The sequence below is a fragment of the Streptomyces sp. ICC4 genome (assembly GCF_003287915.1).
Taxonomy (GTDB): domain Bacteria; phylum Actinomycetota; class Actinomycetes; order Streptomycetales; family Streptomycetaceae; genus Streptomyces; species Streptomyces tritrimontium.
In genome coordinates this window covers 968,901-1,026,571 of record NZ_CP030286.1, presented here as the reverse complement: position 1 = coordinate 1,026,571, position 57,671 = coordinate 968,901, and the positions used below count along the sequence as shown (strand labels likewise).

45 protein-coding genes and 2 pseudogenes (2 of these 47 cut by a window edge) are annotated in these 57,671 nt (G+C 72.0%); 22 read left to right on the top strand and 25 right to left on the bottom strand.

Annotated features, from left to right (window positions below):
* Nucleotides 1–179, bottom strand: partial view of an alpha/beta hydrolase gene (locus tag DRB89_RS04725; protein ID WP_112447722.1) — the beginning only. The gene continues 652 nt to the left of window position 1, outside the view; the window shows 179 of its 831 coding nt (coding positions 1–179); it begins with the start codon at nucleotides 177–179; its stop codon lies beyond the left edge, outside the window.
* Nucleotides 180–268: 89 nt separating this feature from the next.
* Between DRB89_RS04725 and DRB89_RS04720 the strand changes: the two genes are divergently transcribed.
* Nucleotides 269–871: a sigma-70 family RNA polymerase sigma factor gene (locus DRB89_RS04720; protein WP_112447721.1), complete on the top strand. Its 603-nt coding sequence runs from the start codon at nucleotides 269–271 to the stop codon at nucleotides 869–871.
* A gap of 85 nt (nucleotides 872–956) precedes the next feature.
* Here DRB89_RS04720 and DRB89_RS04715 read toward each other — a convergent pair whose 3' ends face one another.
* Nucleotides 957–2,144: a helix-turn-helix domain-containing protein gene (locus DRB89_RS04715; RefSeq protein WP_112447720.1), complete on the bottom strand. Its 1,188-nt coding sequence runs from the start codon at nucleotides 2,142–2,144 to the stop codon at nucleotides 957–959.
* Nucleotides 2,145–2,345: 201 nt separating this feature from the next.
* On the opposite strand from DRB89_RS04715, the gene DRB89_RS04710 reads away from it, so the two are divergent.
* The 6 genes from DRB89_RS04710 to DRB89_RS04685 all read left to right on the top strand — a co-directional run bounded on the left by DRB89_RS04710 (nucleotide 2,346) and on the right by DRB89_RS04685 (nucleotide 7,917).
* Nucleotides 2,346–3,161: an ABC transporter ATP-binding protein gene (locus DRB89_RS04710; protein ID WP_112447719.1), complete on the top strand. Its 816-nt coding sequence runs from the start codon at nucleotides 2,346–2,348 to the stop codon at nucleotides 3,159–3,161.
* A complete protein-coding gene (locus tag DRB89_RS04705; protein ID WP_112447718.1) occupies nucleotides 3,149–3,952 on the top strand; it encodes an ABC transporter ATP-binding protein in 804 nt (267 codons plus the stop codon). Before DRB89_RS04710 ends, DRB89_RS04705 begins: the two co-directional genes overlap by 13 nt.
* A complete protein-coding gene (locus DRB89_RS04700; RefSeq protein WP_112447717.1) occupies nucleotides 3,949–4,839 on the top strand; it encodes a branched-chain amino acid ABC transporter permease in 891 nt (296 codons plus the stop codon). The genes DRB89_RS04705 and DRB89_RS04700 overlap by 4 nt, the downstream gene beginning before the upstream one ends.
* A gap of 40 nt (nucleotides 4,840–4,879) precedes the next feature.
* Nucleotides 4,880–5,938 carry a branched-chain amino acid ABC transporter permease gene (locus tag DRB89_RS04695; RefSeq protein ID WP_239516736.1) on the top strand — a complete coding sequence of 353 codons (1,059 nt, stop codon included), beginning with the start codon at nucleotides 4,880–4,882 and terminating at the stop codon, nucleotides 5,936–5,938.
* Nucleotides 5,935–7,197 carry an ABC transporter substrate-binding protein gene (locus tag DRB89_RS04690; protein WP_112447716.1) on the top strand — a complete coding sequence of 421 codons (1,263 nt, stop codon included), beginning with the start codon at nucleotides 5,935–5,937 and terminating at the stop codon, nucleotides 7,195–7,197. Before DRB89_RS04695 ends, DRB89_RS04690 begins: the two co-directional genes overlap by 4 nt.
* A gap of 237 nt (nucleotides 7,198–7,434) precedes the next feature.
* Complete coding sequence (locus tag DRB89_RS04685) at nucleotides 7,435–7,917, top strand: MepB family protein (RefSeq protein ID WP_239516735.1); 483 nt, start codon at nucleotides 7,435–7,437, stop codon at nucleotides 7,915–7,917.
* A 3-nt stretch (nucleotides 7,918–7,920) separates the two neighbouring features.
* On the opposite strand, the gene DRB89_RS04680 is transcribed toward DRB89_RS04685, so the two are convergent.
* The 8 genes from DRB89_RS04680 to katG all read right to left on the bottom strand — a co-directional run bounded on the left by DRB89_RS04680 (nucleotide 7,921) and on the right by katG (nucleotide 18,920).
* Nucleotides 7,921–8,787, bottom strand: a complete 867-nt coding sequence (locus tag DRB89_RS04680) for a DMT family transporter (protein WP_112447714.1) — start codon at nucleotides 8,785–8,787, stop codon at nucleotides 7,921–7,923.
* A 93-nt stretch (nucleotides 8,788–8,880) separates the two neighbouring features.
* On the bottom strand, nucleotides 8,881–11,550 hold the full coding sequence (locus DRB89_RS04675) for a caspase family protein (RefSeq protein WP_162688470.1): 2,670 nt from the start codon (nucleotides 11,548–11,550) through the stop codon (nucleotides 8,881–8,883).
* A gap of 2 nt (nucleotides 11,551–11,552) precedes the next feature.
* The gene (locus DRB89_RS42705) at nucleotides 11,553–11,969 is read right to left on the bottom strand and encodes a hypothetical protein (RefSeq protein WP_162688469.1); all 417 of its coding nucleotides are present in this window, start codon (nucleotides 11,967–11,969) and stop codon (nucleotides 11,553–11,555) included.
* A gap of 107 nt (nucleotides 11,970–12,076) precedes the next feature.
* Nucleotides 12,077–13,396: a sulfite oxidase gene (locus DRB89_RS04670; RefSeq protein ID WP_112447712.1), complete on the bottom strand. Its 1,320-nt coding sequence runs from the start codon at nucleotides 13,394–13,396 to the stop codon at nucleotides 12,077–12,079.
* Between the two features lie 186 nt (nucleotides 13,397–13,582).
* The gene (locus DRB89_RS04665) at nucleotides 13,583–14,296 is read right to left on the bottom strand and encodes a response regulator transcription factor (RefSeq protein WP_112463214.1); all 714 of its coding nucleotides are present in this window, start codon (nucleotides 14,294–14,296) and stop codon (nucleotides 13,583–13,585) included.
* Nucleotides 14,293–15,501, bottom strand: coding sequence for a histidine kinase (locus DRB89_RS04660; protein WP_112447710.1), 1,209 nt, complete (start codon nucleotides 15,499–15,501; stop codon nucleotides 14,293–14,295). Before DRB89_RS04660 ends, DRB89_RS04665 begins: the two co-directional genes overlap by 4 nt.
* 99 nt (nucleotides 15,502–15,600) lie before the next feature.
* Nucleotides 15,601–16,530, bottom strand: a complete 930-nt coding sequence (locus DRB89_RS04655) for an SMI1/KNR4 family protein (RefSeq protein ID WP_112447709.1) — start codon at nucleotides 16,528–16,530, stop codon at nucleotides 15,601–15,603.
* Between the two features lie 158 nt (nucleotides 16,531–16,688).
* Nucleotides 16,689–18,920 carry a catalase/peroxidase HPI gene (gene katG / locus DRB89_RS04645; RefSeq protein WP_112447708.1) on the bottom strand — a complete coding sequence of 744 codons (2,232 nt, stop codon included), beginning with the start codon at nucleotides 18,918–18,920 and terminating at the stop codon, nucleotides 16,689–16,691.
* A 301-nt stretch (nucleotides 18,921–19,221) separates the two neighbouring features.
* Between katG and DRB89_RS04640 the strand changes: the two genes are divergently transcribed.
* Nucleotides 19,222–19,632, top strand: a complete 411-nt coding sequence (locus DRB89_RS04640) for a Fur family transcriptional regulator (RefSeq protein ID WP_112447707.1) — start codon at nucleotides 19,222–19,224, stop codon at nucleotides 19,630–19,632.
* Nucleotides 19,633–19,849: 217 nt separating this feature from the next.
* On the top strand, nucleotides 19,850–22,018 hold the full coding sequence (gene helR, locus DRB89_RS04635; protein WP_112447706.1) for an RNA polymerase recycling motor ATPase HelR: 2,169 nt from the start codon (nucleotides 19,850–19,852) through the stop codon (nucleotides 22,016–22,018).
* A gap of 14 nt (nucleotides 22,019–22,032) precedes the next feature.
* Here the strand turns inward: helR and DRB89_RS04630 are convergent, their stop codons facing one another.
* From DRB89_RS04630 to DRB89_RS04620, 3 genes are all read right to left on the bottom strand, one after another.
* The gene (locus DRB89_RS04630; RefSeq protein ID WP_204357668.1) at nucleotides 22,033–23,238 is read right to left on the bottom strand and encodes a hypothetical protein; all 1,206 of its coding nucleotides are present in this window, start codon (nucleotides 23,236–23,238) and stop codon (nucleotides 22,033–22,035) included.
* Between the two features lie 393 nt (nucleotides 23,239–23,631).
* Nucleotides 23,632–24,861, bottom strand: a complete 1,230-nt coding sequence (locus DRB89_RS04625; RefSeq protein WP_112463213.1) for a serine hydrolase domain-containing protein — start codon at nucleotides 24,859–24,861, stop codon at nucleotides 23,632–23,634.
* A 100-nt stretch (nucleotides 24,862–24,961) separates the two neighbouring features.
* On the bottom strand, nucleotides 24,962–25,567 hold the full coding sequence (locus tag DRB89_RS04620) for an alpha/beta hydrolase (protein ID WP_112447704.1): 606 nt from the start codon (nucleotides 25,565–25,567) through the stop codon (nucleotides 24,962–24,964).
* Between the two features lie 105 nt (nucleotides 25,568–25,672).
* On the opposite strand from DRB89_RS04620, the gene DRB89_RS04615 reads away from it, so the two are divergent.
* Nucleotides 25,673–26,596 carry a LysR family transcriptional regulator gene (locus DRB89_RS04615; protein ID WP_112447703.1) on the top strand — a complete coding sequence of 308 codons (924 nt, stop codon included), beginning with the start codon at nucleotides 25,673–25,675 and terminating at the stop codon, nucleotides 26,594–26,596.
* A gap of 134 nt (nucleotides 26,597–26,730) precedes the next feature.
* Nucleotides 26,731–26,955 (top strand): hypothetical protein, encoded by a 225-nt coding sequence (locus tag DRB89_RS04610; RefSeq protein WP_112447702.1) that lies wholly within the window; start codon nucleotides 26,731–26,733, stop codon nucleotides 26,953–26,955.
* A gap of 69 nt (nucleotides 26,956–27,024) precedes the next feature.
* On the opposite strand, the gene DRB89_RS04605 is transcribed toward DRB89_RS04610, so the two are convergent.
* Nucleotides 27,025–27,687, bottom strand: coding sequence for a lysophospholipid acyltransferase family protein (locus DRB89_RS04605; protein ID WP_112463212.1), 663 nt, complete (start codon nucleotides 27,685–27,687; stop codon nucleotides 27,025–27,027).
* 121 nt (nucleotides 27,688–27,808) lie between these two features.
* On the bottom strand, nucleotides 27,809–28,585 hold the full coding sequence (locus tag DRB89_RS04600; RefSeq protein ID WP_112447700.1) for a MerR family transcriptional regulator: 777 nt from the start codon (nucleotides 28,583–28,585) through the stop codon (nucleotides 27,809–27,811).
* Nucleotides 28,586–28,732: 147 nt separating this feature from the next.
* On the opposite strand from DRB89_RS04600, the gene DRB89_RS04595 reads away from it, so the two are divergent.
* The gene (locus tag DRB89_RS04595) at nucleotides 28,733–29,962 is read left to right on the top strand and encodes a serine hydrolase domain-containing protein (RefSeq protein WP_112447699.1); all 1,230 of its coding nucleotides are present in this window, start codon (nucleotides 28,733–28,735) and stop codon (nucleotides 29,960–29,962) included.
* 92 nt (nucleotides 29,963–30,054) lie between these two features.
* Here the strand turns inward: DRB89_RS04595 and DRB89_RS04590 are convergent, their stop codons facing one another.
* The gene (locus DRB89_RS04590) at nucleotides 30,055–30,255 is read right to left on the bottom strand and encodes a hypothetical protein (RefSeq protein WP_112447698.1); all 201 of its coding nucleotides are present in this window, start codon (nucleotides 30,253–30,255) and stop codon (nucleotides 30,055–30,057) included.
* Nucleotides 30,256–30,538: 283 nt separating this feature from the next.
* Entirely contained in the window at nucleotides 30,539–31,351 is an 813-nt protein-coding gene (locus tag DRB89_RS04585; RefSeq protein ID WP_112447697.1) for an alpha/beta fold hydrolase, read from the bottom strand.
* Between the two features lie 19 nt (nucleotides 31,352–31,370).
* Here DRB89_RS04585 and DRB89_RS04580 point away from each other — a divergent pair.
* Nucleotides 31,371–32,099 (top strand): annotated as a pseudogene (locus DRB89_RS04580) (glycoside hydrolase family 6 protein); the annotation flags it as partial.
* Between the two features lie 123 nt (nucleotides 32,100–32,222).
* Here DRB89_RS04580 and DRB89_RS04575 read toward each other — a convergent pair.
* A complete protein-coding gene (locus DRB89_RS04575) occupies nucleotides 32,223–33,302 on the bottom strand; it encodes a LacI family DNA-binding transcriptional regulator (protein ID WP_112463211.1) in 1,080 nt (359 codons plus the stop codon).
* Between the two features lie 483 nt (nucleotides 33,303–33,785).
* Here DRB89_RS04575 and DRB89_RS04570 point away from each other — a divergent pair, with 483 nt between their 5' ends.
* Nucleotides 33,786–34,565 (top strand): extracellular solute-binding protein, encoded by a 780-nt coding sequence (locus DRB89_RS04570; RefSeq protein WP_239516016.1) that lies wholly within the window; start codon nucleotides 33,786–33,788, stop codon nucleotides 34,563–34,565.
* Between the two features lie 240 nt (nucleotides 34,566–34,805).
* On the opposite strand, the gene DRB89_RS04565 is transcribed toward DRB89_RS04570, so the two are convergent.
* The 3 genes from DRB89_RS04565 to DRB89_RS04555 all read right to left on the bottom strand — a co-directional run bounded on the left by DRB89_RS04565 (nucleotide 34,806) and on the right by DRB89_RS04555 (nucleotide 37,907).
* Nucleotides 34,806–35,636: a carbohydrate ABC transporter permease gene (locus DRB89_RS04565; protein ID WP_112447232.1), complete on the bottom strand. Its 831-nt coding sequence runs from the start codon at nucleotides 35,634–35,636 to the stop codon at nucleotides 34,806–34,808.
* Nucleotides 35,633–36,538, bottom strand: a complete 906-nt coding sequence (locus DRB89_RS04560) for a sugar ABC transporter permease (RefSeq protein WP_239516734.1) — start codon at nucleotides 36,536–36,538, stop codon at nucleotides 35,633–35,635. Before DRB89_RS04560 ends, DRB89_RS04565 begins: the two co-directional genes overlap by 4 nt.
* Before the next feature lie 76 nt (nucleotides 36,539–36,614).
* Complete coding sequence (locus DRB89_RS04555) at nucleotides 36,615–37,907, bottom strand: extracellular solute-binding protein (protein WP_112447235.1); 1,293 nt, start codon at nucleotides 37,905–37,907, stop codon at nucleotides 36,615–36,617.
* 230 nt (nucleotides 37,908–38,137) lie between these two features.
* On the opposite strand from DRB89_RS04555, the gene DRB89_RS04550 reads away from it, so the two are divergent.
* From DRB89_RS04550 to DRB89_RS04535, 4 genes are all read left to right on the top strand, one after another.
* Complete coding sequence (locus tag DRB89_RS04550; RefSeq protein WP_112447237.1) at nucleotides 38,138–39,151, top strand: LacI family DNA-binding transcriptional regulator; 1,014 nt, start codon at nucleotides 38,138–38,140, stop codon at nucleotides 39,149–39,151.
* Between the two features lie 192 nt (nucleotides 39,152–39,343).
* Nucleotides 39,344–41,563 (top strand): glycoside hydrolase family 3 N-terminal domain-containing protein, encoded by a 2,220-nt coding sequence (locus DRB89_RS04545; RefSeq protein WP_112447239.1) that lies wholly within the window; start codon nucleotides 39,344–39,346, stop codon nucleotides 41,561–41,563.
* The gene (locus tag DRB89_RS04540; protein ID WP_112447241.1) at nucleotides 41,560–43,086 is read left to right on the top strand and encodes a glycoside hydrolase family 43 protein; all 1,527 of its coding nucleotides are present in this window, start codon (nucleotides 41,560–41,562) and stop codon (nucleotides 43,084–43,086) included. Before DRB89_RS04545 ends, DRB89_RS04540 begins: the two co-directional genes overlap by 4 nt.
* 324 nt (nucleotides 43,087–43,410) lie before the next feature.
* Entirely contained in the window at nucleotides 43,411–46,137 is a 2,727-nt protein-coding gene (locus tag DRB89_RS04535; RefSeq protein WP_112447242.1) for a beta-L-arabinofuranosidase domain-containing protein, read from the top strand.
* A 106-nt stretch (nucleotides 46,138–46,243) separates the two neighbouring features.
* Here the strand turns inward: DRB89_RS04535 and DRB89_RS04530 are convergent, their stop codons facing one another.
* On the bottom strand, nucleotides 46,244–47,275 hold the full coding sequence (locus DRB89_RS04530; protein ID WP_112447244.1) for a LacI family DNA-binding transcriptional regulator: 1,032 nt from the start codon (nucleotides 47,273–47,275) through the stop codon (nucleotides 46,244–46,246).
* 270 nt (nucleotides 47,276–47,545) lie between these two features.
* Between DRB89_RS04530 and DRB89_RS04525 the strand changes: the two genes are divergently transcribed.
* The 3 genes from DRB89_RS04525 (at nucleotide 47,546) to DRB89_RS04515 (ending at nucleotide 51,667) form a co-directional block, all read left to right on the top strand.
* A complete protein-coding gene (locus tag DRB89_RS04525; protein ID WP_112447245.1) occupies nucleotides 47,546–48,517 on the top strand; it encodes a glycoside hydrolase family 6 protein in 972 nt (323 codons plus the stop codon).
* A gap of 45 nt (nucleotides 48,518–48,562) precedes the next feature.
* Nucleotides 48,563–49,852: a glycoside hydrolase family 6 protein gene (locus DRB89_RS04520; RefSeq protein WP_112447247.1), complete on the top strand. Its 1,290-nt coding sequence runs from the start codon at nucleotides 48,563–48,565 to the stop codon at nucleotides 49,850–49,852.
* A 375-nt stretch (nucleotides 49,853–50,227) separates the two neighbouring features.
* Nucleotides 50,228–51,667 (top strand): endo-1,4-beta-xylanase, encoded by a 1,440-nt coding sequence (locus DRB89_RS04515; RefSeq protein WP_112447249.1) that lies wholly within the window; start codon nucleotides 50,228–50,230, stop codon nucleotides 51,665–51,667.
* A 151-nt stretch (nucleotides 51,668–51,818) separates the two neighbouring features.
* Here DRB89_RS04515 and DRB89_RS04510 read toward each other — a convergent pair.
* Nucleotides 51,819–54,290, bottom strand: a pseudogene (locus DRB89_RS04510) (glycoside hydrolase family 9 protein).
* 144 nt (nucleotides 54,291–54,434) lie between these two features.
* A complete protein-coding gene (gene araD, locus DRB89_RS04505; protein WP_112447251.1) occupies nucleotides 54,435–55,172 on the bottom strand; it encodes an L-ribulose-5-phosphate 4-epimerase AraD in 738 nt (245 codons plus the stop codon).
* Nucleotides 55,173–55,509: 337 nt separating this feature from the next.
* On the opposite strand from araD, the gene DRB89_RS04500 reads away from it, so the two are divergent.
* The gene (locus DRB89_RS04500; RefSeq protein WP_112447253.1) at nucleotides 55,510–56,568 is read left to right on the top strand and encodes a LacI family DNA-binding transcriptional regulator; all 1,059 of its coding nucleotides are present in this window, start codon (nucleotides 55,510–55,512) and stop codon (nucleotides 56,566–56,568) included.
* Between the two features lie 145 nt (nucleotides 56,569–56,713).
* Here DRB89_RS04500 and DRB89_RS04495 read toward each other — a convergent pair whose 3' ends face one another.
* Nucleotides 56,714–57,671: the 3' portion of an aldose epimerase family protein gene (locus tag DRB89_RS04495; RefSeq protein ID WP_112447254.1), read on the bottom strand. The gene runs 167 nt beyond the window's last position; 958 of the gene's 1,125 nt are visible here — the last part of the coding sequence; the start codon falls outside the window, past its right edge; the stop codon is at nucleotides 56,714–56,716.

Here is a 57,671-nt window from a genome sequence, read left to right as displayed (position 1 = left end):
GCGGATCCGCCGGTGCCGCGAAGGTCCAGGACGATCAGGCGGCGGTGGGCGGACAGGCCGCCGAGATCCCCGAGGTAAGCGGAGTCCGCGGGACCTCCCGGGATGCAGACGAGCGGGTCGCCGTGGCCGGTCGCGCGGTAGGCGAGCCGGGTTCCGTCAGGGGCGGTGAAAGTGGGCATGACCGGGATCCTGCCATCCACAACCGGGTCGTACAACCCGGTTGTACAACCCGGTTATGCGGGCAGGGCGCCTGGTGTATAACTGGGTTGTGGCAGCCGACGAGAGCACGTACCGGACCCCCGAGACGCTGACCGAGGAACAGGCCGGGCGGATGCTCGCCGGCATGAACGAGGTCATCCGCGCCGGCGAGGAGATGCGCGCGCTGCGCGCCGAGATGATCAAGGTGTTCGCGAGCCTCGGCTGGACGCAGGAGCGCATCGCGCAGCTGACCGGCATGAGCCAGCCCGCCGTGTCCAAGCAGGTGGCGAAGCACCGGACCGAGGCCCCGGAGCCCCCGATGGGGCTGTCCCTCGACCAGGACGACGCGCCGTGGCTCGAGGGGCGGCTGTGGGGGCTCGCCGAGGTGCTCTCCGAAGCCTTCGGGGAGGCGGCGAGCTGCACCCCCTGCGTCGACGCCCTCGCCCGGGGGAGGAAGCGCCTCACGCCCCAGAACGTCGACGCGCTGCGCCGCCTCGTCGAAGCGGACCTGAGGGAACACCGGGCGGAGCTGCCCACCGGCTGCCGCGCCGCGTACGACGAGATCAGCCGCGGCCTCGACCTCCCCTCCGGAGCCGCCGCCACCGGGCCCGCGGCCGTGCGCCGCTCGCTCGCCCACCGGATCCAGCGCGACCGGATCGCTCAAGGCGCCTGAGCCGCTCCCGCGAAGCCCTCCGGGTTCTTCGGGTTCTTCGGGGTCCCTCCGGGTCCTCAGGGTCCGCCGGGGTGGTCCTCCGCTCTCACCCTCCCGACAACCGGTACGCGTCGAGCGCGAGGGTGAGCGCGATCAGGTCCCGGGGCCGCGACAGCGAGCGCGAGGTCACGTGCTCCAGCCTGCGCAGGCGGTTGAAGACCGTGTTGCGGTGGCAGTACAGGCGGCCGGCCGCCCGGCCGGCCGAACCCTCCGCGGCCAGCCAGGCGTCCAGGGTCTCGAGCAGCATCGCCCGGTCCGCCGGATCCAGCTCCAGCAGCGGTCCCAGTACCGACAGGACCAGTTCCGCCGAGAGCTCCGGCTGGCGGACCACCAGGGCCGTGGGCAGCCGGTCGGTCAGCTGCACCAGGGTCCGCTCGTCCTGCCCGCAGGTCCGCAGCGCCGTCTCCGCCAGCCGCCGTGCCCGGCCCAGTTCGGCCAGGCCCTCCACGGCCGGGCTGATCCCGCCCGGCCCCGGACAGCGGTCGGCCAGCTCCACCGCCAGATCGGCCGGCGAGCAGTCGCCCAAGGCAACGACCGCCAGCTCCCGTTCCGTGCGCATCCGCCAGAACAGGCGCATCCCGCGCGCCGCCGCCACCCGGTGCACGGCGTCGCCCCGGTCCGCGGGCAGCACCACCACCGCGTACCTCCCCTGCTCCGGCAGGTCCAGGGCCAGCGCCACCTGGGCGGCCAGCCCGGGCGACGCGTCCCCCTCCAGGAGCGCGTCCAGCAGGGCCTGCACCCTCTCGTCGCTGCGCCGGCGCATCTCCAGCTCCGCCGTCCGGTAGGCCTCGGCGGTCGCGGTCGCCTGCTGTTCGATCCCCGCCCACATGGCCCCGGCCGCACGCGCCAGTACGGGCAGCGCCTCCGGGTCCTTCTCGGTGACGATGTCCAGCAGGGCGTCCCAGGTGAGCCGCCCCGCCCTGCGGTACGCGTAGAGCAGCAGGTCCAGCGGAAGCCCCTGCTCGGCCCGCCTGCGGCCCAGCTCCTCGGCGTACGCGAGGTCCTTGCGCGGCGCGGACCTCCGCGCCGCGAACGCCTCGATCCCGTAGTGCATGGCCTCGCTGACCTGCTGCCAGTGCTCGTCCCGGGGCACGGCGAGGTCGAACAGCGGCGAGTGCTTCGCCAGGTCCTCGATGAGCTGGTCGGTGAGTCCGGGGATGCCGGCGATCAGTACGTCCGCTGCCGACAGCAGGACCGACCATTCCTGTTCCGTGCGCGTTCTGCGTCCGCCCATGGGCGCCGAGGATGTCATCCGCATCCGCCCCCGTCAGCGGCCCGCGCAACAGGTCTGTGCGTTTGCACAACGCGGTTCGGCCGCCGCTGGTCATCCGCAGCGATTCCGCTTCCGACCGTGGACGGCGGCCCTGCCCGGTGCTGGTCTGTGCGCCAGCACAAGGTCCCGCGGAGGAGAAGAACAGAGGAGAAGGGAGAGTACGTGGCTTCGCTACAGGTGCGTGCGCTGTCGGCCGGCTACGGGCCGGTCCGGGCGCTGCGCGCCGTATCGCTCGACGTGCCCGCCGGAGCGGTGGTCGTCGTCCTGGGCGGGAACGGGGCCGGAAAGTCGACGCTGCTGCGCGCCGTGTCCCGGACGCTCCCGTTCCACCGGGGCGCCGTGACGGAGGGGACCATCAGCTTCGACGGCAGGCCGCTCGACGGGCTCGGCCCGGACCGGGTGGTCGCCGCCGGTGTGGTGCAGGTTCCCGAGGGGCGGCAGGTGTTCACGCGGATGACCGTCGCGGACAATCTCCGCGCCGGGGCGCTGGGCGGCCGTTCGGGGTCCCGCGCGGACACCGCCCGGTCCCTCGCCCGGGTGCACGAGCTGTTCCCCGTACTGGCCGAGCGGGCGCGCCAGCGCGCCGGCCTGCTGTCCGGCGGCGAGCAGCAGATGCTCGCCCTGGGCCGGGCGCTGATGGCCCGCCCCCGCCTGCTGCTCCTCGACGAGCCCACCCTCGGGCTGGCCCCCAAGATGGCCTCCGCCATCGCGGAGACCGTCACCGAGATCAACGCCTCCGGCACTTCGGTGCTCCTCGTCGAACAGAACGCGGCCCTGGCCCTGCGCCTGTCCTCCCACGCCTACGTGCTGGAGGTCGGCGAGGTCACCCTGGACGGCCCGGCCGCGGAGCTGGCCGCCTCGGACGAGGTCCGCCGACGCTATCTCGGCATCACCGACGAGGCCGCGCCCTCGCGGGCACCGGCCGGGGCGCAGGCACCTGACGGGGCGCCCCGCACGCTGCGCAGGTGGTCCGCGTGACCGGGTCCTGGTCGCCTCCCCCGCCGCTCGAGGTCAGCGGGGTCACCGTCCGCTTCGCGGGCCTGACCGCCCTCGACTCCGTCTCCTTCACCGTGGACCCCGGCAGCGTCCACGCCGTCATCGGGCCCAACGGGGCGGGCAAGTCGACCTGCTTCAACGTGCTCTCCGGGGTGTACCGGGCCACCGCCGGCAGCGTCCGCTTCGGGACCGCCGAGCTCACCGGCCTCGCCCCGCACGACGTCGCGGCCCTGGGCGTCGCCCGGACCTTCCAGAACCTGGCGCTCCCCCCGCACACCACGGTCGCCGACAGCCTGCTCCTGGGCCGCCACCGGCTGATGCGGTCGGGGTTCCTGGCCGCCGGACTGCGGCTGCCGGCCGCCGCGCGCGAGGACCGCCTGCACCGTGAACGCGTACGGGAGATCGCCGCGTTCGTCGGCCTGGAGGGCGACCTCGGGGCGCCGGCGGGCTCGCTCCCGTACGGAAAGCAGAAGCTCGTCGAGCTCGCCCGGGCCCTGTGCATGGAGCCCCGGCTGCTGCTCCTGGACGAACCCGTCGCCGGCATGACCGCGGACGAGCGCCACCGCACGGCCGCCGTCATCGCCGGCGTCCGTGACGGCCTCGGAATCTCGATCGTGCTGGTCGAACACGACATGGGGGTGGTGATGCGGCTCGCGGACGCGGTGACCGTACTCGACTTCGGCAGGCGCATCGGCGGCGGGACCCCCGCGCAGGTGCAGAACGACCCCGCGGTGATCCGCGCGTACCTCGGAGAGGAGGACCCGGCCGCGTGAGCACCTTCCTCGAACTGCTCTTCGGCGGAATTTCGATGGGCAGCGTCTACGCGCTCATCGCCCTCGGCTTCGTGATCATCTTCAAGGCCACCGAGGTGGTCAACTTCGCCCACGCCTCGCTCCTGCTGGCCGGCGGGTACGTCACGGCGACCCTGCACGAGGAGATCGGTTTCTGGCCCGCCCTCGCTGCCGGCACCCTGGCGGCCGCCGCGGTCGGCGCGGCGATCGAGTTCCTGGTGATGCGGCGCTACCGGGGTCAGGACCAGAGCGTGCTGGCCATCGTCACCATCGGCGTCGACATCCTCCTCATCACCGACCTCACCCGGCGCATCGGCACCGACGTGCTCCCGCTCGGCGACCCGTGGGGCGACCGCGTCGTGCACCTGGGCCCCGTCACGCTGGCCGAGACCCGGATCGCCGCCATCCTGGCCGCCGGTCTGCTGATCACCGTCTTCCTGCTCGTGTTCCGCCACACCTCGTGGGGGGTGGCGATGCGGGCCGCCGCCGAGAAGCCCGAGACCGCCGCGCTGATGGGCGTGCGCCTGGGCCGGGTCTCGCTCGCGGCCTGGGCGGTGGCCGGGGCACTGGCCGCCGTCGCCGCGCTCTTCCTGACGGTCTTCCCGACGCCCGGCCTGGAGCGCGCCACCTCCCTGGCCGCGCTCAAGGCCTTCCCCGCGGCGATCCTGGGCGGCCTCGACTCCACGACCGGCGCACTGGCCGGCGGCCTGATCGTCGGGGTCACGGAGGCGCTGGCCACCGGGTACCAGGGCCAGCTGGCCTTCCTCGGCCGGGGCATCGGCGACCTCGCGCCGTACGTGGTGATGGTCGCCGTCCTCCTGGTCCGCCCGGCCGGTCTGTTCGGTACGAAGGAGCTCGCCCGTGTCTGAGACCACGACCGCCCGGCCCGGGCGGCTCCGGGCCCGGACGGTGTCGGCGGCCGTCCTCGGCGCGGTGCTGCTGGCGCTGCCCTTCTACCTCGACCGGTTCTGGCTGCAGGCAGGGCTCTTCGCCATGGCCGCGGCCATCGGCGCCATCGGGCTCAACCTGCTGACCGGAGCCACCGGACAGCTGTCCATGGGCCACGCCTTCTTCCTCGCCGTCGGCGCGTACGGCTACTGCGCGCTGGCCGGGGACGGCAGCACGGTCGGGGGCCACACCCTCGTCGGGCTCGGCCTGCCCAGCTGGCTCGCCGCCCTCCTCGCCGTGGCGGTGGCCGGGGCGGCGGGCGGTCTGTTCAGCCCGATCGCGGGCCGTCTGAGCGGCGCGTACCTCGGTATCGCCACCCTCGCGCTGATCTTCATCGGCCAGCACCTGCTCTTCAACGCGACCAGTCTGACCGGCGGCTTCAACGGCCGTGCCGTGGAGCCGCTGTCCCTCTTCGGCCTCACCTTCGACGACACCGAGACGGTCGTCGCCGCCGTCCCCCTGCAGTCGGCCGAGAAGCTCTGGTACGTGGCCCTGGCCGCCCTCGTCTGCGGCGCCCTGTTCGCGCGCGGGATCCTGCGGGGCCGGCCCGGCCGTGCCATGAACGCCCTGCGCGACCACCGCATCGCCGCCGGGGTGATGGGAGTGCCGGTGGCCCGGACCCGGGCGGCCGTGTTCGTCCTGTCGTCCATGTACGCCGGGCTGGCCGGCGTACTGCTCGCCCTGGTCTTCCAGCGCACCGTGCCCGACTACTTCGGCATGGTCCTGTCCCTGGAGTACCTGGCCATGATCGTCATCGGCGGCCTGGGCACGGTCGCGGGCGCCGTGGTCGGTGCGGCCTTCGTCTCCCTGCTCCCCGCGATCCTCACCCGCTACAGCGACGCCCTCCCCCTGGTGTCCGCCCCCGGAACCGGCGGGGTCTCCCCGGGCGAGGCCTCCCGCTACCTCTACGGCGCCGCCGTCGTCGCGGTCGTCCTCTTCCTGCCCGGCGGCCTCTCCCGCATCAGCGGCACCATCCGCATCTCCCGGACCCGGACCTCACTCCCCAAGGAGCCCACGTGAACAGAAGCAGGCTCGGCACCGCGGCCCTGGCGGCCGCCCTCGTCCTGACCGGCGCCGCCGGGTGCAGCAGCAAGGCCAAGAGCGGTTCCGAGGACAAGCCCGCGGCCGGCGGGGTCAAGGCCGGCGCCGGGGTGAGCGACACGGCCATCCGGCTCGGCGCGCTCACCGACATGACCGGCGTCTACGCCTCGCTCGGCAAGAGCGTCACCCAGGGCCAGCAGCTCTGGGCGAAGCAGACGAACGCGGCCGGCGGCATCTGCGGCCGCACGATCGAGCTGACGGTGCGCGACCACGGGTACGACCCACAGAAGGCCCTGGCCGCCTACACCGAGCTGGAGCCCACGGTGCTGGGCTTCACCCAGTTCATCGGCTCCCCGTTCGTCGCCGCCGTCAAGCAGCGGATCGACGGCCAGGACAAGGCCCTGGTGATCCCGCAGGCCTGGTCCGCCTCGCTGCTGGGCAGCCCGTACATCCGCACGGTGGGCGCGACGTACGACATCGAGACCATCAACGCCATCGGCTATCTGCTCGACCAGAAGCGGATCGCCTCGGGCGACAAGGTCGGGCACGTCTACTTCGAGGGCGATTACGGCGAGAACGCGCTCACCGGGGCCAAGCACGCGGCCAAGGAGGCCGGGCTGACCATCGTCGAACAGAAGATCAAGCCGACCGACAACGACATGACGGCCCAGGTCGCCGCCCTCAAGCAGGCCGGGGTCAAGGCCGTGGTCATCAGCGCCGGCCCCCGCCAGGCCGCCTCGCTCGTCGGGGTCGCGGCGGCAGGCGGGTGGAACGTGCCGTTCGTGGGCAACAACTCTGCCTTCTCCCCCCAGTTGCTGGCCACTCCCGCGGGCGCGGCCCTGCAGAAGGACTACTACGTCGCCTCCTCGGCCCTGCCGATCGGCTCGCCCGAGGCGGGTCCGGCCGCCCTCGCCGGCGCGTACAAGGCGGAGTACCCGGACGCCGGCCTCGACAACGGCGTGGTGGCCGGATTCACCGCCGGCTCGCTGTTCGGTGAGGTACTGAAGAAGGCCTGCGCCGACAAGGACCTGACCCGCGAGGGGATCCGCAAGGCGCTGCTGAGCCTGAACTCCCACGACAACGGCTTCGGCATCACCCACGACTTCTCGGACCCCAAGGCCCCTTCCACCCGGCAGAGCGTGATCCTGAAGCCGGACGCCACGGTTCCCGGCGGCATGAAGGTGGTGAAGGAGGCCGCGACGGCGCCGGCCGCCGCGAAGTTCGCGCCCACCCCCTGAGGGAGCGCCACCGGGGCCGTGCCAGGTCCCGCCCCGGCCGGGGCGGGACCTGGCACGGTCCGCGGACCGGCTCCGTGACAGGCTGAGGGCATGCCGACGAGCCGAGCGAACACGTCCGACCACCACACCACAGGCCTCAGTGCGGCCGGGCTCCCCGCCGCGGGCCTCGACACCACCGGCCTCCACACCGGCGGCCTCCGCCCCTGGTCGGACGGCGTCCCGGTGCACGGCGACCTCATGGCGGCGAAGGCGCTCGTCTACGACCCCTGCCGGTTCGCCTGCTCGCAGCCGGTGCCCGAAGCCGAGGGCGCCGCGTACGCTGCGCACGCCTTCACCCTCGACGGGCTCCGCGTCCGGTTCCGCGCCGCCAAGACCACCCCGACGAAGGCCGGGCAGTTCGTCACCGTGTGGCAGCGGTCCCCGGCCGGACCCATCCGGCCGTTCGACGCCGCCGACCCCGTCGACCTCTTCGTCATCGCCACCCGCGAGCCCGGCCGCTCCGGCCAGTTCGTCTTCCCCGTCGCCGCGCTCCTGCGGCACGGAGTCGTATCGGCGGACGGCGTCGGCGGCAAGCGCGCCTTCCGCGTCTACCCGCCCTGGGTGACCACGGCCAACCGGCAGGCGGGCCTGGCCCAGGCATGGCAGCTGGAGCACTTCCTGCACGTGCCCCAGGACGCGCCCGCCGACCGGGAGCGCGCCAGGACGCTCTACCGCCCGTAGGTCCTACGGAACACCCTCCTCGATCTCCCCGCCGTGCCTGGCCAGGGCGATCACTCCGGCGCCGATCAGGACAAGGCCGAGCAGCTGGGGGACCAACCACCAGTGGCCCCGCAGGTGTTCCTCGTACAGCAGCACGCCGAGCGCCACGCTCACGCCCGCGTCGCCGAGGGTCAGCGCCGGCTGTGAGGCCACCAGCGGGCCGCCCTGCATGGCGTGTTCGAGGAGCAGCAGGGCGCAGATGCCGGTCGCGCCGAAGGCGTACGTCTCCCAGGTCGTCAGGAAACCGCCGATGCCGTCCTCGTCGAGCACGTGCACGGCCGATTTCATCAGGGCCGCCGTGAGCGCGTAGCAGACGGCCGTGGCCGCCCCGAGGCAGCCGGCCCGCATCCGGCCGGGGGGCCGCCGCAGCCCGACCGCCGACAGCAGCGCCACCGCCACCGCGCACGCCGCCAGCGCCAGGACCCAGCGGTCGAAGGGGACGTGCGTGCGGTTCCCGGACGGCGAGGCGGCCCCCAGCGCGATCCCGAGCCCGGCCACCACCGCGGCGACGGCGAGCCACACCGCCCCGGGCAGCCGGCTGCGCGCCACCAGCGAGGCGATGAGCAGCGCGAACGGCAACTCCAGTACGAACAAGGGCTGTACGAGGGCCAGCGCACCGGTGGCGAGCGCCGCGGCCTGGCCGGCGCCGGCCGCGATCACCGCCAGGATCCCGCCGATCCACACGGGACGGCGCAGCAGGTCGAGGACGAGACCGAACCGGAAGCCGTCGCTCTGAGGCACGGTGAGCGCCGCCCGCCGCTGGAGCACGGTCCCGAGCGCGTTGCTGAGCGCCGCGAACAGCGCGAAGAGGACCGGCAGTACGAAGCCCATGCCCCGATCCTCACCGCATCCGCCGCGGCGCCCCCGCCCCGACACCGCCGCGCGCCCACCGGGTGCCGCTCATTCCCCCGACCGGTCCCACGGTCAGCCGCGGCCGAAGCGGTGCCAGGGGCGGGAGCGTACCGTTTCGGGCGCCGAGGTCGGTGGTGCCGAAGTCGGGGAGCCCGCTGCCGCGGGGACCGGGACGTGGAGGATTCCGGCCAGTTCCTCGCAGAGCGATCGGCCCAGCCGGGCAGCGTTCGCCTCGAGGGCGTACACCGCGTACTCCGACAGACCCGCTTTCCACAACGCGACGGCGAAATCCCGGTAGAGCTCGGGAAACATCCACCCGGCACCCCGGACGACGGTATGGGCCTCCCCGGTCAGCGAGTCGTCGCGCAGGCGTCTGAGCAGCTGGATCACCTCCGCGACCGGAGCGGCCCGGGTGAACTTCCCCAGCGCTTCCTCGACCTGACGGCCGAGCCCCGCGGCGGTCATGGCACTGACGGCCGCTTCGGGCAGGGCATGGCCCCGCACGATGCCCAGGACGGCATCCGACGACAACTCCCCGACCGCGTTCCGCACCGGGCTGTCGGCCGACCGCAGTAGCCCCGACAGCACGGCGGTATCGAGCCTGGAGCTCGCCTGGAGGTAGCTCAGGCGTCGTACCGCCGCCAACGGATCGGCGGCCGCCAGCTGGCCCAGGACGACGTGGGCCACGTCATGGGCACCGGCAGCCCTCAGCTGCCTGAGCACCTCGGCGAGCGGACCGTTGGGGAGAGCGGCCAGCCGCCCGCTCACCTCCCGGTGGTCCCTGCCCGCCGCGTGCAGTGCCCGGATGAGCTCGACGCGCCGCGCGTCGTAGTCCCAGGACGCCGTGTGGCCGTGCTGGGAGACGGGGCTCTCGGGCAGGGCTTCCAGTACCCGGGACCGGTCCCTCGGGCTGCCCAGCTCCTCCAGCAGGATCAGCAGTTCCGCGATCTGCGCTCCGGGGCGGCGCGCGGCATCGCTCAGGAGCCGGATGGCGTCGAGCGGACGGCCCATCGCCCGGAGCGCCTCGACCAGGGCGACGGTCTGTGCCACGGGGTGCGCCTCGGCCGCCTCCTGCAGCAGGTACAGCATCGCCTCCTCGTGGCCGTCGCCCCGCAGCACGTCGGCCAGCACGACGACGGCCTCCACCGACAGCCAGGTGGCCGCCTGCCCCAGCACCTCCAGGGCCCGCTCCCTCATCCCGGCCGCCCACAACCCGTCGCACAGCCGCGCGATCCCCTCGGCCGTCGCGGACTCCCCGACGGCCAGGCGCAGCAGTCGCCGCGCGTCCTCCGGTCGGATCCTCTCGCCCAACAGCTTGAGCACGCGCACCAGTTCCGCGGGGCGCCAGACGACCACGGACGGCGTCCGGAGGTAGAGCTCAAGGGCCTCGGCCTGGCGCCCGATCGTCAGCAGTGCTCCGGCCAGCCGCGTGGCCTCCTCCTCCGAGGACGTGGCCGCCGCGTGCAGGACGCGTTCGGCTTCGGCATCCAGCTCGGCCGACCAGAAGGCCCCGGCCAGCCCGAGGATGGTCTCGGTCGACCGGAGGCGGCCGATCGCCGTCGTCAGCAGCAGTTCCGCTTCGCGGGCCTGCCCGGCTGCGCGCAGGGCCTTGACGGTCCCCGCGACGTCCTCCGCGGCCCGCTCGGCCGCCAGCAGGGCCAACCGCTCCGGGTCGTGTCCGTGGTCCGCCGTGTGCAGCGCGACGACGCAGGCCGCGAGGTCGTAAGGGTCCCGCTCGGCCGCCGCGGCGGCCAGGACTCCCTGCGCCTCCTCGTCCCGCGCCCCGGCGCGCAGTACCCAGACCAGCGCCGCCACTTCCTGGGCCGGGCGCAGTACGGCTGCCAGTGTCAGGAGTCGCTCCGCCGATGCGGGGTCCGTGTCCCGCAGGCGGGCGGCGTACTCGGCGATCTCGCTGGGCCGCGCGCGCAGCACGGGGCGCAGGTCGTCCGGCACGGGGTGGGCCGGGCGCGGCTCCGGACGGGCGGCGGGGCCGATCCCGTAGCGGTTGCGCGCGAAGGCGATGCGGCTGGTGTTGCTCACCCGCTGCTGCGGGATCGGCCGCCCCTTCGCCCTCAGTTCGGCGAGCATGTGGTCGTAGACCCGGCCGACCTCGATGACCTGGCCGCCGCCGGGCAGGCCGTGCTCCAGCAGGTGGATGAGCTCGCCGGTGAAGGCCGTGTACGGCTCGTCGTCCAGCCACAGGGCCTCGCGGGTGGCGGCGGACGCGGTCAGCAGGTACGAACCGGCGATCCGCGTCTGTTCCGCGAGCGCCACGGATTCGGTCGTGGAGCCGCCCATGGCGCCGGCCATGGCCAGTCCGCTGTAACAGCAGTCCAGGATGACGACCTTGTTCAGCTTGCCGGAGGCCTGGCGGATCTCCCTGCGCAGTTCCTCGTAGCGGAGCGACGAGTAGGACCGCTCCGGGTCCGAGGAGGGCAGGGTCAGCAGCAGTTCGTCGGAGTCCGGATCGCTGAGGCCGTGGCCCGCGTAGTACACGAGGAGCGTGTCCGTGGCCCGTTGGGCGGCTTCCCGGACGGCGTCCAGGACCTGCCCGGCCGACGACGGCTCGGGCAGGCGCACACAGTGGCCCGGCGGCAGGCCCCAGATGCCCGGGTCCTCCAGCAACCGGCCCAGCTGTACGAGGTTGTTGGCGACCGGGGGAATGTCCCCCAGCCCCGTACCGGCATAGGTGGAGGTCCCGATGAGGACCGCGTACGAGGCATGGGGGTCGGCGAGTTCCACGGCTAACCGTCTCCCGGGGCCGCCGTGTCCGGTGCCGCGGGGAGCGCGGGGGGATCGGGTGCTCCGAGGGGAGCGGCCGCCGGGGGCTCGGACAGTGCCGCGATCAGCGCGCGCACGGCCTCGTCCGAGCCGTTCTCCAAGGTCACCGACACCCCGTCGGAGGCCCGGGTGAAGGTGAGGGCGGCCCGGCCGCGGCGCGCTCGGCGCCACGTGGCGTAGGCCAGGGCGAAGTTGGCGACGGCCATCGTATGGGTCAGCACCACGTTGACGACTTCCAGGCCGCCGCCCATGGACCCGGTCGGCGGCTCGCCGGAGAGCCACACCTCGTCCGGCCCGTCTTCGTCGGCGCGCAGCCAGCGGAAGAGGTCGCGCAGCTCCGCGGCCTCGTCGGTGTCGGACACTCCGATCGTCAGCTGCACTCTTCCGTCCCCCGTCCGGCAGGCATCGACTCCCGGCCGATCCTCGCACAACTCCCTTGGCTTCGGAGGCGGTCGAATCGGCCGGGACCGGGTTCGCGGGCGGGGTCTCAGACCACCGTCACCGGGTGGCGGACGACCGCGTCGAAGAGGTAGCCCTGGGTGTTGTGGGCGGCCGTCGCGGGCTGCGTGCGGCCGGTGGCGTCCGTGGCCCGGGCCAGCAGGGCCGTCGCCCCCGGGGTCCGCGGGGTCCACGGCAGCGACCAGCGCACCCAGCCGCCCCGGCGCGGGACGTCGTGGAGCCGGGCCCGCCGCCACCGGGCGCCTCCGTCGGTGCTGACCTCCACCTGGTGCACCGGGGCCGCGCCGGACCAGGAGCGTCCGGTCAGCAGCTTCGTGCGGTGCGCGGGCACGGTCGCGCCCAGCTCCAGCTCGAAGGCGCTCTTGAGGGTCTGCCGGGTCAGGGGCGCGCTGCCCTGCGGCGGATGGTCGGGCCCGAACAGCCGGTACAGGTCGGTGTTCCACGGCGTGTACAGAGGCTGCCCGCTCACCTCGATGTCCCCGACCCACTTGATCGAGGAGATCCCGATCCAGTCCGGAACGACCACCCGGACCGGCCCGCCGTGGTCGGCCGGCAGCGGCTCGCCGTTCATCTCGTACGCGAGGATGACGTCGTCCAGCGCCTTCGACACCGGCAGCGGGCGCCGCACCCGCCCCAGGTTCACGCCGTTGGTGACCACCTCGTCGTCCAGGCCCCGGGGCAGCACGTCCACGGCCGCGCGGGTCACCCCGGCCCGCCGCAGCACGTCGGACAGCCGGGCCCCGCGCCAGCGGGCCACGCCGATCGCGCCGAGGGTCCACGCCGTCCCGGTCACCGTCTGGCCCTGCTGGGTGGTGTAGAAGCTCCGGCCGTTGCCCGCGCACTCGATGAACAGCGTCCGCTCGACGGCGGGCAGCGCGCGCAGCCGGTCGTACGAGAACTCCACCGGCCCGCCGGACAGCGCGTCGCCCCACACCTTCAGCCGCCAGCCGGCCTGGTCGAGGCGCGGAGTGGCGGTGTGGTTGCGCACGAAGAACCGGTCGACGGGGGTCAGTTGGCCCGTGCCGCGCAGCGAGGCGAACTTCGTCTCCGCGTTGGTGCCCCGGATCGTGAACAGTTCGGGCGGCAGCGGCTTCACGATCCCGGGCAGCACGGCGGTGGCGGCGGAGCCCGCCGCCGGCACGGCCTGCCCGGCTCCGGCGGCTTCCGCGGCCTCCGCTGCTTCGGCGGCTCCGGCGGCGCCCAGGCCGAGGGTGCCGGCCGCGGCTCCCGCCGCGAAGAGCCTGAGCAGGTCGCGGCGGTCCACTCCGGCCGAGCGGGCGCGGCCGCGCGCCCACTGGCGCAGGCGCGCACGGTCGTACTGGCTCTCGTCGGACAGGTCGAGGGGCATGGCGGGACACTCCTTGATCGCGATTCCCGACGGACCCTAGGAGTCGGGCCCCGCGCACGGGAACCGCCTCGCCGCGATGGCCACGAACCTGCAACACGGCCGCAATGCCGGACCGGGATCGGCGGGGGCTCGGTGCCGGTCGCGGGGCGGTGCCGGTCTCGGCGCGGTGCCGGGCGCGCCTCCGTGTCACACCGCAGGGCCGCCGCCGGGAACCACCAGGCCGCTCTCGTACGCCGCCACCACGGCCTGCGCCCGGCTTTCCAGTCCCAACTTGCTCATCGTGCGGTTGACGTGGCTCTTCACCGTCGCCTCGCTGATGAACAGCCGCCAGGCGATGTCCGCGTTCGCCAGCCCCCGGCCGACCAGCTCCAGTACCTCGACCTCCCGTCCGGTCAGCGCCTCGAGCGCCTCGGCGCCCGTACCGCGCCGGTCGCCGGCGCCGCCGTCGCGGCCGGTGCCCCGCAGGGCGAACGCCTCGACGAGCCGCCGCGTGACCGTCGGCGCGAAGAGCGCGTCGCCGCTGCCCACGGCGGTGATCGCGGCGAGCAGGCGCCGCGGACCCGAGTCCTTGAGCAGGAAGCCGGAGGCGCCGGCCTTCAGCGCCCCGTAGACGTACTCGTCGAGGTCGAAGGTGGTGAGGATGAGCACGCGCGGCTGGGGCGGCGGGACCTCGGCGAGGATCCTGGCGGTGGCGGTGATGCCGTCCGTGCCGGGCATCCGGATGTCCATGAGGACGACGTCCGGCCGGGTGAGGAGGGCGAGTTCGACCGCTTCGGCGCCGTCCGCGGCCTGACCGGCGACCTGGAATCCGGGTGCGGCCTCGAGCAGGCCCACGAGGCCGGCCCGGATGAGGAACTGGTCGTCGGCCACGAGCACCCTGAGCGGCGAGGATCCGCTCATGCCGGGCGCTCGTCCCGGGGTACGGTCCGCGCGGAGGTCGGCAGGGTGAGGCACACCGCGTACCCTCCCCCGCCGCGGGGCCCGATGCCGATCGTCCCCCCGTAGAGCTTGGCCCGCTCGCGCATGCCGATCAGTCCGTGCCCGCTCCCCGGAGCCGCTCCGGCCGGACGCCCTCCCTCGGCGTTCCCCTGCCCCCGCCCGGCGCCGTCGTCGGTGACGGTGACGCTTATGTGGTTGGGCCGGTAGTCGAGTTCGACGCTCACGCTGGCGTGCCGGGCGTGCTTGATCACATTGGTGAGCGCCTCCTGGACCACCCGGTACGCGCACAGCTCCACCCCCGGGGCCAGCGCCCTCGGTTCGCCGGTGACCCGCAGCTCGACCGGTACCCCGACGGCCCGGACCCGCTCGGCCATCTCCGCCAGCCGGGACAGCCCCGGCATCGGCTCGTCACGGTCTCCCGTCCCGGCCCAGCCGAGCCCGTCCTCGGGGTCGTCGGTCCGCAACAGCCGCAGCATCCGCCGGAGTTCGTCGAGCGCCTCGGCGCTGGTGTCCTCGATGGTGTTCAGAGCGGCGAGCGCGGTGGCGGGCGCGGAGGAGAACACGAAGCCGGCCAGGCCGGCCTGCACCGAGATGACGGCCATGTGGTGGGCCACGATGTCATGCAACTCCCTTGCAATGCGCCCGCGTTCCTCCGCGACCTCCCGGCGGGCCCGCTCGTCCCGCTCCAGCCGCAGCTGCCGGGCCAGGTCGGTCGAGCGGCGGGCCATCAGCCCGAACCGCCAGAGCACCGCCGGGAAGACGACGGCCTGGGCGACGACGGCGGCCATGGAGCCGCCGCCGGGTCCGTTCCCGAGGAGGCCTCCGTAGATCCAGATGGCGCCCATCAGGGCGGCGCACGCGAGTGAGGTCCGCCGTGGGCAGAGCGCCGCGACCGTGTACACGGCGAGCATGGGACCGAGGCAGTTGACCACGGGCCAGTAACCGGCGGTGACGTACACGCACCACGAGAGCTGCACGAACAGGCACACCGCGAGGGGCGCCTTCGTCCGGACGGCGCCCGGCACGTTGACCAGCCCCACGAGCAGGTACGCCGCGAGGTCGAGCTCCGGCCAGCCCTGCTGCGCCGCCTCCTGGCCCAGGAGCACGGCGACACCGGTCTGCGCGACGGCCGTCAGCACGTCCATGGAAGAGGGGCGGATCCGCATCGCCGCAGCGTAGCCCGAAGATCGCGAACGCACCTCCGACCCGGTCCGGGAGAACGGCCCGATGACGAGGGTCCGGGAGCGGAGGTACGAGGCCGCGTGTCAGGCCGCGTGCGCGAGGACCCGCTCGATGGAGTCTCGTACCGCGTCGTCGGTCTCGTCGACCAGATGCCGGCCCAAGGCCTCCCTGTGCCCGGGCGCCATATGCCACTTCCCCTGGTCGGTGGTGATCATCAGGACGGCCGCGAGCGAGCGGATCTCGGGGACGGGATCCGCGAGTGCCGCGCCGAGCAGGTCCCGGCCGGGTTCCCCCTGGGCGGCCAGGGAGCGGAGGATCGCCTCGCGGACTTGTGAGTGGGGCTCCCCCCTCAGCGCCCGCAGCAGGGTGTCCGGGAGGTCGGCACTCGGGTCCGGGAGGGTGGCGAAGGTGTGGGCGGCGGCCCGGCGCCTCGTCGCGCGTCGGTCCTCCAGGAGGGTGGCCACGAGCTCGGCCTCGCTGCCGGCCATCTGGTCGGCGAAGCGGTGGAGGTTGCGGTGTCCGGCCAGGACGAAATCGAGCCACCGCTCGTACCAGGACAGGAAGTCGGAGTCGGCGTGGAAGCGGGGAGCGAAGAACCCCTCGTCGTTGGCCTCGACCAGGCGGCCCCGCCCGGGGCCCGTGACGACGAGCGCCGTGAAATCGCTGCAGCCTCGGTGGACGACCGTGAGGGTGCCGGGGAACGAGCCCGTGAAGTCGCCCCGGCCATCGAGGCCATCGGGGTCCGGGTCGGGGACGATCGGGAACGGTTCGGTGAGCCGCTGCGCACCGCCCCGGCCGACCCACCGCTCCATCGGCAGCAGACCGTACGTGGGGCCGTACCCGCCGTGCCCGATGCGGGTGAGGAACTGCCGGAACTCCTCGGGCAGCCGGACCCCGTGGCTGTCCTCGAAAGCCGAGATCTGCGCCTCGGTCAGCACGGGGCCGAGAACGACCTTCTCCGTGTCCGGGAGTTCGGAAAGCTTGGTGCGGATCCGGTTGATCGTCGCGTCCACAGGTACTTCTTCTCACGTCGGAAGGGAGTGCTGGAACGAGTATCCAGGAGACCCGTCCCGCCCGACGATCCGGGGCCGAAGCCTGTCGGGCCGGAGCCGTCCGGACCGGAGCCCTCCGGGCCGGCCGGTGTCGGCCGGCCGGCCCGGAGGCGGCCTCGTCAGACGAGGTCGAACCGGTCCAGGTTCATCACCTTGTCCCAGGCGGCGACGAAGTCCCTGACGAACTTCTCCTTCGCGTCGTCGCTCGCGTAGACCTCGGCGAGCGCGCGCAACTCCGAGTTCGACCCGAAGACCAGGTCCGCGCGGCTGCCGGTCCACTTGACCGCGCCCGTCGCGGAGTCGCGGCCCTCGAAGGTGTTCGCGTCCTCGGACGTCGCCTTCCACGTCGTGCCCAGGTCGAGCAGGTTGACGAAGAAGTCGTTCGTCAGCGAACCGGGGGTCGTGGTCAGGACGCCGAGCGCCGACTGCTGGTGGTTCGCGCCCAGGACGCGCAGGCCGCCGACGAGGACCGTCAGCTCGGGGGCGCTCAGGTTGAGCAGGTTCGCCTTGTCGAGCAGCAGGAACTCGGCCGGCAGCCGGTTGCCCTTGCCGAGGTAGTTGCGGAACCCGTCGGCGGTCGGCTCGATCGCGGCGAACGACTCCACGTCGGTCTGCTCCTGCGAAGCGTCCACACGGCCGGGCGTGAAGGGGACCTCCACCGTGATGCCGGCGTCCCTGGCCGCCTGCTCGACGCCCGCGGCGCCGGCGAGCACCACCAGGTCGGCCAGCGAGATCTGCTTGCCGCCGCCGTGCGCCGAGTTGAAGGACTCGCGTACGCCTTCGAGGGCGCGCAGCACCGTCGCGAGCTCGTCGGGCTCGTTGACCTCCCAGCCGATCTGCGGCTGGAGGCGGACGCGCGCGCCGTTGGCGCCGCCGCGCTTGTCGCTGCCGCGGAAGGAGGAGGCCGAGGCCCACGCCGTGGACACGAGCCGGGACACGGACAGGTCCAGGGCGAGGACCTCCCGCTTGAGGGCGGCGACGTCCTCGGCGTCGACGAGCGCGTGGGTCACGGCCGGGAGCGGGTCCTGCCACAGCAGCGTCTCGGCCGGGACCTCGGGGCCGAGGTAGCGGACCACGGGGCCCATGTCGCGGTGGGTCAGCTTGAACCACGCGCGGGCGAAGGCGTCCGCGAACTCGGCCGGGTTCTCGTGGAAGCGGCGCGAGATCTGCTCGTACGCCGGGTCGAAGCGCAGCGACAGGTCGGTCGTGAGCATCGTCGGGGCGTGGCTCTTCGACGGGTCGTGCGCGTCGGGTACGGTGCCCGCTCCGGCGCCGCCCTTCGGCCGCCACTGGTGGGCGCCGGCGGGGCTCTTGAACTGCTCCCACTCGTAGCCGAACAGGATGTCGAAGAAGGTGTTGTCCCAGGTGATCGGGGTGTTCGTCCAGATCCCCTCGAGACCGCTGGTGATCGCGTCGCCGCCCTTGCCGGTACCGAAGGAGTTGGCCCAGCCGAAGCCCTGCGCCTCGATCGGGGCGGCCTCGGGGTCGTCGCCGACGCTCTCCGCGGGGCCCGCGCCGTGGGTCTTGCCGAAGGTGTGGCCGCCCGCGATCAGGGCGACCGTCTCCTCGTCGTTCATGGCCATCCGGCGGAAGGTCTCGCGGATGTCGCGGGCCGCGGCGATCGGGTCCGGGGTGCCGTTCGGGCCCTCGGGGTTGACGTAGATGAGGCCCATCTGGACCGCGCCGAGGGGGCTCTCCAGCTCGCGGTCCCCGGTGTAGCGCTCGTCGTCGAGCCAGGTGGTCTCGGGGCCCCAGTAGACGTCCTCGTCGGGCTCCCAGACGTCCGCGCGGCCGCCGCCGAAGCCGAAGGTCTCGAAGCCCATCGTCTCCAGGGCGACGTTGCCGGTGAGGATCATGAGGTCGGCCCAGGACAGGCTCTGGCCGTACTTCTTCTTGACCGGCCACAGCAGGCGGCGGGCCTTGTCGAGGTTGCCGTTGTCCGGCCAGCTGTTGAGCGGCGCGAAGCGCTGCTGGCCGGCCCCGGCGCCGCCGCGGCCGTCGCTGATCCGGTAGGTGCCGGCGCTGTGCCAGGCCATGCGGATCATGAGCGGGCCGTAGTGGCCGAAGTCGGCCGGCCACCAGTCCTGCGAGGTGGTCAGCACCTGCGCGATGTCCCGCTTCACGGCCGGGAGGTCGAGCGTGTTGAACGCCGCCGCGTAGTCGAACTGTTCACCGAGGGGGTTGGCCACGGCGGGGTTCTTGGCGAGGATCTTCAGGTTGAGGCGCTCCGGCCACCACTGCCGGTTTCCGCCGCCCTGGGTCGGGTGCGGGGCGCGCTCGTGCGCGACGGGGCAGCCCCCCGAGCCCTCCGCCTTCGCGTCCGTGACGATTGCATCGTGGTTCTCAGACATGGAAATCCTTCCGGACCGGACCATGCGGTCACGGTGATCAGGAACTGCATGTGGTGGAACATTCGGGGTACGGGGCCCTTGTGCCGGGGCCCGGTTTCGCGGTTCGTCCTGGCGCCGGGGTAGGTCACGTCCAGTCTCCCGCGCCTCTGGAGTCTTCCTGTCCCTTGGCTATCGACGAAACCGATCCTACGATGGACGCAATCCAAGTCAAGAAAGACACCAAGGCCACACGCAGTCGGATTCCGGACGTCCGCCGGTAGTTTTCGGGGTATCCCGCCGAACCTGAAGGGGTTGAGCCGACATGAGTGACCTGTTGGAACGGCTGCGAGGACGCGGCTGGCGGATGACGTCGCAGCGGCGTGTGGTCGCGGAGGTGCTCGACGGCGACCACGTACACCTCACCGCCGACGAGGTGCACGCCCGGGCGGTGGAGCGGCTGCCGGAGATCTCCCGGGCCACGGTCTACAACGCCCTGGGCGAGCTGGTCTCCCTCGGCGAGGTCCTGGAGGTCACCTCCGACGGCCGGGCGAAGCGCTACGACCCGAACGCCCACCATCCGCACCAGCACCTGGTCTGCTCCGGCTGCGGCCTGATCCGCGACGTCCACCCGAGCGGCGACCCGCTGGCAGACCTCCCGGACGCGCAGCGGTTCGGCTTCACGGTGTCCGGGGTCGAGGTCACGTACCGCGGGCTGTGCGGCTCCTGCGCGTGAACCGAGCGACGGTCCAACGGGAACGAGTTCCGGGGAGAACGACAAAGGCGAAGAGGTAGACCCACTCTTCGCCACTCTCAATTTATAGCGCACAGGGGGGCTTGCGGCAAGGCCCCCGGGCTCGGGCAGAATCGCGGGCCGAGGCCGGCACCCGTACCGGAACACGGGTGCGCACGCCGCCACCGTCATGGCGGCGACCTCGGATCGGAGCTGATGCATGACCACCGTGACCACCAGTGCGTTCGACCTTCCCGACCACCTCTCCCCCAAGGCCGACCCGGCCCTGACCGGCCGGGACGAGCAGCATTTCGCCGCCATCTCCGAGAGCCTCGAACAGTCCATCGCCGAACTGTCCGACCGGCTCGAGGCCACGCGCAAGGCGCCCGGCGGCGTCGGCCGGGAGGCGATGGACCGCGACGCGGAGATCCACCGCCTGAGCAGTCGCCTGCGCACCCTGCGCCGCTTCGGCCTGGACCTGTGCCTGGGGCACATCGTCCCGGCGGACGACTCCGAGCCCGTCTACATCGGCCGCCTCGGACTCACCGACAGCACGGGGCGCCGGCTGCTGCTCGACTGGCGCTCCCCCGCCGCCGAGCCGTTCTTCGCGGCGACGCACGCCAAGCCGATGGGCATGGCGAGCCGCCGCAGGTACCGCTGGACGCGCGGCCGGATCAGCGACTACTGGGACGAGGTGTTCACCGCCGACGGGCTCGAGGGGCACGCGGCGCTCGACGACCAGTCCGCGTTCATCGCCAGCCTGGGCGGCAACCGGTCGGCCCGCATGCGCGACGTGCTCGCCACCATCCAGGCCGATCAGGACGCGGTCATCCGCGCCGGGTCCCGCGGCGCCCTCGTCGTCGACGGCGGTCCGGGCACGGGCAAGACCGTCGTCGCCCTGCACCGCGCCGCCCATCTCCTCTACGCGGACCCGCGCCTCGGCCACCGCAAGGGCGGCGTGCTGTTCGTCGGTCCGCACCAGCCCTACCTGGCGTACGTCGCCGACGTGCTGCCGAGCCTCGGCGAGGAGGGCGTGCAGACCTGCACCCTGCGCGACCTCGTCGCGGAGGGGGCCGGCGCGGTGATCGAGAGCGATCCGGACGTGGCGCGGCTGAAGTCCTCCGCCGGCCTGGTACGGGCGATCGAGGCGGCCGTCGCCCTCTATGAGGAGCCGCCCACCGAGGGGATCACGGTCTCCAGCCACTGGACCGACATCTGGCTCGGCCCCGAAGACTGGGCGGCGGCGTTCGAGGCGGTGGAACCGGGCACTCCGCACAACGAGGCGCGCGACCAGGTCCGGGAGGAGCTGCTCGCGATCCTGATGGACAGGGACGACAGCGGCGTCTCGCCCCAGCTGCTGCGGAGGTCCCTGCTGCAGGACCGGGAGCTGATCACGACGCTCAACCGCGCGTGGCCGATGCTGGAGGCGGCCGACCTCGTCGGAGATCTGTGGTCGGTGCCCGCCTACCTGCGCAAGTGCGCTCCCTGGCTCGCCCCCGACGAGGTCCGCGCGCTGCGGCGCGCGGACGCGCAGGCCTGGACGGTGTCGGACCTGCCGCTCCTGGACGCGGCACGGCAGCGGCTCGGCGACCCGGAGGCGTCACGGCGCAAGCGTCGGCACGAAGCCGCCGTCGCCGCCGAGCGGGCGCGCAGGGCCGACGTCATCGACCGCCTGCTCCAGGACACCCAGATCACCGAGGACGAGGGCGCGATGGGGATGCTGCAGGGGAGGGACATGCAGGACGCCCTGATCGACGAGAGCGCGCTGCCCGGCGGCGAACCGGACCTGCTCGCGGGCCCGTTCGCCCACGTCATCGTGGACGAGGCCCAGGAACTGACCGACGCCGAGTGGCAGATGCTCCTGCTGCGCTGCCCGTCGCGGAGCTTCACCATCGTCGGCGACCGCGCGCAGGCCCGGCACGGGTTCACGGAGTCGTGGCACGAACGCCTGGAGCGGGTCGGGCTCGACCGGATCGAGGTGGCCTCGCTCGGCATCAACTACCGCACGCCCGAAGAGGTGATGGCGGAGGCCGAGCTGGTGATCCGCGCCGCGCTCCCGGACGCCAACGTACCGACGTCCATCCGCAGCAGCGGCATCCCCGTCGCGTACGGGTCGACCGCGGACCTGGAGCCCGTCCTCGACGGGTGGCTCGCCGCCCATGCGGAGGGGGTCGCCTGCGTGATCAGCAGCGACGGCGCCGGGGGCGGGAAGCTCCCGGAGACCTCACGCGTCCGGTCACTGACGCCGGAGCTGACGAAGGGGCTCGAGTTCGACCTGGTCGTCCTGATCGACCCGGAGACCTTCGGCGAGGGCATCGAGGGAGCCGTCGACCGCTACGTCGCGATGACCCGCGCGACCCAGCGGCTCGTCGTCCTCACGAGCCCCTGACGCCGACGCCGGTATCACCCCGGGGCTGCTCCGCGCCCCGGGGCGGCGGCCGCTTCCGGGGCCGCTTCCGGGGCCGCTTCCGCAGGCTCCGTCCGGGACGCGCCCAGCCGTAGGGTCACGGCGGCCGCGGCTCCCGCCGCCAGGCCGAAGGTCAGCGCCGCCGGGACGCCGCCGCCGATGCCGGCGAACAGCGGCAGCAGCCCCCACCGGGTGCCCGTCCCGTCCGTGGCGACCCGTAGCAGCTGGACGGCCAGCAGCCCGAGGACGGTCGCGCAGACCGCGCCCACCGCCATCGCCGGGACGGTGGCACGGGTGAGCAGCGCGGGCAGTGCGCGCAGAGCCCACCACACCACGGCGAGCAGCAGCACGTCCGCGGTCCTGGCCAGGAGCCAGTCACCGAGCGGCACGCCCGCCGGGCTGTCCCAGGCGCCGAGCAGCAGCCACTGGCGCAGCAGGTCGCCCGGATCGGCGAGCAGCCCGGCGCCCGGGGAGACCGTCTGTATCTCGGCGGCGACCGGGTGGTACGAGAGCACCAGCAGGGACAAGGCGATCACGGCGGTCCCGACCGTGGCGGCCATCCGGGCGGACCGTGCGGGCACCGCGTTCAGGGCCGGGGCCCGGGCCGGGACCTGGGCCGGGACCTGGGATGGGACCTGGGATGGGACCTGGGATGGGGCCGGACGGTCGGCCCCCTTGAGCGCGGCGCGCGCCACGACCACGGTCACCGCGGCCGCGACCAGCGAGGTGGCCACGAGGACCTGCCGCCCGGAGTCGATCACGCTCGCCAGCTGGGGCAGGAAGCGATAGCTGCCGTGCCCGAACGAGGCGATCATCCAGGGCGCCGAGACGGCCATCGCCAGGGTCCCGGCGACCAGGCCCCAGGCCCACACCGCGAGCAGCGCGGCCGCCGTCCGGCCGCGCACCGGCGGCAGTCCGCGGATCAGGAGCATCGCCCCGGGTACGAAGAAGGCGAAGAGCGCGGCGAACCGGATCTGGAGCGAGGTGGTGTACAGCCCGAGGTAGCGGGCGCTCCCCGTCCCCGCGGCTCCTCCGGTCTCCCCGGGCAGGTCCGTGCCGAGGTTGAGCACGGGCGGAGGATCGTACGACCACGGGATGAGCCAGCGGTCCAGCTCGGCGGTGGCCCGGTCGCCGATCGCCCCGGACGCACCCCGCAGGTGCAGCGCGTGCGCACTCGCCCCGGCCCACCACAGGAGCGCCACGAGCAGCAGCCTCCGGCCAATGCCGGTACCGCCGTACGCCGGTGTGCCATTCGATGTCCCCCGCCTCGACCACTCATCCGGTGAATCCCCTGGCCATGAGCGTACGAGCCGCCGCTGACAGGGCACTCACGGGGGCCGTGACCGTGATCCCCTCCCGGACCGGAGAATAGGTTGGCCCGCGTGAACTCGCCCGTACGGAGCTACCGGTACGTGGGGCCGCCCGATCTGCGGACGCTCGTCCGGCCGGGCGCGGAGGGCCGGAGCATCCGCTCGGCGGGGAGATGACCTTCGGCCCGCGGTCGCGGGCCGGCCGGTGGGCGGTCGTCGATGTCAGCCCGTCTCCGTCTCCGGCTTCGTCTCCAGGTCGCCGGTCGGCTGTCGGCGGTTGCGCCGTCAGTCGGTTTTGGTGGCGAGGGGTTCGTGGCCGGGGTAGACGTGGCCGGGGGTCACGATGCCGGTGACCGCCTCGCCGAAGAGCGTGCTGGGCTCCTGGCCGTCGGTCTGGCTGTCGGTGTTGAGGAGGATGACCATCGTCGCCTGTGCCTCGGGCAGGTAGACGGGCAGGACCTCGTACCCGGGGATCGAGCCGTTGTGGCCGATCCAGCCCTGGATGTTGAAGATGCCCAGCCCGTAGCCGTCGCCCGGGATGTTCATCGGGGTGGTCTTCAGCCGTTCGGCCTGGGTCGCGGGCTTGAGCAGCGTCCCGGTGGCGAGGGTGCGCGCCCAGCTGCGCAGGTCCTCCAGGTCGGAGATCATCGCTCCGGCGGCGAAGGCCCAGGAGGGGTTCCAGTGGGTCGAGTCCACGGTCTTGCCCGAGGCCGTCTGGTCCGTGTAGCCGTGCGCGTACGGTTCCGGCAGGGCGGCGCTGGTGGGGAAGACGGTGCTGCGCAGGCCCGCCGGTTCCAGGACGTCCTGCTTGATGACCTCGTGGAGCGGCCTGCCGGTGATCTTCTCGATCACCAGGCCGAGCAGGACCAGGTTGGTGTTGGAGTAGTCGAACTCCGCGCCGGGCGCGAACTGCACCGGGTGCTTGAAGGAGTAGTCGAGCAACTGCCGCGGCGCGATGCTCTGTTCCGGATCGGCTTGGAGCTTCTTGATGAAGTCCGCGTCTTCGCTGTAGTTGAAGAGCCCGCTGCGCATGCCCGCCAGTTCGCGCAGGGTGATGAGGTCCCCGTTCGGAACGCCCGGGATGTACGTGCCGATCGGGTCGTCCAGGCCGACCTTCCCCTGATCGACCAGTTGGAGGAGGGCGGTGACCGTGAACGTCTTGGTCTCGCTGCCGATGCGGACGTGGAGGTCCGTCTTCATCGGCGCGCCGGTCGCCTTGTCCGCGACGCCGAAGGCCTTCACGTAGCTGCCCTTGCCGGGGGCCCACAGCCCGACGGTCACGCCCGGCACCTTCGTATCGCGCATGACCTGGCGCACGGCCGCGTCCAGTTGCGCCGCGACGGCGGGCGTGAGCTCCACGAAGCCCGTATCGGCGTCCGGGGACGGGGCGGCGGAAGTGGACGGGGCGGGTGCGGTGGCTCCGTACGCGGAGCCCGCGGCCACCGGGGCGATGAGCAGGCCGACCGCGACGGCGGCCGCGCAGGCCCGGCGCAGCCGGACGTGGGTTGGATTCACGGCAAGGTCTCCTGTCGTCCGCGGACCCAGGCAACAGGACCAGCCTAGGCCCGCCCCGGCACGGTCGCGCGGCGAGCCGTCCGCGGCCGCGGCCTCCCCCTCAGGCGTGCCGGATCGGGGCGTCGGCCGCCGGATCGAGACACCAGTCGAGGAGCGACGGCCAGGCTCCGTAGCCCGCGTCCATGCCCAGGTGGCCGCCGCCCGACAGGACGTCGACCGGCAGGCCGAGGGGCGCCGCGTACGCGGCCGCCGCGCCTTCCGGGCAGCAGGGATCGTCGTCCCCGGCGACGAGCCGCGTGTACCCGGCGGCCGCCGCGAGTTGTGCGGGCGTCACCTCGGGAGCGGCGAATCCCGCGATCTCCGGGTTCTGTTCCAGGAAGCCCGAGGACGGCGGGGCGACGAGGAGCACCTGGTCGACGGGGACCGGTACGGCGTCGCGGGCCGCCGCGCGCAGCCACAGCAGGCAGGCCAGGCTGTGGCAGACGACGGTGTACCGCTCCGCGCGCGGCCCGTCCAGCCGGGTGCGCAGTTCGGACAGCCAGCGCTCCGGATCGGGCCGGTCCGGAGCGGGGAGTTGGGGGTAGTCGACCGCGTGCCCCAGCTCGGTGAGCCGGCCGGCCAGCCAGTGCTGCCAGTGTCCGGCGGGGCGGCGGTTCTGCCATCCGTGCAGCAGCAGGAAGCCCCGCCCGGTCGAAGTCCGGTTCATGGTCTCTTTTCACTGTCCGTGGGAAGGGGTCCGGGCGCCGCCCGACGGGCGGCCCGAGGTGATTGTGGGCATGGCCGGGAATGCAGGTCCAGTTAATCTTTCCGGATGGAACAGGTAAGGAACGCCTTCACCGTCGACCTGCGCAGATTGGCTGTGCTGCGGGAGCTGGACCGCCGCGGCAGTCTGGCGCGTACGGCTGAGGCCCTGCGGCTGACGCCGTCCGCCGTCTCGCAGCAGGTGGCCGCCCTGTCCCGGGAGGTCGGCGTCGCGCTGATCGAGCGCGAGGGGCGCGGGGTCCGGCTGACCGGCCAGGCACGCGTGCTGCTGGAGCACGCCGCCACGATCGCCGCGCAGTGGGAACGGGCGCGCGCCGATCTCGCCGCCTGGCAGGAGGGCCGGCGCGGAGCCGTGACGATCGGCGCCTTCTCCAGCGCCATCACCGGGCTGCTGCCGGCCGCGCTGCGCCGGTTGTCCGAGCACCACCCGGACGTCCGCGTCATGGTCGTCGAGGGGGAGCCGCCGGACCTCTTCACCCGTCTCGACGGCGGAGAGGTGGACATCGCCGTGGCCGTGGACTTCGCCGCAGCGCCGCCGCACACCGACCGCCGCTACAGCCGGGTCGACCTGCTGGCCGACACCCTGGACCTGGCCCTTCCCCTGGGCCACCCGTGCGCGGGCCAGGAGCACGTGTCGCTACGGGACCTCGCGGCCGATCCCTGGATCGCAGGTGATCCCGGCAGCTGCTGCGGGGCGATCACCCGGTCCCTGTGCGCCGCGAACGGCTTCACCCCCGACATCCGCCACGCCGTCAACGACTGGACCTCGCTCGCCGCCCTCGTCGAGGCGGGCATGGGCGTCGCGCTCGTCCCGAGACTCGTCCAGCCGCTCCACCGCCCCGGCCTCGTCCTGCGCTCGCCCGCCGGCCCGGCGCCCACCCGGCACGTGTTCGCGGCCGTCCGCGCCGGATCCGACGACGACCCGGTCCTGACCTCCGTCCTGGAGCACCTGCGGGCAGCGGCCGCCGGATGACCGGATGACGGGGCGGCCGGACGACCGGGCGGCCGGATGGCCGGCGGCCGGGCCGGCGCCGCGAGACCGCGGCCCGTCCGTATCCCCCGGGCTGAACCGTGTCTTCCGCCTCCCGGGCCTGAGAGCATCCCCGTATGACGAAGCACTCCCTCTCCCGCGCGGCGCTCGCGCTCGCCTTCTCCGCCGCCCTCGTGGGCCTGTCCGCGCAGGCGTCCCCGGCCGCCGTCCAGACCGACTCCCGCGCTCCGCTGGGCTCGTGCAACGGCTGCTGGCCCAGCGGCGCCGTCGTCGCGATGGGCAGCGGCTGGGGGCAGGACTACCCCGACGCGCTCCCGCTGGGGGACGGTGTCTGGCTCTGACCGCTCCGCGCGGTGACGCGCGGTGCCGGGCGGCAGCGGGCAGTGAGACGCGGTGCCGGGCGGCAGCGGTCAGGCCCGATCCGTGCGGGACCCCCTGAGACCGGTCACCGCCGTCCACCAGGCCGCGGTGACCGCTCCGTGGGCCACGGCCGTCGCCTCCGCGAGGTGCTCGGGCAGGATCAGGGGCGCGCCGACGTGGACGTGTACGCGCGGGCGGCGGGCCGGGGCCGTGAGGACTCCGGCGATCTGCTTGGCCGTCGTGCCCGAGCTGATGCGGCGGGCGCCCGCCTGGCCGACCGGCCGGACGGGCGCGCCCGTGGTCCGGGCCAGCCGGGCCAGACCGCTGCGGAAGGGCAGGGGCGCGGCCTCCCCCGAGTCCCTGCGCACGGGGATCGCGCCTTCCCCGTAGATCAGTACGCACCGCCCCGCGGCCAGCGCCCCGGCGGCTGCGTCGAGGGCCTCGGCCGCGCGGGACGTGCCCCGGCGGACCGGAATGTGCCCTTCGCGGGCGAGCGCGCCCCCGAGCACCGGGACCCGCCAGAGCCCGGCCGCGGCCATGACCACCGGCTCGACTCCGAGCCGGCGCAGCGCGGCGACCACGACGACCGGGTCCGCCAGGCTGGTGTGGTTGGCGACGAGGACGGTCCCGCCCGCGATCGGCCCGGCGGCGTCCGCCGTGACGGTCATGCGCCCGAACACTTGGGCCAGGGTGGTGGCGATGCGGCTGATCACGGGAGCTCGTACCTCCGGGGTGTGCGGACTTCGTGTCCCCAGGGTGTCGGCGAGGGGCGGCCCAGGCATGAGTCGCCGTACTCAACCCGGCCTGGGTAGTGCCCGGTACGCCGGGCGGCCGTCACTGACGCGGGACGGCGATGCCGGCGGCGCGCAGGTTCGCCTCGACCAGCGTGTTCAACCGGGCGATGGACGGTGCCTGGTCCTCCCGGTGGTGGTTGACCACTCCGTACCGCGAGGCGGCGTCGGAGTGGTTCCGAAACCCTGCCGGCATCTCCAGCAGCGCGCGGTGCGTCAGCAGCTTGCCGGTCAGCGCGGACGCCAGCTCCTCGATCCGCGGGTCGTCCGGATCCCAGGACCGCGCCTCCCAGCCGCGCTTGGTCAGCTCGACGTGCTCCGGGTCGTCGAGGGAGTGTTCGAGCCGGGCCAGGAAGCTGTCGAAGACCTCCGGAACCAGCGCCCGGGCCAGGACCAGGGCCTCCCGTTGGCCGGCCACGTAGTCGGGACCGAAGCCGAGATCGGCGAGTCGGTCCAAGACCGCGCAGGCCCGGTCGGGCAGCAGGACCCGGTTGCCGTGGGCGAGCCGGTGCAGCGTGTCGCGGCGCCCGGTCAGGTCCTCGATCCGTTCGGTGAGCCGTCGGCGGACGTCGTCCAGGGCGGCGGCGAACCGCTCGGGATCGGCATCGAGCAGGTCACCGATCTCGGCCAGCGGCACGCCGGCTCCGGCCAGGGTCCGGACCTGGACCATCCGGAGCAGGTCGGCGGACCCGTATCGCCGGTAGCCGGAACGGTCGCGGCCCGGCTCGGCGACCAGGCCGAGCCGGTGGTAGTGCCGCACCGTCTTGATCGTGACGCCGACGAACGCCGCCGCCTGACCGATCGTGAGCCCGCCCGCCATCGGCACGGCACCTCTCCGTTCCGGTCCACCACCACGACCGGTGTTGACCTTCACCTTGGGTCAAGGTACAGGCTCCTCGCACGGCCGCCGCGGGATCGACCACGGCGGACAAGTGCACCAGGGGACAAGGGGACAAGGGGATTCATGATGGGAACGAGCAACAGCGGCTTCTCCGAAGCCGGGCTGCGCAAGCTGCACGACGTACTGGCACGGCACGTCGAGTCCAAGAGGATTCCCGGGCTCGTCGCCCTGGTCGGCCGCGGTGGCCGGACGCACGTCGAAGCGCTCGGGACGATGCGCCACGACGGTGGCGCGCCGATGCGCCGGGACACGATCTTCCGGATGGCGTCCACGTCCAAGCCGGTCACGATGGCGGCGGCGATGGTCCTGCTCGACGAGTGCCGACTGCGGCTGGACGACCCGGTGGACCCGTGGCTGCCCGAACTCGCCGGCCGCCGCGTGCTGAAGCGGCCCGACGGCCCGCTGGACGACACCGTGCCGGCCCGGCGGCCGATCACCGTACGGGACCTGCTGACCTCCACGTTCGGGCTCGGCCTGGATTTCGAGCTGATGGACTCCCCGATCAGGGCCGCGACCTTCGAGCGCCTCGACTACAGCGTGGCGTCCGGGCCGGCGCCCGAGCCGGACGAGTGGATGCGCCGCCTCGGCGAACTGCCGCTCTCCTACCAGCCCGGTGAGCGCTGGCAGTACGACCTCGCCAACGAGGTGGCCGGCGTACTGGTCGCCAGGGTCGCGGGCGAGCCGCTGGAGACGTTCCTGCGCGAACGCGTCCTCGATCCGCTGGGGATGGAGGACACCGCCTTCCACGTGCCCGTCGGCAAGATCGACCGGCTGCCGCCCCTCTACGGGCCCGATCCGCAGACCGGGGAGTTCCTCGTGTGGGACGAGGCGGAAGGCGGAAGGACGAGCCGGCCTCCGGCCTTCCAGGGCGCCGGCGGCGGACTGGTCTCCACCGTCGACGACTACCACGCCTACTTCAGGATGCTGCTGAACCACGGCCTGCACGGCAGCGAACGGATCCTGTCCCGGGCCGCCGTCGAGCTGATGACCACCAACCGCCTCACGCCCGGACAGCAGGCCGCCCGGGACACGATGTACGGGAACATCGCCCACATGACGGCCGGCCAGGGACTGCACGGGGGCTGGGGATTCGGGACGGCGGTACGCACGCATCGCGGCGGCTACGCGCCCGTCGGCCAGTTCGGCTGGGACGGCGGTACCGGCACCACCGCCTACGCCGACCCGGAGAACCGGCTCACCGGAGTCCTGCTCACCCAGGTCGGGATGTCCACCCCGGACTCACCGCGGCTCATCCACGACTTCTGGAACACGCTCTACCAGGCCATCGACGACTGACGACGGACTCGGCCGGCCGTGGCCGCCGGCGTCCCCCGGTCCTCGGGCACCAGACGGTGCCCGAGGACCGGGAAGCAGGCAGCCGGAGCTGCTCAGTTGTTGGACCCCACCGTGTTGTTGAGGCCCGCGTTGAAGACGTCATCGGCGGCGAACTGCGTCCAGTCGCCGAAGACGAAGGTGTAAGACGTCTCGGAGGGAGCGTTGACGGTCACATCGGCAGCGGCGACCGAGGCACCGCCGAGGATGATGACACCGGCGGCGACGACGGAGAGCGCGGAGCGAACGGAACGCATGGATCCACCTTTCGAGGGGCAATGGGCACAACAGAACCTAGAGAGGTGTCGCCCGCCTGTCCCGGCGCACGGCCGGGCCGGACCGAGAGCCAGCCGATTGGCCGAACCGAGCCGGAACGCCCTCACCGCCCTCACCGCGGAGCTGTTGCCGCACCGGCGGGCGACCCGGTACGCCGGGCCCTCCTCGTGCGGTGCCGGCTGCCCGACCGGTACCGGGCGGAGGTCTCGGACCCACGGACGGTTTCTCCGCTGCCCGACCCCGGGCCGGCAGACCGGTCCCCCGTCATTCGTTCGAACGAGCCCCGCGATGGTCCGCGAACTCCCCGGAACGGAGGAGGAGTTGGAGAAGCGGCCCGGGAGCCCGCAGCGGCAGGTAGTGATCGGCATCGGCGACCACCTCCAGCCGTGCGCCGGGGATGCCGTCGGCGAGACGCCCGGCGATGACGCCGATCTCCGGGTGGTCGTGATCGCCGACGACCACCGTCGTCGGCACCTCGATCCGGTCCAGACGGTCGACAGCGGCCTCGGCCGGGTCGAGCGCGTGTCCCTTCTCGGCGGCGACTCCGGTTTCGGCGTTCTCCCGCACCATGGGCTCGATGACCTCGAAGCCCGGGGCCCGGTCGCCCAGACTCGCCCAGAGCGCGAGCTCCAGCTCCGCGATGCGGCCGCCGGCCGATCCACGACACGCCGCAGCGTACGCATCCGTCTCAGGACTCCGGGGCCACGCGTGCCCGCCGGCGGACGCCGCGATCAGCGTCAGCGACCGGACCCGCTCGGGGTGTTCCAGGGTGAAATCGAGCGCGACCTCGCCTCCCATGCTCAGGCCGACGAGACCCGCGGTCCGGAAGTCGAACCGGTCCAGGACCGCCAACAGGTCGTCCTCGTAGCGGAACGGCGCGGTCGGAAGCGTCGAGCGCCCATGCCCCCTGGCGTCGTAACGAACCACGGTGTGGTGCCGTGCCAGCGCGGCGAAGACACCGTTCCACAGGCGGCTGTCGTGAACCGATCCGTGGAGCAGGACGAGCGGCGGGCCGTCCCCCGCCTTCTCGGCCCAGATGCGGCTTCCCCCGGCGACGGGGATCAACTCGGTCGTCATGCCCCCGATTCGATCACAGCTCTACAACTACGTGGACGCCGGCCACCACGGCTGGCTCGGCTGGGACGACAACTTCGGCGCCTCCGCGGAGATGTTCAAGCAGGCCGCCACGGCCGAGGGCGCCAGGCTCGCCGACGTGCACGGGTTCATCGTCAACACGGCCAACTACAGCGCACTGAAGGAGGACCACTTCAGGATCGAGGACTCCGTCAACGGGACGTCCGTACGCCAGTCGAAGTGGGTGGACTGGAACCGGTACACGGACGAGCTCTCCTACGCCCAGGCCATGCGGGGCAAGCTGGTCTCCCTGGGCTTCGACGCCAGCCTCGGCATGCTGATCGACACCTCCCGCAACGGCTGGGGCGGCACGGCCCGGCCGGCCGGACCCGGCGCCCAGACGAGCGTGGACACGTACGTCGACGGCGGCCGCTACGACCGGCGCATCCACCTCGGCAACTGGTGCAACCAGTCGGGGGCCGGGCTCGGCGAGAGGCCCCAGGCGGCGCCGGCCGCGGGCATCGACGCGTACGTGTGGATCAAGCCGCCGGGCGAGTCGGACGGCGCGAGCAAGGAGATCCCGAACAACGAGGGCAAGGGCTTCGACCGGATGTGCGACCCGGCGTACACGGGCAACGCGCGCAACGCGCGCAACGGCATGTCGGGGTCCCTCCCGAACGCGCCGCTCTCGGGCCAGTGGTTCTCGGCACAGTTCCAGGAGCTCATGAAGAACGCCCACCCGGCGCTGTGACGCGCGGCAGGTGAGCAGCCCGGCGCCGTGGGGAGTCTCCGGACCCCCCGCGGCTCCGGGCCCCGGGTCGGGCCCCGGGTCGGGCCCCGTCCAGGCCCTGTCCAGGCCACGCTCAGGCCCCGCTCAGGAAGAGTCCCGCACGATCAGTTCCGTCGGGAGGACCCGGCGGGTCTCCTCGCCCTTCCCGCGCGCCGTCGCGGAACCGGTCGCCGCGACCTCCCCGATCTTCTCGAGCAGCAGCCGCGTCATCGTGCGGCCCATCTCCTCGATCGGCTGGCGCACGCTGGTCAGGGGCGGGTCCATCAGGCGGGCCACCGTCGAGTCGTCGACCCCGACGAGGGCGACGTCCTCGGGGACCCGGCGTCCGGCCTCGCGCAGCACACCGCGCGCGCCGGCCGCCATCACGTCGGAGGCGGCGAAGACCGCGTCCAGGCCGGGGGCGCGCTCCAGCAGCTCGCGCATCGCCAGCCGGCCGCCCTCCTCGGTGAAGTCCCCGGTCGCCACGAGCGACTCGTCCGGCGCGATGCCCGCCTCGGCGAGCCCCGCGCGGTAGCCGCCCAGGCGCGCCCGGGCCACGTACATGTCGAGCGGCCCGCTGATGGTCGCGATCCTGCCCCTGCCCCGCCCCACGAGGTGGGCGACGGCCGCCCGGCCCGCGCCCATGTTGTCGGAGTCCACGTAGTCGACGGGCTCGGCCTCGGAGCGCCGGCCGTTCATGACGACCGGCAGGCCCAGCTCGGCGATCCGGTCGGGCAGCGGGTCGTCCCCGTGGACGGACGCCAGCAGTACGCCGTCGACCCGCTGGGCGGCCAGATAGTGTTCGAAGCGCTGCCGCTCCGCCTCGGTCCGGACCAGGGTGAGCAGCAGCTGCTTGTCGGCTTCGGCGAGCTCGGCGCTGACCCCTCGGATCAGGTCGAGGAAGTAGGGCTCCGAGAAGAGCCGGGCCTCGGTCTCCGGGATGACGAGGGCGACCGCGTCGGTCCGGCTGCCGGCCAGCGCCCTGGCCGCCTGGTTGGGTACGTAGCCGAGCTCGGCTACGGCACGCGCGACGGCTTCCTTGGCCTGCTCGCTCACCCGTGGCGAGCCGTTGATGACCCGGGAGACCGTGCCCCGGCCGACGCCGGCCAGGGCCGCGACCTCTTCCAGGGTGGGCCTGCCGTTCTGCCGTCCGCTCACGACTCTCGAACTCCCCTCGTGCGACATCGCGCTCCGCGCCGGTACCCGCCGGGACGAGCCCGTACGAGCCGGCCCGGTCGGCTGATCAGGTAGGACGGTGGATCCCGCCCCCGTCCTCCGCGGAACACGTTACGCCGACCGAGGAAGTGGGAGCGCTCCCACGCTACCTCTGATCACCTCGCGACGCCACGACCGCGATCACCGCCCGACGGGGCGGGGCGCGGCAGGGGCCCGGCGTACGCCCCATCCCTCCGCGCGAGGAATTCACGTTCCTCTCTTGACACTCACCCCCACCAAGCAGCAACCTTCCGGCAACGACGTGGGAGCGCTCCCACTCTTGTGGTCGAGAACAACCTTCACATCGGGTCCTGGCGGGCCCTCGCCGAGCCGCGAACAGCCCGCTGGATCGCCTGTCACACAAAGAGCACCACCTTGGACGAGGAGAGTGGCATGCGCACTTCCAGCAGCAGACACGGAGGCGGACGCGGACCCGGACAGGGACGCCGAACCGTGATCGCGGCGGTCGCCGTCGTGGCGACCGGCACCGCCCTGCTCACCGGCTGCGGCAGCGACGGCGACAGCGGCGCCGCGGACGGCGGCGCGGCGGGCGGCGAGCAGATCACGCTGCGGATCGGCACCTTCGGTTCCTTCGGCTACGACGACGCGACCGGGGCCAAGCTCTACGCCGAGTACGAGAAGACCCACCCGAACATCAAGATCGAAGAGTCGAACGTCGCGGACGGCCAGAAGTACTGGGACACGCTCAAGCTGCGGCTCTCGCGCGACAGCGGGCTCGCGGACATCCAGGCCCTGGAGGTGGGCTACATCGCGGAGGCGACCGGTCCCGCCATGGCGGACAAGTGGACCGACCTCGGCACGACGGGCGGCGCCGACCTCGGCGCGTTCCTCGACTGGAAGGTCAAGCAGGCCACCACGGGCGACGGCAAGGTCATCGGCCTCGGCACGGACATCGGCCCGATGGCCATCTGCTACAACAAGGACCTCTTCGCCCAGGCCAAGCTCCCGACGGACCGCACCGAGGTCGCGGGGCTCTGGGCGGGCGACTGGGCGAAGTTCATCGAGACCGGCGAGGCGTACAAGAAGAACGCCCCGGCCGGGACCGCCTTCCACGACTCCGCCAGCGGCCTGTTCAACGCGGTGATCTCCAGCCAGCCCGTGCAGTACGCGAACACCAAGGGCGAGCTGGACTACGAGAACAGCCCGGGCGTGAAGAAGGCGTGGGACACCGCCGTGGCGGCGGCGAAGGGCGAACTGACGGGCAAGCCCTGACGCGCGCGTGTGGGCAAGCCCAGGAAACCCGCGAGTGCAAGGTGTGTGCAGCGGCGCGCTGCGGCGGAGTGATCACCGGTCAGGGCGGCCGCGTTCCGTTAGGCGTGGGGATCGCCCAGGAGCGGGGGCGGGGTGCGCGGGGGCGGCCACAGCCTGTGTTGTTAGCGCTAACAAGACTGCGGTCGATGCGACCAGGCGTTTCACGGCGTCTCCTCGGGGGTGGAGGTCACACGGGGCGGGTCAGCCCTTGGTGGCGCCCGCTGTCAGTCCGCCGATCAGCTGCCGCTCGGCGACGGCGTAGAAGGCGAGGGCGGGGACCATGGCGAGCACGATGTAGGCGAGGACGAGTGCGTAGTCGGTCGAGTACTGGCCCTGGAACTGCTGGACGCCGACCGGGATCGTCTGCCATTGGGGGTCGTTGAACACCAGCAGCGGCAGGAAGAAGTTGTTCCAGCTCGCGACGATCGCGAGCACCGAGACCGTGCCGAGCGCCGGACGTGCCATCGGCAGCAGGATCTTCCAGAAGAAGCGGAACTTGCCGCAGCCGTCCATGACGGCCGCCTCCTCTACCTCTGCGGGGATGGTCCGGAAGAACCCGCGCAGAATGATGATCGTCATCGGGAGCCCGAAGGCCGCCTGCGGGAGGATCACTCCGAGCGGGTTGTCGAGCAGGTCGAAGTTGCGCAGCAGCAGGAACAGCGGCAGGACGGCCACCGCGAACGGGAACATGAGCCCGATCGTGAACAGCGTGTAGAACAGCTCTCTGCCCCGGAAGGCGTAGCGGGCCAGTACGAACGCCGCCATCGCGGAGACCGCCACCGTGCAGCATGCCGTGCCGATCGCGATGCCCGCGCTGTTGGCGATCTGCCGCCAGAACATTCCGTCGCCGAGGATGCCGGTGTAATTGCCGGTCTTCCAGTGCTCGGGCAGCCCGAACGGGTTGGTCGTCAGCTCGCCGGTGCTCTTGAACCCGGAGATCACCGCGTAGACCAGCGGCACGACGACGAACGCGCCGATCAGCCAGACCACGGCGTGCAGCGACAGACCGCGGGCCGTTCTGCGGGCGTTCACAGGCCACCTCCCGTGGTGACGGCCCCGCTCAGGTCACGGCGCAGAACGTACCGCTGGTAGAAGAGGGAGAAGATCAGACTGATCATGAACAGCACCACGCTGATCGCACTGGCGTAGCCGACCTGGTAGCGCTTGAATCCGAACTGGAACATCGAGATCGCCATCGTCTCGGAGGAGTGGTTGGGCCCGCCCGCGGTCATGACCCAGACGAGGTCGAAGAGCTGGATGGCGCCGATGACCGAAAGGAAGACGCTGATCCGGATCGTCGGGCCGAGCAACGGCAGCGTCACGTGCCGGAAGCGCTGCCAGGCGCCGGCGCCGTCGATGGAGGCGGCCTCGAGGATCTCGCCCGGGATGCTTTGCAGCCCGGCGAGGAAGAGCATCATGTGGAACCCGAAGTACTTCCAGGTCATGACGACGAACAGGGTCGGCATGACCGTCGAGGGGTCGGCGAGCCACTTTCCCTGCAACCCCTCCAGGCCGAGGGCGCCCGCGAGATGGTCGGCCATGCCGCCACCGGGAAGGAAGATCATCGTGAAGAGGACCGCCGTGACCACTTCGGACAGGATGTACGGCGCGAAGAACAGCATCCGGTAGACGGCCCGGCCGCGCAGCCTCTGGTTGAGCAGGACGGCGGTGAACAGCGCGAACGGCAACTGCACCGTGATCGACAGCGTGATCAGGTACACCCCGCGCTCCAGATCACCGAGGAAGACCTGATCCCGGAAGAGGGTGGCGTAGTTCCCGAAGCCGACGAACTCCTCCAGGGGGCCGACCCCGCCCCACTTGAAGAAGCCGGTGTAGACGGCGACCGCGATCGGGGCGAGGACGAAGACGAGGAAGAGGACCAGAGCCGGGACGAGGAACCAGGCGACCGACGCCCAGCCTGCCAAACCGCGCAGGAGCGACCGTGCCGGGGCGGGCGGGCCCACCGGTCCGGCGTCCTGCGTCCGCTCCTTGGTCAGGGTGGACACGGAGCTAGGCACCCTTCGCAGCCTCGGTTATCGACTTGGTGACCTGCTCGGGCGTCTTCTTGCCCGCGATGAGGTCGGCGACGCTGTCGTTGACCTCCTGGCCGACCGCCGGCGGGTAGGCCTGGTCGAGGTAGAGCTGGAATCCCGTCGCCTTGACCAGGCTGTCGGCCACCGCCTTCCTGTTGGGGTCGGTGAGCTGGCTCTCCGCGCCCTTGACCACCGGCAGATAGCCGTTGGAGGCCAGCAGCTTGGACTCGTTCTCCAGAACGAGGAACTTCAGGAAGTCCAGGGCCTCCTTCGGGGCGCCCTTGCGCAGCGCGAAGCCGCCGCCGCCCCCCAACACCTCGGTGGCCCGGCCGACTCCGCCATCGACCGTCGGGAAGGGGAAGAAGCCCAGGTCCGCTCCGAGGTCGGCGCCCGCGTCCTTCTGCACCGACGGTCCCCACTGCCCCATCAGCTCCATGGCGGCCTGGCCGTTGCCCATGGTCGCGGCCTGGCCGCCGGGGGTGGCGTAGCCGGCGCCGAGGAAGGCGGTCTGGAACGGCTGGAGGTCGACCAGCTCCTTGAGGTGGGTGCCTGCCTGGACGAAGCCGGCGCCGGTGAAGTCCTTGGTGATCGCTGCCTGCTGCAGCGCGGGAAGGCCTGCGACGCGCATCGCGAGGTAGGCCCAGTAGTAGTGGCCGGGCCATTTCTCCTTGCCCGCGAGGGCGATCGGAGTGACACCCGCCGCCTTGAGCTTCTTGACGTCTTCGAGGAGCTCGGCCCAGGTGGCCGGCGGAGCGGTGATCCCGGCCTTGGCGAAGAGCTTCTTGTTGTACCAGAAGCCGACCATGCCGACGTCGTAGGGCACCCCGTAGGTCCGGCCCTCGAACTGATAGGCCTGCAGCGAGACCGGGGTGAGCTCGGACGACCAGCCGAACACGTCGGTGAGGTCCTCGACCAGCCCCGCGTCGACCTGCTGCTGCAGCACGCCGCCGCCCCAGGTCTGGAAGACGTCGGGGAGCTTGCCCGACGAGGTGATGGCCGTCAGCTTGGACTTGAACGCCTCGTTCTCCAACGAGGTGGTCTTGATCGTGATGTTCGGGTGGGCGGCCGTGAACGCCGAGGAGATCTGCGGGAAGAGGGACTTTCCCGGCTCCGTCGTGGCGATGTTCCACCACGCGAAGGCCACCTTGCCGTCGGCCGCCGGCCCCGAGCCGGAGTCCCCGCCGCCGCAGGCCGCGGTCAGCGAGACGGACAGAGCGGTCAGGCCCGAGAGCGCGAGGAAGCTTCGTCGGCTCGGGGGTGTGCTGGCCATGGGACCTCCGGGGTGGGGAATGCGGTTCGATTTCGAAACTGTTTCGCAACATCCTCGATTCGGTGCTGCCACAAACTAGGAACGCGCGGCCCCCCGGTCAAGCCTTCTTACTGAATTCCCCTCTGCCTCAGCGCACTTGGAGCTTGACAACCTGGTCGCGCCGACCGGAAACTCTTCGAAAGTTTGCGATACCCGTCGTCAGCCCAGAACGTCCACACAGAGGAGAGAAGTTGAGCGAGCAGCGTCCGACCCTGGCCCTCATCGCCGCGGAGGCAGGGGTGTCCCAGGCCACCGTGTCGAAGGTGGTCAACGGTCGCTCCGATGTCGCACCCTCGACACGCGAACGGATCGAGGGCCTGCTGCGCTCCCACAACTACCTCCACCCCGGTGGGCAGGCGAGGGCCCGCAGGTCCGGCCTGGTCGACCTGATCATCGGCGGTCTGGACAGCGCGTGGGCGGTGGAGATACTGCGCGGTGTCGAGGCCGAGTGCGCCCAGCGGAGCGTCGGCACCGTCGTGTCGCTCGTCCCGCCGGGCGAGGCCACGCCGTCGAGCTGGGCCGCCCTGCCGGTCCTGCACCACAGCGACGGCGTCATCCTCGTCACCGCCTCGGTCACCCAGGCCCAGCGTGCCCAGGTCGAACAGGCCGGGGTGGCGCTGGTGGTCATCGACCCGATCGACCTGCCGGGCAACGGTGTGCCGAGCATCGGCGCCACCAACTGGGCGGGCGGCCTCGCCGCCACCGAGCACCTGCTGGAGCTGGGGCACCGCCGGATCGCCGCGATCGGCGGGCGCAAGGAGATGCTCTGCAGCCAGGCCCGCATCGACGGGTACCGCGCCGCGCTGGAGCGGGCCGGGATCGAGGTCGACCGCGACCTGATCCGGTTCGGCGACTTCCAGCACGAGGGCGGGTTCCGGCGCGCCCAGGAACTGCTCGCCCTTCCCGAGCCCCCGACCGCCATCTTCGCCGGCAGCGACCAGCAGGCGATGGGCGTCTACGAAGCCGCCCGGCAGGGCGGGCTGAGCATCCCCCAGGACCTCAGCGTGGTCGGCTTCGACGACCTGCCGATGTGCGAATGGCTGTCACCGCCGCTGACGACGGTGCGCCAGCCGCTGGAGGAGATGGGCCGGCTCGCCGCCCGCACACTTTTCCAGCTCCTGGACGGCCAGCCCCTGGTCAGCCCCCGGATGGAGCTCTCGACCGAGCTCAAGGTCCGGCTCTCCACCGCCCCGCCCCGTCTCTAGTGCTGTGACCGGAAAGGTCCACCGGGTCGCGGCGCCCGGCACGGCACCTCGCCGCGTTGTCGGACCACACCGGTACGTCCAGTACGAGGCGTGGTCCTCCGCCTTGCGAAGCACCGCACCGAACACCGCGACCCGGCAAACCTTCCCGGCCACAGCACTAGGTCGTGTCGTCGAAGTCCCTAGGAGAACTCCTTGACCGAGCCCTGGCGTGACCCCCTCATACCCGTGTCCGTACGAGTCGCCGATCTGCTGAAACGGATGACGCTGGAAGAGAAGGCGGGTCAGCTCACCGGATTCTGGGCGCTGCCCTCGGATCCGGGGACACCGGTCGCGCCGATGGAGGACGATTCCGGCGAGTCCGCGCCCGGCCTGGACGACATCGTCGCCCACGGGCTCGGCCAGCTCACCCGGGTGTACGGCACCGCGCCGATCGCCGCGGAGGCCGGGATGGAGCGGCTCGCCTCGCTCCAGCGGCAGGTGACCGGATCCGGCCGGTTCGGGATCCCGGCGGTCGCTCACGAGGAGTGCCTGACCGGGTTCATGACGTTCGGGGCGACGGTCTTCCCCGGGCCACTGGCCTGGGGAGCCTCCTTCGATCCCGGGCTCGTGCGCCGGATGGCCGCTGCCATCGGGGCGGGGATGCGGCAGGTCGGCGTCCACCAAGGGCTGGCTCCGGTGCTCGACGTGGTCCGCGACTACCGGTGGGGCAGGACCGAGGAGTGCATCGGCGAGGATCCCTATCTCGTCGGAGCGATCGGCACCGCCTACGTGCAGGGTTTGGAGGGCGCCGGGATCGTGGCGACGCTCAAGCACTTCGCCGGGTACTCGGCCTCGCGCGGCGGCCGGAACATGGCCCCCGTCTCCTCGGGGCCGCGCGAGTTCGCCGACGTACTGGTCGAGCCCTTCGTACGGGCGCTGCGCGAGGGGGGCGCCCGGTCGGTGATGAACAGCTACACCGACGTGGACGGCGTCCCGGTGGCCGCCGATCCACGGCTGCTGACCGAACTGCTGAGGGGTGAGCTCGGTTTCAGTGGTGTGGTCGTCGCCGACTACTACGCCGTCTCCTTCCTGGAGACCCGGCACGGCGTCACCGGATCGCGGGGCGCGGCCGGCTCGCTGGCGTTGACCGCCGGAATCGACGTCGAGCTGCCCACGGCCCGCTGCTACGGCGAGCCGCTGACCGAACTCGTCCGGTCGGGAGTCGTGTCCGAGGAACTCATCGATCGGGCCGCGGAACGGGTCCTGCTGCAGAAGGCCGAGCTCGGCCTGCTCGACCCCGGCTGGGAACCCGTCAAGCCCGAGCCGGTCGACCTCGACCCGCCGGAAAACCGGGCATTGGCCAGGCTCCTGGCCGAACGGTCCACCGTGCTGCTCGCCAACGACGGCATCCTGCCGCTGCGGCCGTGCCGGGTCGCGATCAGCGGGCCGTACGCGGACGACCCCCAGTCCTTCCTCGGCTGCTACTCCTTCCCCAACCACGTCGCGCTGCCCGGCGACCTCGGGCTGCACATCCCGACGCTCGGTGAGGCGCTCACCGCTGGCGGGTTCGCAGTCACCGACGACGATCCGGACGTGAACGTGCTGGTACTCGGGGACCGGGCCGGCATGTTCGGCCGGGGCACCTCCGGAGAAGGCTGCGACGCCGAGACCCTCGACCTGCCCGGCGACCAGGCCGCGCTCGCCGACACCGTTCTGGACTCCGGGGTGCCGACCGTTCTGGTCCTCGTCTCCGGACGGCCCTACGCACTCGGCACGCTGGCCGAGCGCGCATCGGCCGTGGTGCAGGCCTTCTTCCCCGGCGAGGAGGGCGGGACGGCGCTGGCCCGGATCATCAGCGGGGCCGCGGAACCGTCCGGGCGGCTGCCCGTCTCCATCCCCCGCCAGGCCGGCGGCCAGCCCGGCACCTACCTGCACGCCCGGCTAGGCGGGCACACCGAATGGAGCTCGGTGGACCCGACCCCGCTGTTCCCCTTCGGGCACGGGCTGAGCTGGACCAGCTTCACCTGCTCGGAGCTCTCCGTGGATCCCGTCGCCGCGACGGACGGGGCCGTCTCCGTTTCGGTCACCGTGCGCAACGTCGGCGAGGTGGCCGGGACCGAAGTGGTCCAGCTGTACCTCTCCGATCCCGTGGCGTCCGTCGTCCGGCCGCAGCGGTGGCTCGCCGGATTCGCCAGGGTCGAGCTGCGGCCGGGCGCGGCCGCCCGGGTCACCTTCTCGGTCCATGCCGACCGGACCTCCTTCACCGGGCTGGACCTGCGCAGAAGAGTGGAGCCCGGGGAGATCGGCGTGGCCGTCGGACGGTCCAGCGGCGATCTTCCGCTCCACGGCTCCTTCACTCTGGAGGGCCCCGTACGCCACCCCGCGGCCGACCGGGTGCTGTCCGTTCCGGTCGAGATCGTCCCGGTTCCATGACCACGTCGTGCGATGACCCCGTCTTCGGTGATCCCGTGCTGCCCGGGTTCCGGCCCGACCCGTCCGTCTGCCGGGTGGGAGCGGACCACTACCTGGTGACGTCCAGCTTCGAATGGTTCCCCGGCCTGCCCGTGTTCCACAGCCGCGATCTCGTGAACTGGCGGCGCATCGGCTCCGCGCTCGACCGGGCGTCCCAGCTCGACCTCGACGGGTGCGAGCCCTCACGGGGTCTGTTCGCACCGACGATCCGGCACCATGACGGGGTCTTCCACCTCGTCTGCACGCTGATGGACGGCCCCGGCCATTTCGTCGTCACGGCGACCGACCCGGCGGGGCCGTGGTCGGAACCCCAATGGTTGGAGGGCGAGGGCTTCGACCCTTCGCTGTTCTTCGACGACGGACCGGACGAGGGCGAAGGGCAGGGGGACGGGGAGGGCGACGGCGACCGGGACGGCGACGGCGACGGCCGGGCCTGGTTCACGGCCGCACGAGTCGTGGACGAGGCCGCGGGCCGCACCGAGATCTGGATGCGCGAATACCTCCCCCGGGAACGACGGCTGACGGGACCCGAGTACGTCCTGTGGTCGGGGAGCCACCCCGACGCCCGATGGTCGGAGGCCCCGCACCTCTACCAGACCGGCGGCACCTACCTATTGGTCACCGCCGAGGGCGGCACCGATGTGGACCACAGCGTGGTGGCCGCCCGCTCCACCCGCGTGACCGGCCCCTACGAGGGCGCCCCCGGCAATCCGGTGCTACCGCCCGCCAAGGGTCCGGTCACCTGCACCGGGCACGCCGACCTCGTCCAAACCCCGAACGGCGACTGGCGGGCCGTCCTCCTGGGCGTCCGCCCCGGCTCCGCCCTCGGCCGCGAGACCTTCCTCAGCCGGATCACCTGGGACGCGGGCTGGCCGGTCTTCTCCCCCGTCGCCCACACGGACCTCCGCCGCCCCGTCCACGACGACTTCGCCACGCTCGGCGCGGACTGGAGCACCCTGCGCACCCCACCCGCGCGGTTCTGGACCACCGGCGACGGGCTCCGCCTCCAGCTCCGCCCCGAACGCCTGGGCGAGCGCACCACCCCTTCCCTCCTGGCCCGCCCACAGGAGCAGCCCGACTGCGACGTCTCCACCGAGCTGCGCTTCGCCCCCACCGCACCGGAGGAACAGGCGGGCCTCGCCGTGGTCCTGGACGACGAGGCCCATCTCCTCTTCCTCCGCACCGCGGAAGGACTCATCCTCCGCCGCGGGGCCGAGGTCCTGGCCGGCGTTCGGGTCCCCCCGGGCCCCGTTCGCCTGGGGGTCCGCATCCGCGGGCTCAGCCACACCTTCGCCCACGCGGCGCCCGACGGAGCCTGGCAGGACCTGACCACCGTCGAAGCCACCTTCCTGACCCCGCTGTTCACCAGCATCCAGCTCGGCCTCTACGCCACCTCCAACGGTCGTCCCTCCACCAACCAAGCCCATTTCACGTCGTTCGACATCACGTACCCGGCCCCACCGGAACCGCCGGGCAGGCGCTGACATCGCTGGCGCCGCGGGCAGGTGGTGGTCAGCCTCCGCCACCTGCCCGTTCGCGCCTCGCGTCCCGCCCAGACGACCCCCGTTGACCTCGGTGGACGTGGCCGCGATGTACGCCGCCGGAGCGGACCGATCGCCCGGACCAACTGCGCGCGGTGCGCGGGACGGCCCTGCCGCCGCCGCCCGTCGAAAGTATTGACACGTCAATTGTGAGCGTTAACACTCGTGCGCAGCAGGCAGCCGCCGCGCCGACCTCACAGCCCCCGGTCGAAGCCCGACAGGCCATGTGCGCGGCGCCCCCATCCCCCACGGACCACGGAGTTCGCCATGCCGGTTCCCCCCTTAAGCCGCCGCGCCATGATCAAGGCGACCGGCGTCGCGGCCGTGGCCGCCGCTGTCGGCCCCGTACTGGGCACCGTCTCCGCGGCGGCGCAGACACCCCCGGTCAGGTCCGACTTCGGAGTGTCGACGTTCCCGTTCGACCTGGGTCAGGTCCAGCTCACCAGCAGCCGCTGGCTCGACAATCAGAACCGCACCCTGGCCTATCTCCGCTTCATCGACGTCGACCGCCTGCTGTACAACTTCCGCGCCAACCACCGGCTCTCCACCAACGCCGCGGCCCCGACCGGAGGATGGGACGACCCGGCGTTCCCCTTCCGCACCCACGTGCAGGGCCACTTCCTCACGGCATGGGCCCAGGCCTACGCCGCGGTCGGGGACACCACCTGCCGCGACAAGGCCGACCGCATGGTGGCCGAACTCGCCAAGTGCCAAGCCAACAACTCCACCGCGGGCTTCTCCGCCGGCTACCTGTCGGGCTTTCCCGAGGCCGACTTCACCAGCCTCGAAGCAGGCACACTGAACAACGGCAACGTCCCGTACTACTGCGTCCACAAGACCATGGCCGGTCTGCTCGACGTGTGGCGCCTCATCGGCAACACGCAGGCCCGCGACGTGCTCCTCGCGCTCGCCGGCTGGGTCGACCGGCGCACCGCAGCGCTCAGCCAGAGCAGGATGCAGTCGTTGATGGGCGTCGAGTTCGGCGGCATGAACGAGGTGCTGGCCGACCTCCACCAACAGACCGGCGACGCACGCTGGCTGACCACCGCCCAGCGGTTCGACCACGCGGCGGTCTTCGACCCCCTCGCCGCGAACCTGGACCAGCTGAACGGTCTGCACGCCAACACGCAGGTGCCCAAGTGGATCGGAGCCGTCCGCGAGTACAAGGCCACCGGGACGACCCGCTACCGCGACATCGCCGCCAACGCGTGGACGATCTGCACCACCTCGCACACGTACGCCATCGGCGGCAACAGCCAGGCGGAACACTTCCGAGCCCCGAACGCCATCTCCGGCTTCCTCGTCCCCGACACCTGCGAGCTCTGCAACTCCTACAACATGCTCAAGCTGACCCGAGAACTGTGGCAGCTGGACCCCGGCCGGGCGTCGTACTTCGACTTCTACGAGAAGGCACTGCTCAACCACGTCATCGGCGCCCAGAACCCGGCCGACCCCCACGGGCACGTCACCTACTTCACCCCCCTCAACCCGGGCGGCCGCCGTGGCAAGGGCCCGGCCTGGGGCGGCGGCACCTGGAGCACCGACTACGGCACGTTCTGGTGCTGCCAGGGAACGGGCATCGAGTCCAACACGAAGCTGATGGACTCCATCTACTTCCACGACGGCAGCACCACCCTCACCGTGAACCTGTTCCTCCCCTCCGTCCTGAGCTGGACCCAGCGAGGCATCACCGTCACCCAGACCACCTCCTACCCGGCAGACGACACCACGACGCTCAAGGTCACCGGCGGCGTCGGCGGGACCTGGTCGATGCGCGTCCGCATCCCCGGATGGACTTCGGGCGCCACCCTCAGCGTCAACGGCGTCGCCCAGGCCGTCACTGCCAGTCCGGGCAGCTACGCCACGCTCACCCGGTCCTGGACCTCGGGCGACACCGTCACCGTGAAGCTCCCCATGCGCGTGGCCCTCCAGGCCGCCAACGACAGCCCCGGTGTCGCGGCGATCACGTACGGCCCCGCCGTCCTCGCCGGCAACTACGGCAGCACCACGCTGTCCTCCCTCCCGGCCCTGGACCCCTCTTCGATCACCCGAACCAGCAGCACCGCCCTCGCCTTCACGGCCACCGCCAACGGGACGAAGGTCGACCTCGCCCCCTTCCACGACGCCCAGGGCTTCAACTACAGCGTCTACTGGCGGACCGACAGTCCCGGCTTCCGTCTCGTCAACGCGGCCAGCGGGCTCGTCCTCGGCATCCGGAACATGTCCACCGCCGACGGGGGCCTCGCCCTGCAGTGGACCGACTCCGGCACCGCCGACCACGTCTGGACCCTCCTCGTGGACGGCACCGCACTGCGGCTGCGCAACCTCAACAGCGGCAAGGTCCTCGGCGTGAAGGACATGTCCACCGCCGACAACGCCCCGGTCCTCCAGTGGGCCGACACCGGCACCGCCGACCACCGTTGGACCGTCGTCGACGCCGGCAACGGCTACCACAAGCTTCAAAACGTCCACACCGGCAAGCTGCTGGGCATCGAAGGCGGCTCCACCGCCAACGGCGCCGCAGCCGTACAGGTGCCCGACACCGGCGCCCCCGCCGGCCAGTGGCAGTTCGTCCCCGACGGCGCCAGGCGCATCCAGAACGTCGCCAGCGGGCGGGTACTCGGTGTGCGGGACATGTCCACCGCCGACGGCGGCCTCGCCATCCAGTGGGACGACAACGGCACCGCCGACCATCTCTGGACGGCCGTAATCGACACCGGCGGCCACTTGCGCCTGCGCAACTCCCACAGCGGCAAGGTCCTCGCCGTGGAGAACGGCGACACCGCCAACGGCGCCCGGATCGTCCAGTGGGCGGACAACGGCGCCGCCGACCACCGGTGGCGCCTGCGCCACGGCGGCGGCGACACCTTCAGGATCCAGTGCGCCAACAGCGGCCGCGTCCTCGGCGTCTCCGGCGCCTCCACCACCCAGGGAGCACAGACCGTCCTCTGGGACGACAACGGCACCAGCGACCACCTGTGGCGATTCATCTGACCCGGCGCCGAGTCTCCCGATCGCCGCAGGCCGATCGCGGCGACGGGAAATCGAGTGGGAGGCGCTCCCGTCAGATCGGGCCGGCCCTGCCGGAAGCGCCCGCCGATCAGGCCGACGCGGGCAGATCGGGGGCGGACTCGCGCACGGTCAGGCGGGTCGGGAGGATCAGCGGGGTGGGGCGGTGTCCTTCGATGGCACTGACCAGCATCCTGGCCATCTCCTGGCCCAGCGCCCGCACCGGCTGATGGACCGTGGTCAGCGGCGGGCTGGTGTGCCGGGCGCTCGCCAGGTCGTTGAAGCCGATCACCGCGACGTCCTCGGGAACCCGGAGCCCCCGTTCCCGCAAGGTGCGCAGAGCGCCGATGGCCATCGCGTCGGAGGCCGCGAACACCGCGTCGGGATCGGGGTGCGCCCGGAGCAGTCGCTCCATCGCCTCGGCGCCGCCGTCCTCGGTGAACTGCCCGGGCTCGACACCGAGCAGCGGCAGGCCGGACAGCGTCAGACCGTCGGTGAACCCCTCCTCCCGCGCGACGGAGGCCCTGGTGTCCACCTGTCCGGTGATCATGACGGGGCGTCGGCGGCCGGTGCGCGCGAAGTGCTCGGCGGCCAGGCGGGCGCCGCCCCGGTTGTCGGCGTCCACGTACCAGGTGGGCTCGCCGGTGAGCGGGAGTCCGCCGAAGACGACGGGGAGATCGACCTCCTCGCCCAGGCGTCCCAGCGGATCGTCGCCCCGCAGCGCCATCAGCATGACGCCGTCGGCCCGGCGGGAGCGCAGCAACCGCTCGAACCTCTCCCGGCCGCGCGGGGTGTTGGCCAGCAGCAGGATCAGTTCCAGTTCGGTCTGCTCCAGCGCCGCGCTGACGCCGACGATGACCTCCGCGAAGAACGGATCCGCGAACAGCCCCGGCTCGTCGCTGGAGACCGCCAGCACCACCGCTCCGACCCTGCGGCTCGCGAGGGCCTGCGCGGAGGGGTTGGGCACGAAGTCCAGTTCGCGCACCGCCCGTTGGACCGCCTCCCGCTTGGCGCGGCTGACGTGCGGGGCGTTGTTTATCACCCGGGAGGCCGCAGTGCGCGACACACCGGCACGTGCGGCCACCTCGTCGAGAGTCGGCATGCGCTTGTGTGACGGCTCCATGGAAGAACTGCTCCTCGCGCTCACGCGGACGGCCAACAGCGGCCATGATTCCATGCGCCGTCCCGACTTCGGACCTGCGCGCGGACGATGCCGTTGGTCTCGATTTGGTAGCGCTTCCAACTTGTCGCGCCCCACCGGCCCCCAGCGGTACTTCCGTGTTCAACCTCTTGACACACCCTGACGACCCGCCCAATCATCCCATCAGCGCTGTCCCGCCCCTCATCAAAACTGGAAGCGCTTCCACTTCCCCACCCCACCGGAGGAAGAACCATGCGCAAGCCCGTCCGAGCCACATCCGCCCTGCTGGCCGGTGTCCTAGCCGCCGGCCTCGCCGTGATCAACGCGGGCCCGGCGTACGCCGCCGACCCGACCACCATGACCAGCGGCTTCTACGCCGACCCCGACAACTCCGCCCTGCGGTGGACCAACGCGAACCCCGGCGACGGGCGGGCGGCGGCGATCCGGACGTCCATCGCCAACACCCCGGCAGCCCGCTGGTTCGGGAACTGGAGCGGCGACATCGGCACGGCAACCGGCGCCTACGTCGGCCGCGCGGACTCCTACGACAAGCTGCCGATCCTGGTCGCGTACAACATCCCCCACCGGGACATCTGCGCCGGTCACTCCGGCGGCGGCGCGGGGAGCCGCGCCGCGTACGACGCCTGGATCGCCGCCTTCGCCAGTGGCATCGGCAGCCGCCCGGCCGTCGTCGTCCTCGAACCCGACGCGCTCGGCCACGAGAGCTGCATGACGGCCGCCCAGATCGCCGAGCGCAACGCCATGCTGAAGAACGCGATCGACCAGTTCAAGGCCAAGGCACCCAACACCTGGGTCTACCTCGACGCCGGGAACCCCGGCTGGGTCGACGCCACCACCATGGCGCGCCAGCTCGCCGCCGCCGGTGTCGGCGGGGCACGCGGCTTCGTGCTGAACGTCTCCAACTACTTCACCACCGGCCAGAACACCTCCTACGGCAATGCGGTCAACTCCGCCCTGGGCTCATACGGCTACACCAAGCCGTTCGTCGTCGACACCAGCCGCAACGGCAACGGTTCCAACGGCCAGTGGTGCAACCCCGCAGGCCGCCGGATCGGCACTCCCAGCCAGCGCGGCGGCGGTGCCGAGATGCTGCTGTGGATCAAGGTCCCCGGCGAGTCCGACGGCAACTGCGGCGTCGGGGCCGGCTCCTCGGCCGGGCAGTTCCTGCCGGAGGTCGCCTACAAGATGATCTACGGCTACTGACCCCCCTTCCCTCGCCGAAGGCCGAACCCCTACCGAAGGAACCCCGTGCGCATCCCCCTGCACCGATTAGCCCTGGCAGCGAGCGCGCTCGCGCTGCTCCTCGGCGCCGCCGCCCCGGCCTCTGCCGAGGCGAGCTCCGCGCCGGCCTCCCACACGCTTCCCACGAACACCCGCTTCTACGTCGATCCCGACAGCGACGCAGCCCACCAGGCCGTCACCGACTTCCTTCACCGGGACTTCGAGGGCGCCAAGTCCATGGCGAAGCTGGCCAGTTGGCCAGAGGCTGCCTGGTTCACCGACGGCACCCCGGAGCAGGTCGAATCCCGCGTACGCGACCTGGTGCGCCGAGCCGAGCGAACCCGGACGGTTCCCGTCCTGGTGGCCTACAACATCCCGCTGCGCGACTGCTCCCAGTACTCCTCCGGCGGTGCGCAGTCGGACGCCGAGTACCAGGCCTGGATCAGCGCCTTCGCCCGGGGGCTCGGCCGCAGCAAGGCCGTCGTCATTCTCGAACCGGACGGGCTGGCCAACCTCCCCTCCGACTGCGGTCCCGGCAGCGACCCCACCGGCGCGATCACCACAGGACGCTTCGCCGACCTCAACCACGCGATCGACGCCCTGGGGCGGCAGCCGAACAGCGTCGTCTACCTGGACGCCGGCAACAGCCACTGGCGCAGCGTCGGCGACATCGCACAACGCCTCCTCCAGGCCGGCGTCACCCGCACCCAGGGCTTCTCGCTGAACGTCTCCAACTATCTGGCCACCGGCCTGTCCACCCACTACGGCACCTGGGTCTCCCAGTGCCTGTGGTTCGCCACCAAGGGCCCGGACTGGGCCAGGGGGCACGCCGACTGGTGCGCGAGCCAGTACTACTCACCCGCAGCGCCGAACGACGGGCAGCCGGGAAACTCCGTGAACGTGGACGATCCGTCCACGTGGCACTGGACCGACCGCTGGTTCCAGCAGAACGTCGGTACCCCGCCCACGCAGGAGCTCACCCACCTGGTCGTCGACACGAGCCGCAACGGCCAGGGCGCCTGGACCCCGCCCGCGGGCAAGTACAGCGGCGACCCGCAAACCTGGTGCAACGCCCCGGGTCGCGGCGTCGGCGACCGGCCGACCGCGAACACCGGCGTCCCGCTCGTCGACGCCTACCTGTGGATCAAGACGGTTGGTCAGTCCGACGGCCAGTGCAACCGCGGCATCCCGGGCGGCACCATCGACCCGGAGTACGGCATCGTCGATCCCGCGGCCGGCGTGTGGTGGCCGGAGCAGGCCAAGTCCCTCGTCCGGAACGCCAACCCCGCACTGGGGTTCAACACGGGCGTGCGCTGACCTAGGCCGCCGTGACCAGGCCGCCATTACCGGCGATGCCGACTGAAGGAAATGCTCGTTTACAGCTTTCCGTCAGATCCCGATTGAATTGTCCTCATCGAAATACTTTCGATGAGGACAATTCAATGAAAAGGGACCACTAAGCGCCCCCGAGAGACAGATTATCGAAATGCTTTCGAAACTCTTGACTTGTTTCGGCTGGGTTTCCAGACTGATGGGCGAGGCGGTGTGGCCCGTCCGTGTCCGGTTCCGGGCGCCGTCCTCGGATCTCTACGCGCTCATGAGCGTCCCTTTCCCATGGACGCGGGCGTCGTTCACGCGGATTCACCATGCCGCGATCCAACCCTTCCGCGATTTCTTTCTGGAGGCTCATTCATGGGCTCACAAGCCATTCCCCCACCCACCGTCCGCCGGAAGACCGGCGGCCTGTGTGCGGCCCTGGTCGTCGGCGTCCTCGGTGCGGCCGCCGCGCTGGTGGCGCCGACGTCACACGCCGCCGAGAGCACGCTCGGCAGCGCGGCGGCGCAGAGCGGCCGGTACTTCGGTACCGCCATCGCCTCGGGCAGGCTGGGCGACTCGGCGTACACGACGATCGCCGGCCGCGAGTTCAACTCGGTGACGCCCGAGAACGAGATGAAGATCGACGCCACCGAACCCCAGCAGGGCCAGTTCAACTTCGCCGCCGGCGACCGCGTCTACAACTGGGCGGTGCAGAACGGCAAGCAGGTACGCGGCCACACCCTGGCCTGGCACTCCCAGCAGCCCGGCTGGATGCAGAACCTCAGCGGCAGCACGCTGCGCCAGGCGATGACCAGCCACATCAACGGCGTGATGGCCCATTACAAGGGCAAGATCGGCCAGTGGGACGTCGTGAACGAGGCCTTCGAGGACGGCACTTCGGGAGCCCGGCGCAACTCCAACCTGCAGCGGACCGGCAACGACTGGATCGAGGTCGCCTTCCGCACCGCGCGCGCCGCCGACCCGGCCGCCAAGCTCTGCTACAACGACTACAACGTCGAGAACTGGACCTGGGCCAAGACCCAGGCCATGTACGCCATGGTCCGGGACTTCAAGCAGCGCGGCGTACCGATCGACTGCGTCGGCTTCCAGTCGCACTTCAACAGCGACAGCCCCTACAACAGCAACTTCCGTACCACCCTGCAGAGTTTCGCCGCCCTCGGCGTCGATGTGGCCGTCACGGAGCTCGACATCCAGGGCGCCTCGGGCACGACCTACGCCAACGTGACCAACGACTGCCTGGCCGTCCCGCGCTGCCTCGGCATCACCGTCTGGGGGGTGCGCGACACCGACTCCTGGCGACCGGAGCACTCGCCGCTGCTGTTCAACGGTGACGGCAGCAAGAAGGCCGCCTACTCCTCCGTCCTCAACGCACTCAACGCCGGATCCTCTACTCCCACTCCGACCCCTTCGCCCGGTTCTGGACAGATCAAGGGCGTCGGGTCGGGCCGCTGCCTGGACGTGCCCGGTGCCAGCACCACCGACGGCACCCAGCTCAACCTGTGGGACTGCAACAACCGCACCAACCAGCAGTGGTCGCACACCGCCGCAGGCGAGCTCAGGGTCTACGGCAACAAGTGCCTGGACGCCGCCGGCACCGGCAGCGGCACCAAGGTCCAGATCTACAGCTGCTGGGGTGGCGACAACCAGAAATGGCGCCTCAACTCCGACGGATCCATCGTCGGAGTCCAGTCCGGCCTCTGCCTCGACGCCGCCGGCAACAACACCGCCAACGGCACCCTGATCCAGCTCTACTCCTGCTCGAACGGCAGCAACCAGCGCTGGACCCGCACCTGACGACCTGCCCTGGCCAAGGGGCACAGTTCCCGTAGTGACACGCCCCGCACCATGGAGTGGAGCCAGGATGATCCTGGCTCCACTCCGCCGTCTGTCCGACGCGCTCCGCCCTCTGCACCTGGTCGGCGGGCGGACGGAGCATGACGAGCTTTCAGGAGCAGAGTGCACCGCCCAGCGTGTAGCGCGCCGGGATCGCGTTGGTACCCGAGTACGTCGCCTGGAAGCCGAAGCTCACGCTGCCGCCGGGTGCCAGCGTGCCGTTCCACCCGGCGTCCCGGGCGGTGACCGTGCTGCCCGACTGGCTCACCGTGGCGTTCCAGCCGTTGGTGATCCGCTGATCGCCCGCGAAGCTCCAGCCGAGGGTCCACCCGGAGATCGCCGAGGCTCCGGTGTTCTTCACCGTCACCGTCGCCGTGAAACCGTTGCCCCAGGCGTTGTCGATCCGGTACGCCACCGCGCAGGAAGCCGCCGACGCGTCGTCGTCCGCCTCCGTCGCCGTGAACGTCGCCGACTGCACTCCAGGACCACCGACCGTGAACGTCGCGCTGCCCGACGACGCGTCGGCGTCCTGCGCGGCGAGGACCGAAACCTGCTGCGCCGTCGCCCAGTCGGCCGGGGTGAACACCAAGGTCGCGGCTGCCGACAGGTCTTCGTCGCCGGAGTTCCGGGCCACCGTCACCGTCACGTTCTGCGTGGGCGCGGCCGAGAGCCGCACGCCCACCGGCGCCGAGCCGCCCTCCGGGACCGTCACGGCCGCCGGTGCGACCTGGACCACGGGCACCGCCGGAGCGCTGCGCCGCTCAGCCGCGAAGGCCGCCAGCCAGGCCAGCGAGGCGTTCCAGTTGATGGCCACCTCGTTGGTGGAGTACGAGCCGATGTCGTCCACGTAGCACGCCGCCGGTGCGCAGCCCGCCAGCTTCTCCTTGGCCACCGGGTCCTCCAGCCTGGCGTTCGGCCCTCCCGCGAAGGAACCGGCCGGCGGGTGCGGCAGCGAGGCGTCGTTCTGATGCGCCCAGAACCGGTGGTGCTGGTTCTCGGAGTAGCGGTCGCCGTAGCCGGTGATGTAGGAGAGGTCGAGCGCGTTGCGGCCGAGCAGTCAGTCCAGGGACTCCAACGCTCCGGCCCGGTAACGCTGTTGCCCGGTGATCTCGTACGCGACGGCCAGCACCATCGCGTTGTTGGTGACTGAGCTGTTGGAGCCCCACACGTACCCGGTGGCGGGGAGCGGCACCGCGTAGCCCTGTCCGGACATGGTGGACAGGTGGCCATCGGCCGCCGTGGTCAGCAGGCCGCGCAGCCGGGACACGTCGTCGGCGGGCAGGGTCACGCCGGGGATCGTGGCGAGGGTGATGCGGCCGGGCGTCGCGGTGCCGCCCCACCAGAACGCGTCGACGGGCTTGGTGTGGTGCGGGGAAGAGGTGACGGCGTCCCGGTATTGGGACTCGCCCGTGGTGGCCAGGAGTTCCGCCGCCGCCCAGTAGAACTCGTCGGAGACGTCGGCGTCCTCGTACGCACCGCCGCCGGTGTTGTCGCTCGCCAGGGCGAGCACGTTCGGGTTGGCCTTGGCGGCCGTCCAGGCGCGGCGGGCCGCGTCCAGGCAGCGCGCGGCGAACGCGGCGTCGTACGGCGCGTACACCCGGGCACACTGCGCGGCCGAGGCCGCCAGGTTCAGCGTCGCGGCGGTCGACGGCTTGTGCAACTCACGCTGTTCGGAGTCGAGTTCGGGCCGGGTCGGCAGGGCAGTCCACTTGGCGTCGTGCATCTTGTGGAAGGCCATCCCGGCCATCGGCTTCCCGGCCGGGACCTGCATCCGCAGCAGGAACTCCAGTTCCCAACGGGCCTCGTCCAGCACGTCCGGCGTCCCGTTGCCGCGCTCCGGCACCCTCAGCGTCGCGTCGCCGAGCGCCGCGTCGCCGCCCGAACGGCGGGCCCTTTCGAAGGAGTTGACCATCTCCCAGACGGAGATTCCCCCGTTGACCACGTACTTGCCCTGGTCGCCCGCGTCGTACCAGCCGCCGCGCACGTCCAGTTGGTAGTCGCACACCCCGGCCTGGCAGGGGACGCCGGTGTCGCCCTTGTTCGGGGCGACGCCCAGGTGCCCGGCGGGGCGGGCGTACGCGCTGCCGCCCGCCAGGGCGGCGTCGATCGCGATACCGCTGCGCTGCTGGTAGAAGAACGACATGCTGTCGGCGCGCAGTCCGTCGTACAGCGATGCGGAGATGTCGAAGGGGTGGCTGGTCTGGCCGCCGACGACCAGGGTGTAGCCAGTGCCGGTGCCGGTGTACGCGCCGAAGTCCACCAGGTGCGTGGACTGGCCGGACGCCTGGTCGGCGCCGCGCACCGTGGTGGCGCCCGAGGCGGCCACCGCGCCGGAGGCGTCGCGCAGTTGCCAGGCGAGCGGGGCGGTCGCGGAGCTGGCCACGGTGGCCCGCTTGGGGCCGTCGGGCAGGTAGCCGAGCTGGTTGACCCGGACGGGCGTGTCGGCAGCGGCTGCCACGGTGGCGGCAGCCGCGACCGGAACGGTCAGGGCGGTCGCGGACAGGCCGCCAGCGGCCAGCGCGAGGCCGGCGAGCACGGCGGCCGCGCGACGTGGCACGCCGCGGGCGGAGGTGACAGGAGGCACAGTGAAGCCTTCCTCGGGGGGTGGGGGGCGGAGTGGGAGCGCTCCCAATGAAGCCAGGCGCCGGACTGCACCGTCAAGATGCCTGAACCAAGAGGGAGTTGACCCGCCTTTCGCCGAGGCGGGCCGACTGCCACGACGGCGGCTTCAGATGTTCGGGGTGTGAGGGGCGTTGCCGTAGTAGGCGTCCGGTCCGTGCTTGCGGGTGAAGTGCCGGTCCAGCAGGTGCTTCGGCGGTTCGGAGGCTTCCCCGAGACGGGACCCCAGCGCCAGCGTGTGCAGTGCCATCTCCGCCACGGCCTCGCAGACGACGGCGTTCTCCAGCGCCGCCTTCGCGGTGGCACCCCAGGTGAAGGGTCCGTGTCGTGAGACGAGCGCTCCGGGGACCTCGTCGGCCCGCCGGGGGTCGCCGTCGAGCCGGGCGACGATCACCTGTCCGGTGTTGTACTCGTAGTCCCGCGCGCACTGCTCGGCGGTGAGGTCCTCCGTCACGGGAACGGGCCCGTTGAAGGTGTCGGCGTGCGTCGTGCCGAGTACGGGGATCGGGCGGCGCGCCTGGGCGAAGGCGACGGCGTGCGTCGAGTGCGTGTGGGTGACGCCCCCGATGGAGGGGAAGGCCCGGTAGAGGCACCGGTGGGTTTCGGTGTCGGTGGACGGCCTCAGGTGCCCCTCGACTACCCGCCCGTCCTCCAGCGCCACCACCACCAGGTCCTCCTCGGCGAGGTCGGCGTAGGAGACCCCGGACGGCTTGATGACGAAGACGCCGGCCTCCCGGTCCACTCCGCTGACGTTTCCCCAGGTGAGGGTGGCGAGACCGGCCTCCGGGATGCGCAGGTTGGCCGCGAGGACCTCACGACGGAGGTCCCCCAGGAAGTTCTCGCTCACTACGCTCTCACCGTCTCTCCGGCATGCGCGGCGGGTTTCTCCGGGACCACTGTCCGGCAGGCCCCGCGGTCGCGCATGAGTGGGCTGGACCGATCGGGGCGCAGCAGGCATCGCGACTGGCCTACCTGGGCGGCCCCGATCAGATTGTGAGCGCTAACAAGCTGCAATCTCAAGAGGTACGAGCAGATTCCTGCCCGCAACAAGCGATCAACGCTGCATAATGTGAACGCCAACATCTACACCTGGTCGACAATCCTCCGGTCGGTCCGAGATGTGTGCGGGCCGCGGCTGGTTCGGTACCTTGAGGGAAGGCCGCTCGATGAGGAAAGGAAGAGAGTTGACCCAGCTCCCAGACGTCTCGCGAGCGCCCACGATGACGGACGTCGCGCGCGTCGCCGGCGTGTCCCATCAGACCGTTTCGCGGGTGCTCAGCGACCACCCGAACGTCAGCGCCAAGACCCGGGCCGCGGTGACTCAGGTCATCGAGCAGCTGGGGTACCGCCGCAATTCGGCGGCCAGGGCTCTGGCCACCCGCCGGACCCACACGCTGGGCGTCATCGCGGTGAACACCACTCTGCACGGCCCCGCCAGCACCGTGGCGGGAGTGCAGGAGGCCGCTCGGGACCGCGGCTACCTGACGTCCGCCGTCACGCTTCGGACCGCCACGCAGACGGCTCTCGCCGAGGCCATGCAGCACCTCGCCGGATGGGGCGTGGAGGGCATCGTCGCCGTCACTCCGCAACGCGCCGCGGTGCGCGCCCTGGCGGCATTGGAGGCACCGTGCCCCGTGGTCACCGTGGAAGGCGGCCACACCCTCGACCTGCCGGGGGTGTCGCTGGACCAGAACCTCGGTGCCCGCATGATCACGGAGCACCTTCTCGCGTCGGGCCACGCCACGGTGTGGCACGTGGCGGGCCCCCCCGACTGGCTCGAGAGCGAGGCCCGCACACAGGGGTGGGAGGACGCGCTGCGCGATGCCGGCGCCGAGGTGCCGCCCGTGCTGCGAGGCGACTGGAGTCCACTGTCGGGATACCAGGCCGGCCAGCAGCTGGCGGGGCGGGTCCTGGCATCACGAGGGCAGGGAGCCGGCCTCACCGCGGTGTTCGTCGCCAACGACCAGATGGCCCTCGGTGTCCTACGGGCCCTGCGGGAAGCGGGCCTGCGGACGCCCGAGGACGTGGCGGTCGCCGGCTTCGACGACATCCCCGAGGCGGAGTTCTTCCCGCCCCCGCTGACGACGATCCGCCAGGACTTCGCCTCGCTCGGCCGCGACAGCATCGGGCTGCTCCTGGACCACATCGAGGGCAGGACCGACGAGTCGACCCACCTGGTGGTGGCGCCCGAGCTCATCGTGCGCGCCAGCACGGCCCGCAGGATCGCTCCCCCCGGCGAATGACCCCCACATGCCCGGCGGTTGACCCCTCTCGCAGGAGCCCGGGCCCCGGGGGCACCTTCGTACGCGGGAAACCGGGCGCAGGCACCAAAGCCGCTGTCCGGTGCCCCCCGGCACCGGACAGCGGCTACGGCCGCCGCCACCCCTCTCAGGCGGCGACCGTGGTGAAACTGTGGATCGTGGTCGACCGGTACAGCTCGCCCGGGCGCAGGACGACCGTCGGGTAGTCGGGACGGTTCGGGGAGTCCGGGAAGTGCTGGGTCTCCAGCGCGACCCCCGCGTAGGCGTGGTACGGCCTGCCTGCCTTGCCCGTGATGTCACCGGTCAGGCCTTGCGCGGTGTAGACCTGGATGCCCGGTTCCGTGGTGCGCACCTCCATGCGGCGGCCGGATGCGGGGGCGTACAGCACAGCGGCCTTACGAGGACTGTCTCGCCGGGCGTCGCCGAGGACCCAATTGTGATCGAAGCCTCCGCCGGCGAGGACCAGTTGCGCATCCGTATGGGTCAAGGCGTCGGAGAGACGCCGGTGCCGACGGAGGTCGAACGGGGTGTCGCTGACCGGGCGGTGGGAGCCGTCGGGGATCAACTCGGCGTCGACAGGGGTGTAGAGGGGGGCCGCGACCTGGAGGTGGTGGGCCAGGACGTTGCCGCGCCCCTCCCCTTCGAGGTTCCAGTAGGCGTGGTTGGTGAGGTTGACGATCGTCGGGGCGTCGGCGACCGCCTGGTACGACATCGTCAGGTTGTCGTCGCGGTCCAGCGTGTAGGTGAGGCGCACGTTCAGGGCACCGGGGAATCCCTGGTCGCCGTCGGGGCTGTGCAGGAACAGACGGACACCGGTGCGGTGCGCCGAGTGGAAGGGTTCGCACCGCCACAGGCGCTGGTCGAACCCGTCGGGACCACCGTGCAATGTGTGCCCGGTCTCCTGGGTGGCGAGCCGGTGGGTGACGCCGTCGACTACGAGCCCGCCGCGTGCGATGCGGTTGGCGTAGCGGCCCACCGTCGCACCGAAGTAGCGTGCGGAACCCTCGCAGGCGGCGGGGTCGCGGGGCGCGAGCACCACGTCAGCGGTGTGGCCCCAGCGGTCCGGCAGGATCAGTGAACGGAGC

Bases quoted from the DNA above. Each gene is read 5' to 3' on its own strand.
- DRB89_RS04715 (WP_112447720.1), bottom strand. From the start codon at position 2,144: ATGGGCGGACGCAGAACGCGCACGGAACAGGAATGGTCGGTCCTGCTG.
- DRB89_RS04685 (WP_239516735.1), top strand. From the start codon at position 7,435: ATGGCGGCGAAGGCGCTCGTCTACGACCCCTGCCGGTTCGCCTGCTCG.
- DRB89_RS04680 (WP_112447714.1), bottom strand. From the start codon at position 8,787: ATGGGCTTCGTACTGCCGGTCCTCTTCGCGCTGTTCGCGGCGCTCAGC.
- DRB89_RS04670 (WP_112447712.1), bottom strand. From the start codon at position 13,396: ATGCCCCTCGACCTGTCCGACGAGAGCCAGTACGACCGTGCGCGCCTG.
- DRB89_RS04665 (WP_112463214.1), bottom strand. From the start codon at position 14,296: ATGAGCGGATCCTCGCCGCTCAGGGTGCTCGTGGCCGACGACCAGTTC.
- DRB89_RS04660 (WP_112447710.1), bottom strand. From the start codon at position 15,501: ATGCGGATCCGCCCCTCTTCCATGGACGTGCTGACGGCCGTCGCGCAG.
- katG (WP_112447708.1), bottom strand. From the start codon at position 18,920: ATGTCTGAGAACCACGATGCAATCGTCACGGACGCGAAGGCGGAGGGC.
- DRB89_RS04640 (WP_112447707.1), top strand. From the start codon at position 19,222: ATGAGTGACCTGTTGGAACGGCTGCGAGGACGCGGCTGGCGGATGACG.
- helR (WP_112447706.1), top strand. From the start codon at position 19,850: ATGACCACCGTGACCACCAGTGCGTTCGACCTTCCCGACCACCTCTCC.
- DRB89_RS04620 (WP_112447704.1), bottom strand. From the start codon at position 25,567: ATGAACCGGACTTCGACCGGGCGGGGCTTCCTGCTGCTGCACGGATGG.
- DRB89_RS04615 (WP_112447703.1), top strand. From the start codon at position 25,673: ATGGAACAGGTAAGGAACGCCTTCACCGTCGACCTGCGCAGATTGGCT.
- DRB89_RS04610 (WP_112447702.1), top strand. From the start codon at position 26,731: ATGACGAAGCACTCCCTCTCCCGCGCGGCGCTCGCGCTCGCCTTCTCC.
- DRB89_RS04600 (WP_112447700.1), bottom strand. From the start codon at position 28,585: ATGGCGGGCGGGCTCACGATCGGTCAGGCGGCGGCGTTCGTCGGCGTC.
- DRB89_RS04595 (WP_112447699.1), top strand. From the start codon at position 28,733: ATGGGAACGAGCAACAGCGGCTTCTCCGAAGCCGGGCTGCGCAAGCTG.
- DRB89_RS04590 (WP_112447698.1), bottom strand. From the start codon at position 30,255: ATGCGTTCCGTTCGCTCCGCGCTCTCCGTCGTCGCCGCCGGTGTCATC.
- DRB89_RS04585 (WP_112447697.1), bottom strand. From the start codon at position 31,351: ATGACGACCGAGTTGATCCCCGTCGCCGGGGGAAGCCGCATCTGGGCC.
- DRB89_RS04575 (WP_112463211.1), bottom strand. From the start codon at position 33,302: ATGTCGCACGAGGGGAGTTCGAGAGTCGTGAGCGGACGGCAGAACGGC.
- DRB89_RS04555 (WP_112447235.1), bottom strand. From the start codon at position 37,907: ATGGCCAGCACACCCCCGAGCCGACGAAGCTTCCTCGCGCTCTCGGGC.
- DRB89_RS04540 (WP_112447241.1), top strand. From the start codon at position 41,560: ATGACCACGTCGTGCGATGACCCCGTCTTCGGTGATCCCGTGCTGCCC.
- DRB89_RS04535 (WP_112447242.1), top strand. From the start codon at position 43,411: ATGCCGGTTCCCCCCTTAAGCCGCCGCGCCATGATCAAGGCGACCGGC.
- DRB89_RS04530 (WP_112447244.1), bottom strand. From the start codon at position 47,275: ATGGAGCCGTCACACAAGCGCATGCCGACTCTCGACGAGGTGGCCGCA.
- DRB89_RS04525 (WP_112447245.1), top strand. From the start codon at position 47,546: ATGCGCAAGCCCGTCCGAGCCACATCCGCCCTGCTGGCCGGTGTCCTA.
- DRB89_RS04515 (WP_112447249.1), top strand. From the start codon at position 50,228: ATGGGCTCACAAGCCATTCCCCCACCCACCGTCCGCCGGAAGACCGGC.